Source organism: Pseudomonas sp. RA_105y_Pfl2_P56 (genome assembly GCF_963970845.1).
Taxonomy (GTDB): Bacteria; Pseudomonadota; Gammaproteobacteria; order Pseudomonadales; family Pseudomonadaceae; genus Aquipseudomonas; species Aquipseudomonas baetica_A.
In genome coordinates, this window is record NZ_CAXAPL010000040.1 from 1 (window position 1) to 52,057 (window position 52,057).

At 61.2% G+C, this 52,057-nt stretch carries 42 protein-coding genes and 2 pseudogenes; 30 read left to right on the top strand and 14 right to left on the bottom strand.

Annotation, left to right across the window (positions count from 1 at the left end):
* Positions 1-111 precede the first annotated feature (111 nt).
* The 3 genes from AACY11_RS22640 to AACY11_RS22650 form a co-directional block, all read right to left on the bottom strand.
* Positions 112-852: a hypothetical protein gene (locus AACY11_RS22640; protein ID WP_339495752.1), complete on the bottom strand. Its 741-nt coding sequence runs from the start codon at positions 850-852 to the stop codon at positions 112-114.
* Between the two features lie 286 nt (positions 853-1,138).
* The gene (locus AACY11_RS22645) at positions 1,139-1,450 is read right to left on the bottom strand and encodes a DUF6916 family protein (protein ID WP_339431641.1); all 312 of its coding nucleotides are present in this window, start codon (positions 1,448-1,450) and stop codon (positions 1,139-1,141) included.
* A 56-nt stretch (positions 1,451-1,506) separates the two neighbouring features.
* A complete protein-coding gene (locus AACY11_RS22650; protein ID WP_339431640.1) occupies positions 1,507-2,094 on the bottom strand; it encodes a phage tail protein in 588 nt (195 codons plus the stop codon).
* Positions 2,095-2,333: 239 nt separating this feature from the next.
* Here AACY11_RS22650 and AACY11_RS22655 point away from each other — a divergent pair, with 239 nt between their 5' ends.
* The 7 genes from AACY11_RS22655 to AACY11_RS22685 all read left to right on the top strand — a co-directional run bounded on the left by AACY11_RS22655 (position 2,334) and on the right by AACY11_RS22685 (position 15,221).
* Positions 2,334-3,914 carry a glycosyltransferase family 39 protein gene (locus AACY11_RS22655; RefSeq protein ID WP_339495753.1) on the top strand — a complete coding sequence of 527 codons (1,581 nt, stop codon included), beginning with the start codon at positions 2,334-2,336 and terminating at the stop codon, positions 3,912-3,914.
* A 150-nt stretch (positions 3,915-4,064) separates the two neighbouring features.
* Positions 4,065-4,910 (top strand): sulfotransferase family protein, encoded by an 846-nt coding sequence (locus AACY11_RS22660; RefSeq protein ID WP_339431638.1) that lies wholly within the window; start codon positions 4,065-4,067, stop codon positions 4,908-4,910.
* Between the two features lie 55 nt (positions 4,911-4,965).
* Positions 4,966-11,322, top strand: coding sequence for an Ig-like domain-containing protein (locus AACY11_RS22665; RefSeq protein ID WP_339495754.1), 6,357 nt, complete (start codon positions 4,966-4,968; stop codon positions 11,320-11,322).
* Between the two features lie 48 nt (positions 11,323-11,370).
* A complete protein-coding gene (locus tag AACY11_RS22670; protein WP_339431636.1) occupies positions 11,371-12,888 on the top strand; it encodes a TolC family protein in 1,518 nt (505 codons plus the stop codon).
* Positions 12,872-13,477 (top strand): adenylyl-sulfate kinase, encoded by a 606-nt coding sequence (gene cysC, locus AACY11_RS22675; protein WP_339431635.1) that lies wholly within the window; start codon positions 12,872-12,874, stop codon positions 13,475-13,477. Before AACY11_RS22670 ends, cysC begins: the two co-directional genes overlap by 17 nt.
* Positions 13,474-14,259 carry an aspartyl/asparaginyl beta-hydroxylase domain-containing protein gene (locus AACY11_RS22680; RefSeq protein WP_339495755.1) on the top strand — a complete coding sequence of 262 codons (786 nt, stop codon included), beginning with the start codon at positions 13,474-13,476 and terminating at the stop codon, positions 14,257-14,259. The genes cysC and AACY11_RS22680 overlap by 4 nt, the downstream gene beginning before the upstream one ends.
* The gene (locus AACY11_RS22685; protein ID WP_339495766.1) at positions 14,247-15,221 is read left to right on the top strand and encodes a sulfotransferase family protein; all 975 of its coding nucleotides are present in this window, start codon (positions 14,247-14,249) and stop codon (positions 15,219-15,221) included. Before AACY11_RS22680 ends, AACY11_RS22685 begins: the two co-directional genes overlap by 13 nt.
* Here the strand turns inward: AACY11_RS22685 and AACY11_RS22690 are convergent.
* Together AACY11_RS22690 and AACY11_RS22695 are read right to left on the bottom strand one after the other, a co-directional pair.
* Positions 15,187-15,945, bottom strand: coding sequence for a slipin family protein (locus AACY11_RS22690; protein ID WP_339431633.1), 759 nt, complete (start codon positions 15,943-15,945; stop codon positions 15,187-15,189). The two genes, AACY11_RS22685 and AACY11_RS22690, sit on opposite strands and share 35 nt — an antisense overlap.
* Positions 15,946-15,947: 2 nt before the next feature.
* Positions 15,948-16,478 carry an NfeD family protein gene (locus AACY11_RS22695; RefSeq protein ID WP_339431632.1) on the bottom strand — a complete coding sequence of 177 codons (531 nt, stop codon included), beginning with the start codon at positions 16,476-16,478 and terminating at the stop codon, positions 15,948-15,950.
* A gap of 318 nt (positions 16,479-16,796) precedes the next feature.
* On the opposite strand from AACY11_RS22695, the gene AACY11_RS22700 reads away from it, so the two are divergent.
* From AACY11_RS22700 to AACY11_RS22770, 16 genes and pseudogenes are all read left to right on the top strand, one after another.
* Positions 16,797-17,036 carry a DUF2789 domain-containing protein gene (locus AACY11_RS22700; protein ID WP_339495756.1) on the top strand — a complete coding sequence of 80 codons (240 nt, stop codon included), beginning with the start codon at positions 16,797-16,799 and terminating at the stop codon, positions 17,034-17,036.
* 35 nt (positions 17,037-17,071) lie between these two features.
* A pseudogene (locus AACY11_RS28500) lies at positions 17,072-17,143 on the top strand (antitoxin); the annotation flags it as partial.
* A pseudogene (locus tag AACY11_RS22705) lies at positions 17,134-17,332 on the top strand (type II toxin-antitoxin system RelE family toxin); the annotation flags it as partial. The pseudogenes AACY11_RS28500 and AACY11_RS22705, both read left to right, overlap by 10 nt.
* Positions 17,333-17,493: 161 nt before the next feature.
* Positions 17,494-17,922 carry a MarR family winged helix-turn-helix transcriptional regulator gene (locus tag AACY11_RS22710; RefSeq protein WP_339431666.1) on the top strand — a complete coding sequence of 143 codons (429 nt, stop codon included), beginning with the start codon at positions 17,494-17,496 and terminating at the stop codon, positions 17,920-17,922.
* Complete coding sequence (locus AACY11_RS22715) at positions 17,919-19,982, top strand: FUSC family protein (RefSeq protein WP_339431630.1); 2,064 nt, start codon at positions 17,919-17,921, stop codon at positions 19,980-19,982. Before AACY11_RS22710 ends, AACY11_RS22715 begins: the two co-directional genes overlap by 4 nt.
* Positions 19,979-20,188 carry a DUF1656 domain-containing protein gene (locus tag AACY11_RS22720; RefSeq protein ID WP_027611129.1) on the top strand — a complete coding sequence of 70 codons (210 nt, stop codon included), beginning with the start codon at positions 19,979-19,981 and terminating at the stop codon, positions 20,186-20,188. Before AACY11_RS22715 ends, AACY11_RS22720 begins: the two co-directional genes overlap by 4 nt.
* Positions 20,185-21,072, top strand: coding sequence for an HlyD family secretion protein (locus AACY11_RS22725; protein ID WP_339431629.1), 888 nt, complete (start codon positions 20,185-20,187; stop codon positions 21,070-21,072). Before AACY11_RS22720 ends, AACY11_RS22725 begins: the two co-directional genes overlap by 4 nt.
* Complete coding sequence (locus tag AACY11_RS22730; RefSeq protein ID WP_339495757.1) at positions 21,069-22,511, top strand: efflux transporter outer membrane subunit; 1,443 nt, start codon at positions 21,069-21,071, stop codon at positions 22,509-22,511. The genes AACY11_RS22725 and AACY11_RS22730 overlap by 4 nt, the downstream gene beginning before the upstream one ends.
* 93 nt (positions 22,512-22,604) lie before the next feature.
* Positions 22,605-23,240 carry an NADH:ubiquinone oxidoreductase subunit N gene (locus tag AACY11_RS22735; protein WP_221730958.1) on the top strand — a complete coding sequence of 212 codons (636 nt, stop codon included), beginning with the start codon at positions 22,605-22,607 and terminating at the stop codon, positions 23,238-23,240.
* Positions 23,241-23,542: 302 nt separating this feature from the next.
* Positions 23,543-25,048, top strand: coding sequence for a YdgA family protein (locus AACY11_RS22740; RefSeq protein ID WP_339495758.1), 1,506 nt, complete (start codon positions 23,543-23,545; stop codon positions 25,046-25,048).
* 257 nt (positions 25,049-25,305) lie between these two features.
* The gene (gene pgaA / locus AACY11_RS22745) at positions 25,306-27,786 is read left to right on the top strand and encodes a poly-beta-1,6 N-acetyl-D-glucosamine export porin PgaA (protein WP_339495759.1); all 2,481 of its coding nucleotides are present in this window, start codon (positions 25,306-25,308) and stop codon (positions 27,784-27,786) included.
* Between the two features lie 12 nt (positions 27,787-27,798).
* Entirely contained in the window at positions 27,799-29,796 is a 1,998-nt protein-coding gene (pgaB, locus tag AACY11_RS22750) for a poly-beta-1,6-N-acetyl-D-glucosamine N-deacetylase PgaB (RefSeq protein WP_339463935.1), read from the top strand.
* Between the two features lies 1 nt (position 29,797).
* Positions 29,798-31,153 (top strand): poly-beta-1,6-N-acetyl-D-glucosamine synthase, encoded by a 1,356-nt coding sequence (pgaC, locus tag AACY11_RS22755; protein WP_339431624.1) that lies wholly within the window; start codon positions 29,798-29,800, stop codon positions 31,151-31,153.
* Positions 31,150-31,677 carry a poly-beta-1,6-N-acetyl-D-glucosamine biosynthesis protein PgaD gene (gene pgaD, locus AACY11_RS22760; protein WP_339431623.1) on the top strand — a complete coding sequence of 176 codons (528 nt, stop codon included), beginning with the start codon at positions 31,150-31,152 and terminating at the stop codon, positions 31,675-31,677. Before pgaC ends, pgaD begins: the two co-directional genes overlap by 4 nt.
* Before the next feature lie 161 nt (positions 31,678-31,838).
* Positions 31,839-32,399 carry a YbhB/YbcL family Raf kinase inhibitor-like protein gene (locus tag AACY11_RS22765; protein WP_339431622.1) on the top strand — a complete coding sequence of 187 codons (561 nt, stop codon included), beginning with the start codon at positions 31,839-31,841 and terminating at the stop codon, positions 32,397-32,399.
* Between the two features lie 319 nt (positions 32,400-32,718).
* Positions 32,719-34,140 (top strand): aminotransferase-like domain-containing protein, encoded by a 1,422-nt coding sequence (locus AACY11_RS22770; RefSeq protein WP_339431621.1) that lies wholly within the window; start codon positions 32,719-32,721, stop codon positions 34,138-34,140.
* Here the strand turns inward: AACY11_RS22770 and panB are convergent.
* From panB to AACY11_RS22815, 9 genes are all read right to left on the bottom strand, one after another.
* Positions 34,125-34,943, bottom strand: a complete 819-nt coding sequence (gene panB, locus AACY11_RS22775) for a 3-methyl-2-oxobutanoate hydroxymethyltransferase (RefSeq protein ID WP_339495760.1) — start codon at positions 34,941-34,943, stop codon at positions 34,125-34,127. The two genes, AACY11_RS22770 and panB, sit on opposite strands and share 16 nt — an antisense overlap.
* A 43-nt stretch (positions 34,944-34,986) precedes the next feature.
* On the bottom strand, positions 34,987-36,240 hold the full coding sequence (locus AACY11_RS22780; RefSeq protein ID WP_339495761.1) for an ATP-grasp domain-containing protein: 1,254 nt from the start codon (positions 36,238-36,240) through the stop codon (positions 34,987-34,989).
* A complete protein-coding gene (locus AACY11_RS22785) occupies positions 36,221-37,480 on the bottom strand; it encodes a methylaspartate mutase (RefSeq protein ID WP_339495762.1) in 1,260 nt (419 codons plus the stop codon). Before AACY11_RS22785 ends, AACY11_RS22780 begins: the two co-directional genes overlap by 20 nt.
* A 3-nt stretch (positions 37,481-37,483) precedes the next feature.
* The gene (locus AACY11_RS22790; protein ID WP_221730969.1) at positions 37,484-38,980 is read right to left on the bottom strand and encodes a hypothetical protein; all 1,497 of its coding nucleotides are present in this window, start codon (positions 38,978-38,980) and stop codon (positions 37,484-37,486) included.
* Positions 38,977-40,215, bottom strand: a complete 1,239-nt coding sequence (locus AACY11_RS22795) for an ATP-grasp domain-containing protein (protein WP_339431617.1) — start codon at positions 40,213-40,215, stop codon at positions 38,977-38,979. The genes AACY11_RS22790 and AACY11_RS22795 overlap by 4 nt, the downstream gene beginning before the upstream one ends.
* Before the next feature lie 44 nt (positions 40,216-40,259).
* Positions 40,260-40,715: a cobalamin B12-binding domain-containing protein gene (locus AACY11_RS22800; RefSeq protein WP_221730971.1), complete on the bottom strand. Its 456-nt coding sequence runs from the start codon at positions 40,713-40,715 to the stop codon at positions 40,260-40,262.
* The gene (locus AACY11_RS22805; RefSeq protein ID WP_339495763.1) at positions 40,712-41,953 is read right to left on the bottom strand and encodes an MFS transporter; all 1,242 of its coding nucleotides are present in this window, start codon (positions 41,951-41,953) and stop codon (positions 40,712-40,714) included. The genes AACY11_RS22800 and AACY11_RS22805 overlap by 4 nt, the downstream gene beginning before the upstream one ends.
* Positions 41,946-43,016 carry an LLM class flavin-dependent oxidoreductase gene (locus AACY11_RS22810; RefSeq protein WP_047299258.1) on the bottom strand — a complete coding sequence of 357 codons (1,071 nt, stop codon included), beginning with the start codon at positions 43,014-43,016 and terminating at the stop codon, positions 41,946-41,948. Before AACY11_RS22810 ends, AACY11_RS22805 begins: the two co-directional genes overlap by 8 nt.
* A gap of 65 nt (positions 43,017-43,081) precedes the next feature.
* Positions 43,082-44,011, bottom strand: coding sequence for an asparagine synthetase A (locus AACY11_RS22815; protein WP_339431616.1), 930 nt, complete (start codon positions 44,009-44,011; stop codon positions 43,082-43,084).
* A gap of 238 nt (positions 44,012-44,249) precedes the next feature.
* Between AACY11_RS22815 and AACY11_RS22820 the strand changes: the two genes are divergently transcribed.
* The 7 genes from AACY11_RS22820 (at position 44,250) to AACY11_RS22850 (ending at position 51,729) form a co-directional block, all read left to right on the top strand.
* Positions 44,250-45,563 carry an MFS transporter gene (locus AACY11_RS22820; protein ID WP_339431615.1) on the top strand — a complete coding sequence of 438 codons (1,314 nt, stop codon included), beginning with the start codon at positions 44,250-44,252 and terminating at the stop codon, positions 45,561-45,563.
* A 51-nt stretch (positions 45,564-45,614) separates the two neighbouring features.
* Positions 45,615-47,009, top strand: a complete 1,395-nt coding sequence (locus AACY11_RS22825) for an amidase (RefSeq protein WP_221730975.1) — start codon at positions 45,615-45,617, stop codon at positions 47,007-47,009.
* A 76-nt stretch (positions 47,010-47,085) separates the two neighbouring features.
* Positions 47,086-48,444, top strand: a complete 1,359-nt coding sequence (locus AACY11_RS22830) for an OprD family outer membrane porin (protein ID WP_445261983.1) — start codon at positions 47,086-47,088, stop codon at positions 48,442-48,444.
* Between the two features lie 129 nt (positions 48,445-48,573).
* Positions 48,574-50,253 carry a vWA domain-containing protein gene (locus tag AACY11_RS22835; protein WP_339495764.1) on the top strand — a complete coding sequence of 560 codons (1,680 nt, stop codon included), beginning with the start codon at positions 48,574-48,576 and terminating at the stop codon, positions 50,251-50,253.
* A 29-nt stretch (positions 50,254-50,282) separates the two neighbouring features.
* A complete protein-coding gene (locus AACY11_RS22840; RefSeq protein WP_445261984.1) occupies positions 50,283-50,864 on the top strand; it encodes an RNA polymerase sigma factor in 582 nt (193 codons plus the stop codon).
* Complete coding sequence (locus AACY11_RS22845) at positions 50,861-51,436, top strand: hypothetical protein (protein ID WP_339431612.1); 576 nt, start codon at positions 50,861-50,863, stop codon at positions 51,434-51,436. The genes AACY11_RS22840 and AACY11_RS22845 overlap by 4 nt, the downstream gene beginning before the upstream one ends.
* A gap of 20 nt (positions 51,437-51,456) precedes the next feature.
* Positions 51,457-51,729 (top strand): hypothetical protein, encoded by a 273-nt coding sequence (locus AACY11_RS22850; RefSeq protein WP_339431611.1) that lies wholly within the window; start codon positions 51,457-51,459, stop codon positions 51,727-51,729.
* Positions 51,730-52,057: the final 328 nt, after the last annotated feature.

Here is a 52,057-nt window from a genome sequence, read left to right on the forward strand (position 1 = left end):
AAGCGGCGCTAGGGGCTCCCAGGCCCTAGTGATGATCCGCAGGACTTGTTGCGAGCAATTACTCAGCTAACAACCGTCGGCGCTGCGCGCCGACAGTGCATCAGCGCGTTTTTACACACTCTGGGCCGATTTCTGCCGGTCATGCCCACGAATCGTGCTGGTCAAATCCGATGCAAATGACCGGTTCGGTCGAATGCAAATGGGTGGGCAAGTCTGTGCAATTACCCGCTCATGGTGTTCAACCATGAACGACGCCTCTTCATCCGTTAGATCTTTCAGCGCCTCATTCACTTTTTCCGCCGCCGCCGCCATCATCTGCGCTTCTTCGCGTCGGCACATGTAGTTGCGCGAGTCGCTGAAGATGACCATTTGTCCCGGTTTGACCTGTTCGCCGAGATGGCGGTTTAGGGAGCGGAATTCGCGGCGCAGGGCATCGCTGGGCGTGGTTTCGTAGAGCGCACGCTCCAGCGCTTCGCTGCTCATGGGTTTTTGGACGATGTGAAAACCCGACTCTGCCGGTTGCGGCAGGATGTAGGCGTGCTCTTCCACCAGATGCTGCGCCGGTGGTGGCTCGGGTTTGGGTTTGAAGGCGTTCCAGGAGGCGCCGCCGCTATCGGCAACAACGCGTGGTTTCACCACGACCCAGTCGCCGTTGCGAATGGCTTCGACGAGTTTTCGCTGGTTGGCACCCTGCAGGTAGTTGGATTGATTGAGGCCCATTGCATTGAGCAGGTCATCGAAGCCCGGCAGTTCATCCGGGCGGTTGAGAGCCTGTCGAAAGGTATCCATGGCTTGGTGGCTGTCGAGTACCTGTTGGGCGTGGGTATCGTGTTGGTTAATGAGTCTGGTCACGTCCGTGTCCCGTTCTGCAAAACGCGGGACTTTGGCGAGCGACCTCAAGCTTGTATGCCGGGTGATTCTCTTTTATGTGTAGGGTTATTCCGATTTTTTGTGGCGGTTGGTGCTCGGCAAATGGATGGTCAACCGGACCCTTGGCGGCCTCGACTCACGGGCCTGAAACCACAACCCCCCTGTGGGAGCAAGCTTGCTCGCGATTGCGCGGTGTCAGTCACCCTCTCTATTGACTGATAGGGCTCTTCGCGAGCAAACCCGCTCCCACCGGGGGATTGTTGTTGAGTCAGTTGAAGGTGATGTGGAAATAGCCCAACTGCGGATCCCGCCCCATCGGCGGCACCCGGGACACGAAGATGTCCTGCACTCGCCCGATTTCCGGCAGTTCCAGCGCACACAATCCGTCGACAAATTCAGTCGGCTCCAGACTTCTCAGTTCGACACTGAATGGCATTCGCTCGCTGTAGCGCATTTTTGCGGCGGGCTGCTCTTCGAGGTGTTCGATATGGATCTGCAGTGCACTGCCATCGGGCAGGTGCAGGGTGCCAATCCGGCCCAGCAGCGCCTGGAAATGTTGGCTTTGAACCGTTTGCAACATGGTTTCGCTCCAGCCAGTCAGGAAACCGGGGGAGGGTAGCCACCCCCGGCAGTCGGTCAGTTGCGGGACGGGAAAATGCCTTGCAGCGCGATGCTGAAGTTGAGCACCAGATACGGGTTCATGATCGCCATCGACTGGCCGTTGCCCGTGGGGGTGATGGTCCCGCTGATCGCGGTCTGCGCACCTTTGAGGGCGACGGGCGAAGCGCCTTGTGCGTCCGAGAAGATATTCGCCAGACCGGGCCCGGTGCCCGAAGCACCGATATAGGCGTTGGTGGCCGTCGGGGCGCCCAACGGGTTGCTCGCCGGGTTGGCCAGTTGCACGGTGGTGGTGGCCGTGAGGCCAGCCAGTGAGTGAGTGTGGTTCGGCAGATTATTGAGGGTCGGTATGACGGCTTCAGTGCCGGAAATTTCACCCATTACGCGAGTCGACAGGCCGGGACCGGTGCCCTGGCAGACCGGCATTCGGCTCTGCAGATTGGGCAGTCCGAACGTCTGGACACCGTTGCCGCCATAGTTGGTGCCCAGCAACGCAAACAGCGCGCTGTATTGCGAAACACTCATCATCTGACCGTTGCACAAGGCCCAGCCGCTGGGCGCATAGTTGAAGGCAAACGTCAAAACAGTGCCCATGTAAACGTCCATAAAGTCCTCTCCCTTCTGATTGATGGTCGGCGGGCCGCGCGAGGATTCAGGCTGCGGTGATGCCTCCCCCTCCTTTGCCAGATTACGCCACGGCTCAGCGTAGACCCGGATCGGCGAGGTTGCCGAATGTCGTGAAACAGTACGCCGGCATCGACGGCTGTCGCGTGGCTGACCTAAAGTGACCGGCAGGTTTCGGGGGATCTGCATTAGCAGTGTTTTGCCACGGGCCAGAGGAAACAATGACGCTAAACAGAGTCACGCCGGTTGGCGACACGCAAGACCCCCAGGCAACACCCGGCTCCTGGTTCGGCAACTGGCGAGTGATCCTTTGGGCGAAAAAACAATGGCTGCTGCCCATCATGGCGCTGGCCGCGATTGTGCGTTTTTACGATTTGACGGCCGCCGCGATCTGGGGCGACGAAGGTTCCAGCCTGCTGCTGGCGCGTTATTCGCTGGGCGGGATCTGGAACCATGCGGCGTTCGATGTGCATCCGCCGCTGTACTTCATGCTGCTGCATGGCTGGATCGAACTGTTCGGTGACGGGATTTTCGCGATCCGTTGCCTCAGCGCGCTATTGGGTATTGCTGTGGTGGGCGCAGGGGTGTGGCTGGTGGATCGGTTGGCCACCCGCCGCGCCGCGATCATCGCCGGAGTGCTGCTGGCGTTGCTGCCCACGGCGGTGCGCTATAGCCAGGAAGTGCGCATGTATTCGCTGCTCGGGCTGTTGCTCATTGCGGCGAGCCTGGCGTTGGTCTACTGGATCAGACATGCGCAACGCAGGCGTTATCGGGTGTTTTACGTGCTGTTGATGAGCGCGGCGCTCTACACCCATTACTTCGCGGTGTTGGCGGCGTTGAGTCACTGGATTTATCTGGGCGTGATTCGTACCCAACGCGGTTATCGATTCCGGCATATTCAACAACTGCCATGGTGGCTGGCGAACCTGGCCATTGCCGGACTTTATCTGCCGTGGTTACCCAAACTGCTGAATCTGATGCAGCACATGGAACAGCTCAAGGCCGCTGGCGATGTGGGCTGGGAAGACCCCGTGAGCCTGACCTCGTTGCCGGCGATGATCTGGTCCTGGCTGATTCAGGATGATGGCGCAAACCTGCCGCTGCTGGTCTTCATCGCGATGCCAATGGCCTTGCTGGTGCTGGCCGGGGTGGCATTGGCCCGCGACCGCAGCGTGTCGCGCGGCAGTGTGCTGCTGGCGCTCTACACCGGCCTGCCGCTGTTGCTGGTGTTTGCGGTGTCGTTCATCACCCCGGTGTTCATCGAACGCTACCTGACGGCGTTTGCGTTGGGCCTGCCGATGCTTGCGGCGTTGGCCATCGACCGTTTGTACAGCCGTGTACGGAGCCTGGCGCTGGCGGTGCTGGTGTCGCTGGTCGGGGTCGAACTGATTGGCGTGAACAACAACGCCACGGTCGACAGCAATGATCAACTCGACCATATGGTGAGTTACGTCAATCAGCACTTCCAGCCCGGTGACGGCATCGTCATCAGCGACATGCTCTGGTACCTGAGCTACGTCTATTACGATCAAACCGGCGCTCAAGTGCGTCTCTACACGCCACCCCGCGCGGACGGCCATTCGACGCGGCCGAACGAATACGGTTTTGGCACGCTGGTCACCCCTGGCGTCTACCTCGACAGCTTGGCCGAACTGACGGGCTATCGCCGGGTCTGGCTGGTGGGAACGCTCGATGAACCTGGAGAATTCCTGCCATTGCCGGCGACTTGGCAAGTCGGCGCCGAGGTGCGCGCCGGTGGGGCGCAAGCGCGATTATTCGTCGTGAAGCCGGCAGTGGAATAAGTCCTGCGCGGACTTAATCGATTCACCTTTTTATTCGCGATAAAAATTTAACCGGTTAGTCCTTTTTGCTCTTGAATGATGTCAAAACACTACTAGTCGTAGGGTTGTTCTTGAACTACGCTTCGTCGAACAAAAGGACTTCCGATTACGGTGAATGGATTGCAGCAGTTCCACTTTGTCGCCGGTTTGCCGCGCTCAGGCTCGACCCTGCTTTCTGCGATCCTGTTGCAGAATCCGCGGTTTCACGCCGGTATGACCAGCCCGGTGGGCTCGCTGTTTGCCAGTGTGCTGGAGCAATGCAGCGCCGGCAGTGAGTTCGGCGCGGTGATCGACACCGAGACGCGCCGCCGTTTGCTGCGGGGTCTTTTCGATTCCTACTACGCCGACAAGACCGACAAACCGGTGGTGTTCGACACCAACCGTCAATGGAGCTCGCGGCTGCCCGCGCTCAACGACCTGTTCCCCAACGCCAAAATCATCGCTTGCGTGCGCAACGTCGCGTGGGTGATGGACAGCCTTGAACGCCTCTACCGCGCCAATCCTTACGAAAACACCAAGCTGTTCGGCGACGCCGTCGAGCGCAACACGGTCTACAGCCGCTGCGAAACCCTGGCTCAGCGTAACCGGCTGGTGGGTTTTGCCTGGGCGGCGCTCAAGGAAGCCTATTACGGCGAGCACGCCGACTCGCTGCTGATCATCGATTACGACTTGCTGACCCAGGCCCCGGAGCGGGTACTGCGGCTGGTCTACGATTTTATCGGCGAGCCATGGTTCGAACACGATTTTGACCATCTGGCGTACGACGCGCCGCAATTCGATCAAGCCCTGGGCGTTGCCGGCCTGCACAAGGTCAAACCCAAGGTCGCTCTGGAGTCTCGGCGCACGATTCTGCCGCCGGACCTGTTCAAGCAATACGCTGATTTGTCTTTTTGGCTCGATGGCTCAGCCAGCGCTGCCAATGTCATTCGTATGAAGTCCGACGCCGCGATCAGTTGATCGCGGCGTTTTTCATTGATGCGTCAATAACTGTGTTCGAATCCGGGTGAGCAGCATGTGGTGGAGCAAGCAGAAGTCGCGAGTAACCGAATGTCAGCAGACGCTTGCCGCGCCGATGATCATGTCGCTGGAGCCGCGCATGCTGTTCGACGGTGCCGTTGCGGCAACGGTGGCCGATACCGCTGCCCAGGCTGACAGCCACGCCACGGCGGATGCAGCGAAAACGCCGACGGCCGATCAGCCGGTGGCCAGTAAGGACACCCACGGTCAGGCCGATGCGACACCAGCCGCCAGCCCCGTCGCCGTGCCGGGTCAGAGCGTGGTGTTCGTCGATTCCCGGGTCAAGGACGCCGACAGCCTGCTCCAGGGCATTGCTCCCGGCACTCAGGTGGTGAAACTCGACGCGACCAAGGACGGCTTGCAACAGATCGCCGATTATCTCGATCAGCATCAAGGCGTCAGCTCGGTGCAGATCATTGCCCACGGCAACGCCGGCGATCTGTGGCTGGGCAACAGTTATCTGTCTGCCGACAACGTCGCGCAACGCAGTGCGATCCTCGGCGAAATCGGCAAGGACATGAACGTTGGCGGCGACATCCTGATCTACGGCTGCTACACCGCCGAGGGGGATCGCGGCTTGAGTTTCGTCGACTCGCTGGCGCAGCTGACCGGCCGGGATGTGGCCGCTTCGAACAACCGCACCGGTGTCGGCGGCGACTGGGATCTGGAAATTGCCACCGGCACCATCGAAAGCGCCAACGTCCTGTCGACCAAGGCCATGAGCGAATATCAGTGGGGCCTGGCCACCTGGACCGCGACTAACAACCTCGACTCGGGTGTCGGCTCGTTGCGTACCGCACTGGCGTCTGCGCAAAACGGCGACATTGTCACGTTCAACGCCGGCATGACCGTGCAGCTCAACTCCGAGTTGTTGATCAACAAGAACATCACCGTCGATGGCGATCTGAATAACGACGGCGTGGCTGACGTGACCCTCGATGGGCAATACAAGACCCGTGTGGTGGAAGTCACTTCCGGCAGCACCGTGACACTGGACGGGCTGGTGATTACCAAGGGACTGGTGGCCGGCAACGGCGGTAACGGTGGCGCGGCAGCGGCGGGCGCCATGGGTGGCGGGATTTTCAACGCCGGCATTCTTACGCTCAATAACGTGACGGTGACTGCCAACGCCGCTTCCGGTGGCGGCGGTGGTGGTGGCGTGTCCGGTGGATACTCCGGCGGCGGCGGCGGTGGCGGCGGTGGGATCGGTGGCGGTAACGGTGGCCATGGCGGTTCGACAGGCCCAGGCAACTTGAGCTATGCCGGTGGGGCCGGCACTGCCAATACCGGTGGTTATGGCGGCGGCTACACCCAGAACGACATGGGCGGGCGCGGCGGTACCAACATTGGCGGCGTCGGCGGCAATGGCGCCTCCGGCTACAGTCACGGCGGCAACGGCGGCTCCGCGACCAATGGCACGCTGTCCATTGGTGGCGGCGGTGGTGGTTCGGGCTGGAACGCGGTCGGCGGCGTTGGTGGCAGCGCGGCCGGCGGTATTTACAACGCCTCGACCGGCACCTTGAAAGTCATCGGCACGTCAGTCATCAGCAACAACCTCGCGGCGGGTGGTGGCGGCGGTGGGGGTGGCAGCGGCGGCAACCTTGCCAACGGCGGTGATGGTGGCCGCGGCGTCGGGGCCATCTGGAACAACGGCGGTACGGTATTGATCACCGCTGCCAACGTCGCCGCCATGACCGGCAACGCGGCGGCCAGTGGTGCTGGCGGTCCTTCAAACAGCGGCTCGGCAGGCGCTTCGCCCAGTTCCACGGCTGCGGTTTACAGTACCGGCGGCACGTACAACCCCAACTACGTCGAGCCACCGACCGCGACCATCGTACTGGCGGACAGCGCCCTGAAAATTGGCGAAACCTCGCTGGTGACCATCACCTTCAACACGGCAGTCACCGGTTTCACCAATGCCGACCTGACCATCGCCAACGGCACGTTGACGGCCGTGAGCAGCAGCGATGGCGGAATCACCTGGACCGCGACTTTCACGCCGACCAACGGGATTACCGACACCACCAACGTCATCACTCTGGACAACACCGGTGTGGCGACCGTCTCTGACGGTACCGTGGGTATCGGAACCACCAATTCCAGCAACTATGTGATCGATACCCAGCGCCCGACAGCCACTGTCGTTGTCGCTGACACGGCCCTGAAAATCGGTGAAACGTCGCTGGTGACCATCACCTTCACTGAAGCGGTCAGCGGTTTCACCAACGCCGACCTGACCATCGCCAACGGTACGTTGTCCGCCGTGAGCAGCAGCGACGGAGGTATTACCTGGACGGCGACGTTTACGCCGAGCGCCGGTGTCACCGACACCACTAACGTGGTCACGCTGGATAACACCGGGATCGCTGATCTGGCCGGTAACGCCGGCAGCGGTACGACCGATTCCAACAACTACGCCATCGACACTGTGCGCCCGACGGCCACCCTTGTCGTCGCGGACACCGCGCTCAAGGCTGGGGAAACCTCGCAGGTCACCATCACGTTCAGCGAGGCCGTGACCGGTTTCACCACCGCCGATCTGTCCGTGGCCAACGGCAGCGTGAGCGGTTTGAGCAGCAGCGACGGCGGGATCACCTGGACGGCGACCTTCACGCCAACCAATAACGTCAGCGATACCACCAACCTGATCACCCTGGACAACACCGGTATCTCCGATCTGTCCGGCAATGCCGGCAGCGGCACCACCGATTCGAACAACTACGCCATCGACACGCAGCGTCCGACCGCGACCATCGTCGTCGCCGACAACGCCTTGAGAATCGGCGAAACCTCGTTGGTGACCATCACCTTCTCTGAAGCCGTGACGGGTTTCAGTAATGCCGACCTGACCATCGCCAATGGCACGCTGAGCGCCGTGAGCAGCAGCGATGGGGGGATCACCTGGACGGCAACCTTCACGCCGACCGCCAACATTACCGATGCCACCAACCTGATCACCCTGGACAACAGCGGGGTCAGTGACTCGAACGGCAATGCCGGCAGCGGCACCACCGACTCCAACAACTACGCCATCGACAACCAGCGCCCGACGGCCACCGTCGTGTTTGCCGACACTGCCTTGAAAATCGGCGAAACCTCGTTGGTGACCGTCACCTTCTCCGAAGCGGTGAACGGGTTCAGCAACGCCGATCTGACCATCGCCAATGGCACGCTGACGGCCGTGAGCAGCAGCGATGGCGGTGTCACCTGGACGGCAACGTTCACCCCGACCAGCAATATCACCGACGCCACCAACCTGGTGACCCTGGACAACACCGGCATCGCTGACCTGGCCGGTAACGCCGGCAGCGGCACCACCGATTCGAACAACTACGCCATCGACACGCAACGCCCGACCGCGACCATCGTGCTGGCCGATACCAGCCTCAGTGCCGGTGAAACCTCGCTGGTGACCATCACCTTTTCCGAGGCCGTGACAGGCTTCACCAACGCCGATCTGAACATTCCCAATGGCACGTTGACCGCCGTGAGCAGCAGCGATGGCGGCATCACCTGGACGGCGACGTACACGCCCACACTCGGGGTCAACGATACGAGCAACGTTATAGGCCTGAACAACACCGGCATCGCTGACCTGGCCGGTAACGCCGGCACCGGCGTCACCAACTCCGGCAATTTCGTGATCGACACGATGGTGCCGACGGCCACGATCGTGGTCGCCGACAACAGCCTGAGCATCGGCGAGACCACCACGGTGACGATCACCTTCTCCGAGGCCGTGATGGGCTTCAGTAATGCCGACCTGACCATCGCCAACGGCACGCTGAGCGCCGTGAGCAGCAGCGACGGCGGCATTACCTGGACGGCGACCTTTACCCCGAGCGCCAATATCACCGACGCGACCAACCTGATTACCCTGGACAATACCGGGGTGCAGAGCGGGTCTGGCAACGTGGGGGTCGGCACCACTGATTCGAATAATTACGCCATCGACACCCAGCGTCCGACCGCGACCATTGTGGTGGCGGACACGGCGTTGGGCGTTGGCCAGACCACCACGGTGACCATCACCTTCAGCGAGGCGGTGACCGGTTTCACCCTGGCTGACCTGACCGCCGAAAACGGCACACTTTCCGGGCTGAGCACCTCGGACAACATCACTTATACCGCGACGTTTACCCCAGCGGCCGGCATCACCGACACCAGCAACCTGATCACCCTGGACAACACCGGTGTCGTTGACGGGGCAGGCAATGCCGGGAGCGGCACCACCGATTCGAACAACTACGCCGTCGACAGTCAGCGTCCGACCGCCACGATCGTCATGAGCGACAACGATCTGCGCCCCGGTGAAACAGCGACCGTGACCATCACCTTCAGCGAAGCGGTGACCGGTTTCGACAATTCCGACCTGAGCGTCGCCAATGGCACGCTGAGCAACGTGTCGTCGAGCGACGGCGGTATCACCTGGACGGCTACGTTTACCCCGACCATTGGCGTCAGCGACTTCACCAACCTGATCACCCTGAACAATACCGGCATCAGCGATCTGGCCGGTAATGCCGGCACCGGCTCCACCAACTCGGGCAATTACGCGGTGCTGACCGAAGTGCCGACCGCAACCATTGTTGTCGCAGACACCGCGCTCAAGGCCGGGGAAACCTCGACGGTGACCATTACCTTCAGCGAGGCCGTCGCAGACTTCAGTAACGCTGATCTGACCATCGTCAATGGCGCCCTGAGCAACGTCGTGAGCATTGACGGCGGCATTACCTGGACGGCGACGTTCACACCCACCGGCAATATCACTGACACGACCAACGTCATCACCCTCGACAACAGCGGTGTGGTCAATATATCGGGCAACAGCGGCGTGGGCACCACGGACTCGAATAATTTCGCGATCGACACCGCACTGCCCACCGCCACGATCGTGGTGGCCGACAATCGCCTGGGCATCGGCGAAACCACCACCGTGACGATCACCTTCAGTGAAGCGGTGAGCGGCTTTGACCTGTCGGACATCAGCGTCGCCAACGGCACGCTGTCGAACCTGAGCAGCAGCGATGGCGGCATCACCTGGATCGCCACGCTGACGCCGACTGCCAACGTCAACGATGCGACCAACCTGATCGTGATCGACACTGCCGGCGTGCAGGACCTGGCCGGCAACCTCGGTGCGAGCATCGCCATCTCCAATAATTACGTGCTCGACGCGACCCGGCCAACGGTGAGCATCGTGGTCGCCAACCCGACTCTGGGTATAGGCCAGACCACCACCGTGACGTTCACCTTCAGCGAGGCGGTGAGCAACTTCGACCTGTCCGACCTGAGCGTGACCAACGGCGAATTGAGCAACCTGAGCAGCAATGACGGCGGCAAAACCTGGACCGCCATGTTCACGCCAACCGCCAATGTGACCGACCCGAGCAATTTCATCGCGCTCGACACGAGCAACGTCACGGATCTGGCGGGCAACGTCGGCAGCACCGTGGCGGTGTCGAACAACTATGCCCTGGACAGCGAACGGCCGACCGCCACGGTGGTGGTCGCCAATCCGAACCTGGATGTTGGCCAGACCTCGCAGGTGACGATCACCTTCAATGAGGCGGTCAGCGGTTTTGATCTCTCTGATATCAGTGTCGCCAATGGCACCTTGTCCAACCTGAGCAGCAACGACGGCGGCAAGACCTGGACTGCGACCCTGACGCCAAGCGCCAATGTCAGCAGCGCCAGCAATGCGATTACCGTCAACCGGGGCGGCGTCAGTGACCTGGCGGGCAATAGCGGCAGCGGTGTGAGCCAGTCCGGCAACTACGTGGTGAACACGGCTACGACGCCGACCTTCGTGGTCTCGCCGAATCCACAGTTCCGCAGCAGTGATCCGGTGACGTTCCCCGATGTGCCTTACACCGCGCTGCAACCGATCGTGTTCAGCGCCCCGACGGGCGACCTTGGCTCACCGCTGACTTTTACGCCGTTGTTCGAACAACGGGTGATCGGCAACGGCATCCGCCCCCTGGGCGACATATTCATGAACCACGGTGCCCTGAGCCCGAGTTTCCTTGCCCAGGTGTTCAGCAGCAGTGACAACGTTGGTGACGGCGCCGGCCATGGTTTCCTTGGCTTTGGCGGCGGTGATGGCGGGGTGTTCGGCACCAGCACGCTCTCCAGTCTGTTCAATCAGAACAGCGAGGCCGCGCGTGATTCGCTGAATGCCTTCGGCAGCCATTCGATCAAGGCTGGCGATGTTTCCCAAGGGCTGCGTGGCGTGTTTGGCGCCCCGTCTCTGGTTGAGCAACTGCAGCAACTCAAAGACAGCGAGCAGCACCGGGTCGACAACCTGGCGTCCGCTCTGCAACAGGCCGGCATCAGCGAAATATCGGCCTGACAACACACCACTACTTAACACTGAGCGGGACCTAGGGGCGATCCACGGATGAAAAGAAGTCAGAAGTTGTTCGGCGCCAGCCTGCTGGCGCTGGCGATCAGCGGGTGTGCAGTCACCAGCGAACCGATTGAGCGCAGCGTCAGTGAGCAGCGGGCCAGAACCGACCTGCAAAACATGTACAAGGATCAGGAACCGCTGCGCGGCCCCCTGACGCTGCATCAGGCCATGGCCCGCGCAGTGAAGTACAACCTTGAAGGCCGCTTGAAGATCATGGAGGAAGCGCTGGCCAAGCGGCAGCTCGACCTCGCCAGTTTCGACATGTTGCCGCGCATGGCGCTGGATGCCGGGTATGTGGGGCGTAACAACGTCAGTGCTTCCAGTAGCCAGAGCGTGCGCACCGGCACCCAGTCGCTGGAACCGTCGACCTCGCAGGATCGTGACCGCGAAGTGGCGGATCTGACCATGGTCTGGAACGTCCTCGACTTCGGTGTCAGCTATATCAGCGCCAAACAACAGGGTGACCAGCGCCTGATCGTGCAGGAACGTCGGCGCAAAGTGATCAACACCATCGTCCAGGATGTGCGCTCGGCGTACTGGCGAGCGATGGCCGCCGAACGTCTGCTCAAGCAGATCGACAGCCTGATGGCGCGGGTCGACACGGCCCGGAAAAACAGCCAGAGCATGAGCGAGCAGCGCATTGGCGACCCGGTTCAGGCCTTGGGTTATCAGCGCTCACTCATCGAAGCCACGCGGCAATTGGAGGAGCAGCGCCGTGCGCTGTCGCTGGCGAAAACCGAACTGGCCACCCTGATCAATCTGCCGCTGGGCACAAATCTCACGTTGGCCACTGATGATGGTTATCAGGTTCCCGAACTCAAGGTCGATCTGGCGAAACTCGAACAGGAGGCTTTGACCAGCCGTCCGGAGCTGCGCGAGCAGGATTACCAGACGCGCATCAGCGCCGCCGAGACCCGCAAAGCCATGCTGCGCTTGCTGCCGGGTCTGGAGTTTTCGGCCGGCGGGCATTACGACAGCAACTCGTTCCTCGTCGAGCAAGGCTGGGCCGACTACGGCGTGAAAATCACCTGGAACCTGTTCAACGTGATCTCTGCTCCGGCGGCGATCAACGTCGCCAAGGCCGGCGAAGAAGTCGCCACTGCACGGCGTCAGGCAATGTCGATTGCAGTGCTGGCGCAGCTCTATGTGGCCAATGCCAACTATCAAGAGGCGTTGCGCCAGTTCAAGACCAGCCAGCAGTTGTCCGACATTGACGGGCAAATCGTTGGCCAGTTGCGCAATCGTCATCAGGCCGCCGGCATTGGTGAGCTGGAGTTGATTCAGGGTGAGCTGAACAACCTGCAAGCCGACCTGCGTCGTGATCTTTCTTACGCCGACCTGCGCAATGCCTACGGCCAGATCTTCGCCAGTGCCGGGCTCGATCCGTTACCGGATCAAGTGCAGTCCACGGACGTGCAGGCGATCGCCAACGCACTGGCCAATCGTGAGTCGGCGTGGGCGGCGGGGGATATCTCGTTGCCAGTGGTGGCGAATGCCTCCGCGCAATGACGTGCTGGCGCCAAGCGCCAGCATCAGCCGTATGCAGCGCGAGGTCCGCAATGGACATCGCGGTGCGGCCATTCTGCTGACCGGTTTGCCGGCGGCGGGCAAATCGACGCTGGCTCAAGCGCTGCACGCCACGATGTTCGGGTGTGGCTGGCAAACGGTGGTGCTTGATGGCGATAGCTTGCGTATCGGGCTCAATCGGGATTTGGGATTCAGTGACGCGGATCGCCAGGAAAACATTCGCCGCGCCAGCGAGCTCGCCGCTTTGCTGGTGGAAAATGGTCAGATCGTGATTCTGGCAATGATTGCGCCATTGGCCGAACTGCGAGAAGTCTTTGCCCAGCGTTTGGGCGAGGACTATCGCGAGGTCTGGTGCAGCGCCTCATTGGCAGTGTGCGAGCAGCGTGATCCGAAAGGGCATTACGCTCGGGCGCGACGGGGTGAGTTGGCCGGGTTTACCGGGGTCTCGGCACCGTATGAGCCACCGTTGCAGGCCTCGTTGGTGCTCGATACGGGTACGCAGACCGTTGAGGCCTGCCTTGATCGTCTGTTGACCTGGCTCGGCGATTGCTCGGTGCTGCCCAAGACATGAGCCGTCCGGCGTATGCGCGACTGCCGGTGCCGGTGGATTTGCCACTGTTGTTACAAGCGCTGGCGGCGATTGCCGAAGACGCCTGGCGCAGTCACTTCAACACGCAATATTTCTCGGGAGACTGGAGCGGCGTGGCGCTGATTTCGGCGGCCGATGCGCTGACCGAATTGTCGCCCGGACGCGGTCAACCGTTACTGCGCGCGCCTTGGCTGCTGGATGAGCGCTGGCGCCACGGTCTGCGGGATTTGCAACTGGACATCGTCAGTGCGCGATTGTTGCGGTTGGGCCCCGGTGGGCGAATTCATGAGCACCGCGACTACGATCTCGCCGAGCCAGACGCCGATGTGCGCCTGCACATTCCGTTGCTCAGTCCACCCGATGTGGATTTCTGGCTCGACGGTCAACGTGTGCCGATGATGGCGGGGCAATGCTGGTTTCTCGATCTGGCACGACCGCATCGGGTGGTTAACCGCGATACCTCGACGCGGGTTCATCTGGTGCTCGACTGCCGGCCTGGCGCCTGGCTTGCGCGGATGATTGATGAAGGGCTGCCGAGTACGCCTCCAGCGCAATGGGCCGACACGGCGCTGCAGCGTTTTCAGCGACTGGTCGCTGAGGATGCCTCGCTGTCCTCAACCTTGCGGGCACTCAACGACCCTGAACAGTTCATCACGCGAACCCTCGAACTGGCCGCCGAACAGGGCTTGCCGTTCTCTCGCGAAGAACTGCGCGCGGCGATGCGCCAGGGACGGCGGCAATGGAACGAACAATGGAGCGGCTGAACCTGGACGGCTGGTTACCGGTGCGTGTCTGGCCGGTCGCAGGGCGTTGGCAGGTGGATTGGTGCTGGTTCGGCGATACGCCACTGCATCAGCCCTTTTTTCGCGACGCGGTCGAGGAGGCATTGCGCCTGCCGTTCAATCAGGCATTTCGTCGACAGACGCCGCTGTCGGCGCTGACCGATTGGCAGGCGCAAAGTCCGGGGGTGGCGCCGAGCGCATTCATTTTGCACGCCTCGCGCTGCGGCTCGACGCTGATCAGCCAGATGCTCGCCCGGCTCGATGACCACATCGTCGTCTCGGAACCACCGCCGCTGGACGCCTTGTTGCGCAGCGATCTGCCGGCGTCTGAACGTCGAGCCGCTATCAGCGGATTGCTCTCGGCTTACGGGCAGCGTCGTCGAGGCGTGGAGCAGCGGTTGGTGATCAAGCTTGATGCGTGGAACATCGGTGAGTGGCCGCTCCTGCAAGACTGTTTTCCTGATACGCCATGGTTGTTTCTGTATCGCGACCCGTTGGAAATCGCCGTTTCCCACCTGCGCCGCCCGGGCATGCACATGGTGCCGGGCATGCTCGGCGACTGCGTGCTGGAGGACGGTTTGCCGTTTGAGGGGCGTGAGGATTTCATTGCCCGGCGCTTGGGTCGATTGCTGGAGGCGGGTAGGACGCAATGCGAAGTGTCAGGTGGGCTGCCCGTCAATTACAGCGAGTTGCCCGGGGCGATGGCAGGGCGATTGGCAAGTTTTTTTCAGTTGAGCGCTGAGCAGCTTCAGCAGGCGTTCGCGGCGACGGCGCAACATGCCAAGCAGCCCTCACGGACGTTCGTCGCCGACAGCGACGAAAAGCGCGGCGCGGCTTCGGCGTTGTTGCACAGGCATGTGCAACATTTCGCGCACGCGCCCTATGAAGCGCTGGAACGCTTGCGTCATCTCAGGACTTGGCCGACAAATCCGCCATCCCCTTGAGTAACTCTATCGGCAGCGGAAAGACGATGGTCGAACTCTTGTCGCCGGCAATCGAACTCAAGGTCTGCATATAACGCAACTGCATGGCCCCTGGCTGACGGCCAAGCATTTCGGCGGCCTGCATGAGTTTTTCCGAGGCCTGCAACTCGCCTTCGGCGTGAATCACCTTGGCCCGTCGTTCCCGTTCGGCTTCGGCCTGTTTGGCGATGGCGCGCACCATCGACTCATTGAGGTCGACGTGCTTGATCTCAACGTTGGCGACCTTGATGCCCCACACGTCAGTCTGGGCGTCGAGCACTTGCTGGATGTCGATGTTCAACTGCTCGCGCTCGGCCAGCAATTCATCCAGCTCATGCTTGCCCAGTACCGCACGCAGGGTGGTCTGAGCCAACTGGCTGGTGGCGGAGAGGAAGTTCTCGACCTGAATGATCGCCTTTTGTGGGTCGAGCACGCGAAAGTACAGCACTGCATTGACCTTCACCGAAACGTTGTCGCGGGTAATCACATCCTGCGGCGGTACATCGAGAACGATGGTGCGCAAGTCGACCCGAACCATTTGCTGAACCACCGGAATCAGCAGGATCAGCCCCGGACCTTTGACTTGCCAGAAGCGCCCGAGCTGGAACACCACGCCGCGTTCGTATTCGCGCAGGATGCGAAACGTCGACGCGGCGAGGGCGATCACCAATAACAGCAGCGCGAAAAAACCGATTTGCAGACCCATGATCACTCTCCGTGTCGAGCCGCGTCAGCCGCGGCGACTTTCAGCAGTAAGCCCTTGCGTCCCACTACGCGTACCGATTGTCCGCTGTGCAGCGGTGTCGCGCTGTGCACCTGCCATTGCTCACCTTGCAGGTGTATCCAGCCGTGATGGGCATCTTCAGTCTGCACCGTGGTTATTGCCGTCACACTGCCGACCAGGCCCGCATCGCCACTGACGGCGTGGCGCGGTCGGGTTTTCAGGGCGCGGATGATCAGCGCAAGCAACAGCAAAGCGCTGACCAGACCCAGACCGATCATCATCGGCACCGGCAAGTCCGCGTTGCCCAGCATCAGCGCGCCGATCACGAACATGATGATCCCGCCCAGACCAATCACGCCGTAATTGGGCAGTGCGGCTTCGGCGATCAGAAAAACGATACCGAGGGTGACCAGCCAGAGACCGATCGGGTTGACCGACGACAGTGGAACATCGGCGGCGATCGCCGAGCCGCTCAACAGCAGTAACCAGAGAAACGCACAACATCGACTGTTCACGTGACCCTCCGGGCGCGTCATGGGTGTGCTTCTTTGAGTCTAGTTGAGCCTTGAACTGGTTGAATGTTGATCAGTGTGCGGATGTGTCCAGTGAGCGGATTTTCCTGCGCCTGCAACTCGCCGAACTAGACTCAAACACACCGCTACAACCGTTCCAATGCAGCGCCGAGGTGCATCAGGCCGGGAGTTGAGTCATCAGGTTTTGTGGCGTTCGCGTTGGCGCTTTCGCGCGCAAGCCCGCTCCCACAGGTGACCGCGACCCCTTGGATGCCGCTCGCGAATAATCGCCCAGACACCATGTTCCCAAGGAGTTCCCCCATGGAAAGCCCCACCCATAGCCTGCCATCCCTGTTCAAACAACTCGGCCTGGACAACGACCCCGTCAGCATCGACCAATTCATCACGAGCCATTCTCCGCTCAAACCCGAATTGCACCTGGCAGACGCGTTTTTCTGGACCAAGAGTCAGGCTGATTTTTTGCGCGACGAAATTCTGGACGATGCCGATTGGGCGGAGGTGGTTGATCAATTGAATGTGTTGTTGCGTACGGGGCGGTAGGCCTGACCGAAGGGTGATCGTTTCCTGCCGGATGGATGCCAGCCGATGTTTACGAAGCAATGATGGAACGGCTTGATGATTTGGAACTGGCAGAAATCATTCGCTCCGAGATCAATTGAAAAAAGAAGCTCGCCGAAAGATTGGCGCTGCCGAGAGTCCCGGCTGATGCACTCCACGGGATGCCCGACTGTTACAAAATCAAACTCAAAACGTCGGGTTACCGTTTGGTTTATCAAGTAATCGATGAGCGAGTTGTCGTCGCTTCAGGTCATCGTGAGCGCAGCAGAGTTTACTAGAAGGCCCAAAAACGCTAGCAGGTCCCCACCTCGTCGTTTCTCTTCGGCTGACAATCACTTTGTTTCAAAACTTGACTGAATTTCCCTCGCAATGCGATATTGATAGTTAGCAAACTAACAGTGTGCCTTGTCCCGTGCCCGATACCCTCGACGCTCTCCAGATGAACATCAGCAGTGCCATGGTGGTGGCCGCCAGGCATTGGCGCAAGATCTGCCAGACCACGCTGGTCAACTATGGAATCTCCGAAGCCTGCGCCGTCCCTTTATTGATGATCGGGCGTTTGGGTGAGGGTGTGCGTCAAGTGCAGGTGGCGCAGGCGGCCGGGATGGAGAGCCCGTCGCTGGTGCGTCTGCTCGATCAGTTGTGCCAATCGGGGTACGTGCGCCGCACCGAGGATGTGCAGGATCGCCGCGCCAAATGCCTGAGCCTGACCGACACCGGTCGTGAGCTGGTGCACGCGGTGGAAGTCGAACTGGTGCGCCTGCGTCACGAAGTGCTCGACGGGATTGATCAGAGCGATCTGGAAGCTACGCTTCGGGTACTCAGGGCTTTTGAGGCGGCGAATCCGCCGCTGGTGGTCAATTCTTGAACGGTTTTTTCTCAGGCATTCCGCCGACCCGCGACTGGTTCTACGGGGTTCGTACTTTTGCCGCGTCGATGATCGCGTTGTACATCGCCTTGCTCATGCAAATGCCGCGTCCGTATTGGGCGATGGCCACGGTGTACATCGTCTCCAGCCCGTTCCTCGGGCCGACCAGCTCCAAGGCGTTGTACCGTGCAATCGGTACCTTTCTCGGCGCAGCGGCGGCGGTTTTTTTCGTGCCGATGTTCGTGCAGAGCCCTTATGTGCTGGTAGTCGTCATCGCGCTGTGGACGGGTATTTTGCTGTTTCTATCCCTGCATTTGCGCACCGCCAACAGTTACGCGCTGATGCTTGCCGGCTACACCTTGCCGCTGATTGCCTTGCCGGTGGTGGATAACCCGCTGGCGGTGTGGGATGTCGCACAAGCACGTACCGAAGAGATTTTCCTCGGCATTGCCGTCGCCGCTGTGGTCGGCGCGATGTTCTGGCCACGCCGCTTGGCGCCGGTGTTCAACGATGCCGTCGGTAAATGGTTCATCGATGCGACCAGCTACAGCCTGAAGTTTCTCAGCCGCGACGTGCAGCCTGAAGCAGTCACGGCCCTGCGCATGGCCATGGTGGCCAATTTCAACAGCCTGGAATTGATGATCGGCCAGTTACCCCATGAAGGTTCGCTGCCGCAAACCGTGCGAAACACCAAGGAACTGCGCGGGCGCATGATCCATCTGTTGCCGGTCATCGACGCCCTCGAAGATTCGCTCTACGCCCTCGAGCGGCGCACCCCGGAACTGGCAGAACAGTTCGCGCCGCTGTTGGCGGCGACCCGTGACTGGCTCGCTCACCAGGACGCCGATCTGCAACGCTGGCAAGCCCTGAAAGACCAGCTCCAGGCCCTGCAACCGAGCACGCAGGCGCTGGAGGATCGCAGACAATTGCTCTTCTCCAACGCGATCTATCGCCTCGGTGAATTCATCGATCTGTGGCAAGACTGCCGCAGTCTGCAGGCGGCGATTGTGTGTGAGCGTCAGGACAGCTGGCGCGCGGTGTATCGCCACTGGCGCCTCGGTCGCCTGACGCCGTTTCTTGATCGCGGGCTGATGCTCTATTCGGTGGCCTCGACCATTCTGGCGATCATCGTCGCTTCGCTGCTGTGGATTCTGCTGGGCTGGCCGGACGGCGGCAGCGCAGTGATTCTGGCGGCGGTGGCGTGCAGCTTCTTCGCCTCGATGGACGACCCGGCGCCGCAGATCTACCGGTTCTTTTTCTGGACGGGCATGTCGGTGCTGTTCGCCAGTCTGTATCTGTTTCTGATTCTGCCCAACCTGCATGACTTCCCGATGCTGGTCCTGGCGTTTGCCATCCCGTTCATCTGCATCGGTACCCTGACGGTGCAGCCGCGTTTCTACCTCGGCATGCTCCTGACGCTGGTCAACACCTCATCGTTCATCAGCATTCAGGGCGCTTACGATGCGGACTTTTTCGCCTTCGTGAATTCCAACCTGGCGGGGCCGATGGGCCTGTTGTTCGCGTTCATCTGGACGCTGGTGGCGCGCCCGTTCGGCGCCGAGCTGGCGGCCAAGCGCCTGACCCGTTTCAGTTGGAAAGACATCGTCGACATGACCGAGCCGGCCAACCTTGCCGAACACCGCAAGTTGGGCGTGCAGTTGCTCGATCGCCTGATGCAGCACCTGCCGCGTCTTGCCCTCACCGGCCAGGACACCGGCATCGCCATGCGTGAAGTGCGCGTGGGTCTGAACCTGCTCGATTTGCTCGCCTACACCCCACGGGTCACCGGCGTGCCGAAGGCGCTGTTGCAGCAAGTGGTGGTCGAGGTCGGCGAGTACTTCCGCGCCTGCCTCAAGGCTGGCGAACGCCTGCCGGCGCCGAGTCCGTTGCTGATGACCATGGACCGCACGCGCCGTGCACTCAATGGCCACGGCGACGAAGAAACCCGTTTCCACCTGTTGCACGCCTTGAGCGGGCTGCGTCTGGCGCTGTTGCCCGGCGTCGAATTCGTTTCCAGCGCCGAGCCCGAAGAACCGTTGCCCGATGGAGCGCCCCTATGATTGGTGATCTGGACATCAGCGGCATCTTTCTGCCGACCTTGCTGGTGTTGATGGGCATCACGTATGTGCTGTTTTTGCTGGTGCATGGCGTGCTGACACGTCTGCACTTTTACCGTCTGGTCTGGCACCGGGCATTGTTCAACGTGGCCCTCTACGCCGTGCTGCTGTACGGCGTGGACTCACTCAGTCGATACCTGATGACATGAAAAAACCGTTTTTGACCATCGGTCGCGTGGTACTGACCCTGCTGATCGTGACTTTTGCCGTTGTCCTCGTCTGGCGCATGGTGATGTATTACATGTTCGCGCCGTGGACCCGTGACGGCCACATCCGTGCCGACATCGTGCAGATTGCCCCCGACGTCTCCGGGCTGATCCAGCAGGTCGAGGTGAAAGACAACCAGTTGATCAAACGGGGTCAGGTGCTGTTCAGCATCGACCAGGATCGATTCAAACTGGCCCTGCGCCAAGCCAAAGCGGCCGCCGCCGATCGCGAGGAAACGCTCGCGCAAGCACAACGCGAAGCCAAGCGTAATCGTGGCCTGGGCAACCTGGTGCCGGCTGAGCAACTGGAAGCAAGCCAGTCTCGCGTGGCCCGTGCGCAGTCGGCACTGGCCGAAGCGCGGGTGACGGTGGACAGCGCCCAGCTCAACCTCGACCGCTCGGTAATCCGCAGCCCGGTGGACGGTTACGTCAACGACCGGGCGCCGCGTGCTCAGGAATTCGTTACCGCCGGGCGTCCGGTGCTGTCGGTGGTCGACAGCAACTCGTTTCATATCGACGGCTATTTCGAAGAGACCAAACTCGACGGCATCCATGTCGGCCAGTCGGTGGATATCCGCGTGGTCGGCGACCGCGCCAGGCTGCGCGGGCATGTCGAAAGCATCGTCGCCGGCATCGAAGACCGTGACCGCACCAGCGGCAGTAACCTGCTGCCCAACGTCAACCCGGCGTTCAGTTGGGTGCGCCTGGCGCAGCGGATTCCCGTACGTATTGCCTTTGATGAGGTGCCGGCGGACTTCCGCATGATCGCCGGGCGTACCGCCACTGTTTCGATCATCGACGATCAAAAACAGGAGTCCGCGCCATGAACAGGGCCCTGATGATCGCAGGCTTGGGCGTGATGCTCTCGGCCTGTCAGATGGTCGGGCCGGACTATCAGGTGCCCGAGGACGCGGCGGTCCAGCGCAAGGATTTTCAGGGTGAATTGGCGGTGGCCGGCAAACCCGTGGTGTCGGCGCCGGTGCCAGCGCACTGGTGGCGGTTGTACAAGGATCCGCGCCTGGATCAACTGGTGCAGCAAGCCATGGCCTCCAACACGGATCTGCGCGTGGCGGCAGCGAACCTTGCGCGGTCTCGCGCTCAAGTCGACGAGGCCGAGGCCGCGGGTGGCTGGAGCGCCGGGGTGAAGATGGGCGCACAGCGTTTGCAGGAATCCGGTCAGGCATTTTTGCTGCCAGAGAAAGTGCCAGTGGCCAACGTCGCCGACATAGGCCTCAGCGCTTCGTATCAGTTTGACCTGTGGGGCACCCTGCAACGCGGGATCGAAGGCGCGAAGGCCAATGCCGATGCGACTCAAGCCGCTGCTGACACCGCACGGATCACATTGGTGGCCGACGTGGTTCGCGCCTATACCCAGGTTTGCGCGGCCAATGAAGAGCGAGAAATCGCCCAGCATTCCCTCGACTTGCAATCGCAAAGCACCACGCTGACCCAGCGCTTGCGCGATGCCGGGCGTGGTGATGAAACCCAGGTCACCCGTTCGCAAACCCAATTCAAATCCTTGCGCGCTGAAATGCCGCGTTATGAAGCAGCGCGTCAGGCCGGGCTGTTTCGCCTGTCGATGCTGCTGGCCAGACCGGTCGATCAGTTGCCGGCCGGCACCGCGACCTGCGCCGAGTTGCCGAAAATCGCCCAACGGGTGCCGGTCGGCGATGGCGCCGCGCTGCTCAAGCGCCGCCCGGATATTCGTCAGGCGGAACGGCGTCTGGCGGCCTCGACGGCCGGGATCGGCGTCGCCACGGGCGAGTTGTACCCGGACATCAGCATCGGCGCGACCATCGGCACTGTCGGCATCATCGACGACTTGGGTGATCCCTCGACCAACCGCTGGGGCTTTGGCCCGTCGTTGAGCTGGAAGGTGCCGACCAACGGCGCCCGCGCGCGCATCCGCGAAGCCGAAGCGGCGGCGCAAGGCGCACTGGCGCATTTCGATGGCGTGGTGCTCAACGCCATCCGCGAAACCCAGACGGGCCTTGCGCAGTACAGCGCTGTGCTGCAACGCCGTGACTCGCTGGCCGATGCCGCGCAGTCGGCGAAACAGGCCGCCGACCAGACACACCGCTTCTTCCAGGCCGGCCGCGAGTCGTTTCTCGCCGACTTGCAAGCGACCCGCACCTACACCGATGTCACCGCGCAACTGGCCGCTGCCAACACGCAAGTCGCCATGAGCCAGATCGATTTGTTCCTCGCCCTCGGCGGCGGTTGGGAAAGCGGACGAACGCAAGCTTCAAGCCCGAGCAAACCCTGAGGCCATAGCTATGCTTTGAAGTGTTGAAAGGGCGCCCCGAGCAAAGCGCCCCTTCAGCGCACATCGCTAGCGCTGGTCTAGGGGAAACCAATAATGAAAAACCCTTACGCTCTCGGCTTCTGGTGCGCCCTCGCAGCGTTGGTGCTGCTCTCGGCCACCTATTTCTACGGCATCATGCTGGCCCACCAGATCGACAAGGCCATGGTTTTCCTCGACAGCGCCGTGGCGCTGATTGCGGTCATGGCAATCGTCGTGGTGGCGTGGGCGTCGGTCCAGGTTCAGCGGGTCAAAAAAAGACAGCTTGAACAGGGCAAGACGCTGGTGCTGATCTGGGACACCAAAGTCGCCCTGCGCCGGGTCGAAACCGTGTTCGACCGGTATTTCTGGGGCAGCTACTGGCAGCCCGGCCGCACCTTCGCCGAAGTCATGGGCGAACTCACCGGCACGCCGCTGGAAAAAAGCCTCGAAGCGCTGAAGAAGCAGTGTCTGGAACTCGACAAGCAGATCGACAGCGAGGGCTGGCACTGGCTGAACAATGCCCGTGAACTGTCCGACGTCGCCACCGCCATGGCCCGCGAGCGCTATCAACTCGACTACTGCGACCCGCGCGCCGATGGGCCGGGCGGGGCGGTGATCGATCGGGACTTTGAAGTGCTTGTGTACACCTGGACCGCACGCCTCAAAAGCTTTGATCATCAACTCGATGAGATCGAGGTTCAGTATTCCTGATCTTTCGTTGAATGATCTGGCCTCTTCGCGAGCAAGCCCGCGCCCACAGGAGATGTGTGCTCAGCACCACGCTCCTGTGGGCGCGGGCGTGCTCGCGAAGGCGGACCGAGCAGCACTGAAACTCTCCCGGCTTGCCAGCTATCCACACTCCCCATAGACACTCTTTAACCTTTAAACATTGGGCCATCATGCGCCCCAGTGCTAATCTCCACCCCTCATTTCAGCGGAGTCGAGCCGCAACCCGGTCACGGGTTCAGGGAAGACGACCCCACTTTCAGCCACGGAAATCGATCAGGTCATTCATGAATAAATCAGCAGGCGTGCTACTCGGAATTGTTGTTGCCATCGGCGCGATCAGTGCAGGCGGGGCCTGGTACACCGGGACCAAGATCGAAGGCGTGTTGAACAACGCCGTCACCAATACCAACAAAGAGCTGCAAACCGCCATGGCCGGCTCCAACGGCACGATGTCGCTGGAACTGGTGTCGCTGGAGCGTCACACCTTCACCAGCACCGCGCACTATCGCCTCAAAGCCGAAGGCGAAATGTTCGGCGATGCGCCGGTTGAATTGCTGTTTGTCGATCACCTCGAGCACGGCCCGCTGCCTTTCTCGCGTCTGGTGTCGCTGAAATGGTTGCCGGTCATGGCCACCAGCAATTACGAACTCGAAAAGAGTCCAGCCACTGAAAAATGGTTCGCCGCCACCAAGGGCGCCGCACCGCTCAAAGGCGTGACCAACATCGGCTACGACGAATCCACCACCAGCACCGTCGACCTGTTGCCACTGGAAATCGCTCTGGATGAGCAGTCGAGCCTGAAATTTTCTGGCCTGACCATGGACATCTCCGCCAGCGCCCAAGCGCAGAAGGTCAAGGCTGACGGTTACATGGACAGCCTCAAACTGGTCTCTGTGGCTGAAGATCAGGCGCCGGTGCAGATCGAACTCAACGGTTTGACCCTGGCCAGCAACCTCACCAAGAGCAGCTACGGCTACTACACCGGCAGCAACACCCTGGAACTGTCCAACAGCAAAACCACCTTCGGCGCCAAGCAATCGGTGCTCGGCGTGAAGAACTTCGAAATGAAGAACCTCACCGAGGAGAACGGCAGCAATGCGTCCGGCCGTGCGGACTACCAGATCGGCGAAGTCACCCTCAACGACAAGAAAATCGGTTCGGCCAGCATGGCCATGAGCCTGAAGAACCTCGACATCCCGTCGACGATGTCGCTGATGCAGGTCTACCAGACCAAATTGCAGCCGTACGAAAAAGCAGCGGCCGAAGCGGCCGCTGCTGGCCTGCCGGCACCGGAGCTGAATCTGACCGAAGCCGAATCGGCCCAGGTCAAAGCCGACTTGCAGAAATTGCTGGCCGCTGGCCCGCAAGTGGCACTGGAAAACCTGTCGCTCAAGACCGCCAACGGTGAGAGCCGCGCCAATCTGGTGATCGACCTGACCAAGCCGCAGTCGATGGATCTGCCGCCGGATCAACTGGCCAGACAGTTGATCGCGCTGCTCGACCTCAATGTCACGGTGTCCAAGCCGATGCTGGTCGATCTGCTCAGCGTACAGGCGCAGCTTGATGGTCAGACCGACGCCAAAGCCATCGTCGATGGGGCCAGCGGCACCGCCGACATGTTCTCCGCCATGGCCGTTGGTTCGCAATTGGCGACCGTCGATGGCACCAACGTCGTGACCAAGCTGCATTACGCCGCCAATCAGGTGGAATTCAACGGCCAGAAGATGACCGTTGAGCAGTTCGTTGGCTTCCTGATGAGCAAGTTCGCAGGCGTCACGCAAGTGCAGTAATACTGCGCTCTAAATAGCAACGCCCGGCCTCTGCATTGCGCAGACGCCGGGCGTTTTGCTGTCTGGCGTTTGGCTTTTCGGCATCCCGGCTAAGCCGTTACCGTGAATCTGAACAATTATTGTGTTCTGAATCCTGGTCCATGCTTGCGTGCAAAACTGCCCGACTGAGCTTGGCTGAGTGTTTTTCACCCAGTCTCCGTTACGAATTGGGCAAAAAGGGCATGACGACCCGGCTGGCCATGTAAGGATGCTGACGAATGCCGCGTATTGATGGTCCTGTATTACATCGTGGTCTACGCCCCTGGATTCGAATCGCGCTCTGTAGCCAGTTGCTGTGGCCGGCGCTGGCGCTTGCCGACACTGAATACGATCAACGGGTGCTCGATGCCCGTGCGGGGCATTACACGCCTGCGCTGACCGTGCTGCGTCAGGTGCCGCCGGGTCTGGCAACCACTGGGCAGATCAGCGATCACCTGCAAATTGCCGGTTGGGCCGGGCTCGACGCCGAAGTGGTCAAGGTTTATGAAACCCAGGGCCGCGACCGGGTACTGCCGATTCAGGCGCTGACCGCCACCGCCCGTGCTTATCGCAACCTCAAACGTTGGGATCAGGCCACTCAGGTCTATAACAAGGCACTGGCGCTGGAGCCGGACAATGCCGACCTGCAACTGGGCCTGGCCTTGACCCAGGCTGACGCCGGCAAGCCCGATGAGTCGGTCTCGCGCGCCAAAGCGCTGGTGGCCGCCAAACCCGACGACCCGTCACGCCGCCTCGCCCTGGGCTATGCCCTGACCCGCGCCAACAAACCTTACGACGCCCTGTTTGAATACGATCAGGCGGTCATTCGCGCCGGCAACAAACCTGAAGTCGCCCGCGAATATGTGGTTGCGCTGCAAAAGGCACGTCTGCCGGAGCCGGCGCTGCGGCTGGCCCATCAGCGTCCGGGTCTGATCGATCCGGTGACCCTGCGTCGCCTCGAAGGCGATCTGGCCGCCGAGCGCGTGCGTCTGGCGGAGTTGGCCACCCGCAGCGAAAAAGAACGCTATGTGATCGCTGACCGGGCGTTGGCCGATTACGACAAACTGCTCGCCACCTGGACACCGGACGCGACGGCTCACGACGACGTGATCCGCTGGCGCATCGACCGCATGGGCGCGCTCAAGGCGCGGGCGCGTACCGCAGACGTCATTGCTGAATACGAAAAGCTGCAAGCCGAAGGCGTGAAGGTGCCGACCTATGCCCAACGCTGGGTGGCGTCGTCCTATCTGGATCAACGCGAACCGGAAATCGCCACTGACCTCTACCGCCAAGTGCTTTCGGCACCGGACGCCGATGTCGGTGATCGCCTGGAAGACACGACCGCGCTGTATTACTCGCTGCTCGAAAGTGATCGCGCCGATGAGGCCCGAAACGTGGCCGAGGATGCAGCCAAGTCTCAGCGCCCGCGTATCGAGCTCAAAGGTCTGCCCATCGGCAACCCCAATGACGAATGGATGGATGCCCAGCAACTCGCGGCGCAGGCCGGCACTTACGCATCCGATTTGCCCCATGGCGAAGAGCGTTTGCAGGTGCTGGTCGGGCAGGCGCCGGGCAACATCGGTTTGCGTCTGGCCCAGGCTGATTTGTACCTGGCCCGTAACTGGCCGCGCCGCGCCGAGAACCTGCTCAAGGAAACCGAGGCCATGGCGCCGCGCAATATGGGCCTGGAAATCGCTCAAGCCCAAACCGCGATGGAGTTGCAGCAATGGCGGCAAATGGATGCGCTGACCGACGACGTGATTGAGCGCTTCCCGGATAACCGGCAAGCACAGCGCCTGGCCCGCCAGCGCGACGTGCATGACATGGCCCAGTTGCGTGTCGAAAGCTATGGTGGCAAGGCTTTCGGCGGCAACAGCGGCGATACCGGGGCGGTTGCCGGCAGCAAGGATTTCGGTATCGAAAGCACCTTGTACAGCCCGCCGATCGATGAAGACTGGCGCGTGTTTGCCGGGGTCGGCTATGCCACCGGCGACTTCGCCGAAGGCACCGGTCATCACCGTTTCCAGCGTGTGGGTCTGGAGCGGCGCAGCCGCGACATGAGCCTGGAGGCTGAAGTCTCCAATCACGCTTATGGTTTCGGCGACAAACTCGGCGCACGACTGGCGATTGCCCGCGATATCAACGACCACTGGCAGTATGGCGCCAGCCTCGAATACCTGTCGGCGCAAACCCCGCTGCGGGCCTTGAACAGCGACATCACCGCCAATGGCGGCAGCGGCTTCATTCGCTGGCGTGCCAATGAAAGTCGCGAGTGGCGCCTGTCCGTCAGCCCTTCGCACTTCAGCGATGGCAACAACCGGGTCGAAGCCTTGCTGACCGGGCGTGAAGGTCTCTACAGCGCACCGAACGTGCAGGTCGACGCCGGTCTTGAGGTCGGCACCAGCCATAACTCCAACTCCGCAGACGTGCCGTACTTCAACCCGAAGGCGGACTTCAGCGTCATGCCGCTGCTGAACGTCAATCATGTGCTCTACCACCGCTACGAAACCTCGTGGAGTCAGCAGTTCCAGGTCGGGGCAGGCACTTACAGCCAGCGCGACCAGGGCACTGGAGGCATGGCGTTGCTCGGTTATGGCCAGCGCTATGCCTGGAACGACGTATTCGAGGTGGGAGGCATGTTGAGTGTGATCAACCGGCCTTACGACGGTGACCGGGAATCCGATTTGCGTCTGCTCGTCGACCTCACTTTCCGCTTCTAGAAGAGTTTGAAGATGCCTTTGACTTCGCGTTTCATCCTTCTGCTGGGGGTGCTGCTGGTCAGCGCCTGTGCCCAGCAAGCCCCGGCGTTCGCCCCGCCGTCCGAGCGCCCGGTGGCGGCCAGCGAAAAGCCGTGGCCGAAAAATCACGTACTCGGTATCGCCTATCACGACGTCGAGGATGTCGACCCCGATCAGGCCGTGGTGGCGGTGCGTACCGAGCGCCTGATCGAGCAACTCGCGTGGCTGCGGGAAAACAATTACCAGCCGGTTACGGTCGATCAGATCATGGCCGCACGCAAGGGTGGGCCGCAGTTGCCAGCCAAGGCCATCCTGCTCAGCTTCGACGACGGTTATGCCAGTTTCTACACCCGTGTGTTGCCAGTGCTGCGCGCCTACAACTGGCATGCGCTGCTGGCGCCAGTCGGCACCTGGCTCGATACACCGCTCGATCAACCGGTGGATTTCGCCGGCACGCCGCGTGCTCGCTCCGACTTTCTGACCTGGGATCAGGTGCGCGAAATCTCGCGCTCCGGGCTGGTGGAAATCGCCGCCCACACCGATGCCAGCCACAAAGGCATCCTGGCCAACCCGCAAGGCAATTTGCAGCCTGCGGCGGCTACCCGGGGCTATAACCCTCAGACCAAACGCTACGAAACCGAGGCCGAATTTCAGGCGCGAATTCGCACCGACGTAGCGGCCATCACGGAAAAAATCCGCAAGGTCACCGGCCATAAGCCGCGTGTCTGGGTCTGGCCTTACGGTGCGGCAGACGGCACGTCGCTGACGGTGGTCGATGAACAGGGCTATCAGATGGCCCTGACCCTGAACGATGGCCTAGACAGCCTCGACAACGTGATGAGCAGCCCGCGCTTTTTGGTCGCCTCTGACCCGGATGGCGAACATTTCGCCAGCAGCGTCGTCGAGGTGCAGTCCGATGCGGTGATGCGGGTGGTGCATGTGGATCTGGACAACGTCTACGACCCGGACCCGGCGCAGCAGGAAATCAACCTCGGCAAGCTGATCCAGCGCATGGCCGACATGGGCGCCAATACCGTGTTCCTGCAGGCGTTCGGCGACCCGAAGGGCGATGGTCTGGTGCACTCGCTGTACTTCCCCAACCGCCATCTGCCCATGCGTGCGGACATTTTCGACCGCGTTGCCTGGCAACTGCGCACCCGCGCGAATGTGAAGGTCTTCGCGTGGATGCCGGTGCTGAGTTTTGGTCTGGACTCAAAACTGCCGCGCGTGACCCGTTGGGACCCAAAAACCGGCACCACTTCGGTGGACCCGGATCAGTATCAACGCTTGTCACCGTTCGACCCTGAAGTACGACGGATCATCGGTGAAATCTACGAGGACGTGGCGCGCTTGACGTCGGTCGACGGCATTCTCTATCACGATGACGCGGTGCTCTCGGACTTCGAAGACGCCAGCCCGGCGGCGCTCAAAGTCTACGCGGCCAACGGCTTGCCGGGCTCGATTGCAGCGCTGCGTGATGATCCGGCGGCCATGCAGCGCTGGACGCGTTTCAAGAGCCGCTACCTGATCGATTTCACCAACGAGCTGACGGCCAAGGTTCGCGCCATTCGCGGCCCGCAGGTGAAGACCGCGCGCAACATCTTTGCCGAACCGATGCTCAATCCCGAGAGCGAAGCGTGGTACGCGCAGAACCTCGACGACTTCCTCGCCACCTACGACTGGACGGCCCCGATGGCCATGCCACTCATGGAAAAACAGACTCAGGCGCAATCCGGGCCGTGGCTCGAAGCGTTGGTCGACACGGTCAAGGCCCGTCCCGGCGCACTGGATCGCACGGTGTTCGAATTGCAGGCACGGGACTGGACGAAAAAGGACCAGGCCGACATCGACAGCCAGCAATTGGCTGACTGGATGAGCCGTCTCAAACGTCAGGGCGCGACCAGTTTCGGTTACTACCCGGACAACTTCCTCGACAACCTGCCGGAGCTGAAAACCGTCCGGCCCGCGTTCTCCAACAAATGGAACCCATGACATGCTGGATAGACTGTTAGCCCTGCTTGTTCTGGCACTTGTTCTCGGCGTGCCGCTGGGACTGATTTTCCTCGTCACCGGGCAGTTCCTGATGGACTTCGTGTTCTTCTACCCGTTGTTCATGTCGGGGCTGTGGATTGCCGGTGGCCTGTATTTCTGGCTGCACTGGGAACGCCACTGGCCCTGGAAGGACGACACGCTGCCGCCACCACTGGCCGGCGAGCCGCTGATCTCGATCCTGATCCCTTGCTACAACGAAGGCGACAACGCCGCCGACACCATCCATGCGGCGCTGGCCCAGCATTACCCGAACATCGAAGTCATCGCGATCAATGACGGCTCCAAGGACAACACCGCCCAAGTGCTCGACCGGCTGGCCAAGGAAGACCCGCGATTGCGGGTTCTGCACCTGGCAGAAAACCAGGGCAAGGCAGTCGCCCTGCGCATGGGCGCTATCGCCGCGCGCAGCGAATATCTGGTGTGCATCGACGGTGACGCGCTGCTGGCGCCGAACACGGCGGCCTATCTGGTGGCGCCCATGCTGGATAACAACCGCCTCGGCGCGGTCACCGGCAACCCACGGATTCGTACACGCTCGACGCTGGTCGGGCGGGTGCAGGTGGGTGAGTTCTCCTCGATCATCGGTTTGATCAAACGCACGCAGCGGGTATTCGGGCGGATCTTCACCGTGTCGGGTGTGATCGTCGCGTTCCGCCGCACCGCGCTGCACCGGGTCGGTTACTGGAGCCCGGACATGATCACCGAAGACATCGACATCAGCTGGAAGCTGCAACTGGACCACTGGAGCATCTTCTACGAGCCGCGCGCACTGTGCTGGATCCTGATGCCGGAAACCCTCGCTGGTTTGTGGAAGCAGCGTCTGCGTTGGGCCCAGGGCGGCGCCGAGGTGCTGTTCAAGAACATCCGCGGGATCTGGCAATACCGCCATCGTTATCTGTGGCCGCTGTTGTTCGAATACTGCTTGTCGACCGGTTGGGCGTTCACCTTCCTGCTGTCGGTGATCTTCTGGGGTGTCGGCAAGTTCGTGGTCATGCCCGAAGCCATCGCCGTGGATCACCTGATGCCGCCGGCGTTTACCGGGTTGTTGCTGGCCTTCGTCTGCCTCGTGCAGTTCGCCGTCAGCATCATCATTGATCGGCGCTACGAACCGGGGCTGGGCAAAACCATGTTCTGGGTGGTGTGGTACCCGATTGCGTTCTGGCTAGTCAGCTTGCTGACCACGCTTGTGAGTTTCCCCAAGGTGCTGTTTGGTCAACATCAGAAGCGTGCGCGCTGGGTCAGTCCTGATCGGGGTATCAAACCGATCGGGGACGATGAAGAGGAGGTTATCAAATGAAAATCATCCGGACTCGCCAGCGGCCGTTTCTGGTCGTGGTCGATGCATTCTTTACCGTTATTGCCTGGATTGGTCTGTTGTATCTGATGGTGCGAGGGTTGTGGCCGCTGATCGAAAGCCACGAAGGTGCGCCGCGGATCGATAGCTCGGCGTTTGATGCGCTGGCCACCTTGCAGATTTATCTGTGGGTGGCGGTGGTCAACGCGGTGATCCTGATCGCTTGGGCGCGTTACCAACAGCGCAAAAGCCGCGGTTTCGCTCAACGCCGTTTGCCAGCGCCGGTGGCCGATGACGAGGGGTTGAGCAAGAGCTTCAAGCTGTGCGACGAGCGTTTGCAGAAGCTGCGTACGCCCGGGGTGATGACCATTCACAACGATCAAGAGGGTGACGTGAGCAACGTGGTGCTGAACTTGCGGCCGGTGGAACTGGCGGAGCTGCCGCCACCCCTGGCGCCGCTGGAGCACCCGCGCGTGATCTTTCTGCATGCCGAGGACGACGACAATCGTCAGCCGCTGAGCCCATGAGCCGCTGAACGGGCGGCACCGCGCAGGGTTTGCTCGCGGGTATTGCTCTCGTGAGTGTGCGGCGCGGTGCTAGGTTCGGGCATTTGCTGCTGCCATGGCACGGCAGGTACAGCTATAGTTTGCAGGCCGACGACGGCCTCACTGTACAAGGTGCTCCCGGAATGACCCGATTGACCTCTCTCAACCCTTGGCTGGCGGCCATTGCCGTTGCCCTTTGCGTGCAGTTTCCGGCGCAGGCCCAGGAGCGTTTTACGCTCAGCATCCCCGGTGTTTCCGATAATCGACTGTTCACCTCGGCAGCGGCCAGCGATGCGCCGGGCTGTAACGGCAAGAACCAGTCGCCGGCCCTGAGCTGGAGCGCAGGTCCCGCTGGCACCCTGAGCTACGCGATTGTCATGCACGACCCGGACGGCCAGAAAGGTTTGGGCGTCGATCACTGGATTCATTACGGCATCAAAGCCAGCACCCGGCAGATTCCGGCCGGTGTGGGCGCCAAATCGAACCATCAAGGCGTCGGCGGTACCAACAGCAAGGGCAACACCCACTACATGGGCCCATGCCCGCCGGTCGGTGACAGCGCGCACCATTACATCATTCAGCTCTACGCCCTGGATCTGGCCCCGGACGCACTGCCGGCCGGTTTGACCCGCGCCGAACTGATGGAAAAAATCAAAGGCCATGTGCTGCGTAACAGCAGCGTGGTGCGGCGTTATCATCGCTGAATGCGGTCGCGCTTGGTATCGACTGATAAAAGCGAGCACTATCGGCGCTGTTCTTGACGATCGACGCCGGGCAGGAGGCTTACCCTATGGATGATGTGCGTGATTCATCCAGCGGAAAACTTGCGCAACACCCCGCTGGTTCCAGATAGCGACTTCACCCCTTCGCAACGTCCATTGCTGATGATGTTTTCAAACCTGCGGGCATCCGTTCGATGCCCGAGCGTTGGCATGGATGGCCGAGTGCAAGCGTTTTCCCCGTGGTCCCGACCGCGCGTGGTAAGCGCAGTACCTAACGCACCAGGATTTAAAGCGATTGAGCATGAACCCAAATAAAGATTCGACATTTGCCTATCAGGCCGTATACCGCTATCTCGTCGAACTGATCGAAGCTGCGAGCCCTGAGGGAGAACAGAAGCTGCCGTCGCTGCGACAATTGGCGCAGCGCTTGAATGTGTCAGTGTCCACGACCAAATACGCCTATTCCTTGCTGGAAGACCAAGGGCGTATCTACGCCAGGCCCAAGCTTGGCTACTACACCCGCGCCATGCCATCCGCGCTGATCAACGAAGGCTCGCCGAACCTGCTCGACAACGTGTTCTCCAACGCCCGGCAACCGGGAATGCTGGCGCTGAGCAGTGATGCCCCGGCCATGCTGCTGTCGCTGGAAAACCCGTTATTGATGACCGAACGCGAACTGACGCGCCAATACCCGCGCTCGCATGCGCCGCTGTATCAACCGTTTGGCGAAACCGAATTGCGCAGTGTTCTGGCCGATCGTTACACCCGTTCGACGCGCTGCTACTGGCGTGCCGAGCATGTTTACATCGGTTCCGATCTGCGCAGCGTGCTTGATTTGTCCCTTGAGGCGTTGAAGCTGACCGGCACTGTGGCGCTGGTGGAATCGCCGTGCTCGTGGGCGATTCTGCGGCAACTGCACGCGGCGAACATCCGCGTCATCGAAGTGCCGCTGGGTGACGATGGCCGCTTTGACTTGCTCAAAGTCCAGGCGTTGTTGCAGCGAGAACCCATCACTCTGGCGGTATTGTCCTCCACCGTGAACATTCCCCACGGCAGCCTGATGCCCGCCGAAGACAAGCAAGTGATCTGCCGCTGGCTGGCGGAACGGCGGGTCTGGCTGTTCGAAAATGACTGCTATGGCGAATTCAGCTTCGTCCCTGAAGCCGCGCGCTACCGTGACTTTGCCGACCCGGAACGGCTGCTGGTGTTTTCCACGTTCGACAAGATCATCGGTTCGGAGGCGCCGTATGGCTTTGTGCTCAGCCGCTTTCAAGGGCCCGAGCTGCATCGGCTGTTTCTGGAGCGAGCCTTTCGTTTGTCGCCGATTCGGCAAAAAGCGATTGCCAAGCTCTACACCACACGGCGCATCGACCAACACACGCAGATGTTGCGCAGCATGCTGATCGACCGCATGCAGCGCATGAAAGCCATGCTGCACGAACACACGGAGGGTCAGTTACGCATTGTCGCGCCGCAGGGCGGCGCGGCGTTCTGGATCGAGGCCACGCGCCCGGTGAACATGCGCGGGGTATTTGAGCGCTTGTTGGCCAAACGCATCGTGATTGCACCCGGCGAAATCTTCAGCCAGCAGGGGGCGTGGCAGCATCATTTGCGCCTGAGCTACACCATCGACTGGAGCAAGGACATCACCCACGCGCTGAAAGTGCTGACTCAGGCCATTCAGGATGAAGGTTCGATGGCCGGCGCTCAGTTGATGCCATAGCAATGCCGGGGTTCGGGGAATGTGCCGGCGCGCACTTCGTCGGCGAACGCCTCACACGCCTGGCGAATCTGCGCGCCAACATCGGTGTATTGCTTGACGAAGCGCGGTACGTGATCACCGCCCAGCCCTAGCATGTCCTCGGTCACCAGCACCTGACCATCGCACGCCGGTGAAGCACCGATGCCGATGGTCGGCACGGGGGAAAAGTCGCTGATCCGGCGCGCCACGCCTTCGGCCACGCCTTCGAGCAACAGACTGAACGCACCGGCCACACTATGTGCGCGTGCATCGGCTTCGAGGTTCATGGCGCCAGCCTCATTCATGCCCTGGGCCTTGAAGCCACCCATGGTGTTGACGTATTGCGGCATCAGGCCGAGATGCGCCATCACCGGGATGCCGCGTTTGACCAGAAACTCCACGGTTTCGGCGAACACCGCGCCGCCTTCGAGCTTGACCGCATCGCAACCGGTGCGCGCCATCACCTGCGCGCAGTTGCGGTAGGCCTGCTGTGGCGATTCCTGATAGCTGCCAAACGGCATATCGGCGATTACGCAGGCCAGCCGGGTACTGCTGACCACGGCGCGGGTGAAAACGATGGTTTCCTCCAGGCTCATGTCCAGCGTTGAGTGGCGGCCAAGTCCGACCATGTTGGTCGAGTCACCCACCAGGATGAAGTCGACAACAGGGTCCATCAATCTGGCCATCCAGCTCGTATAGGCAGTCAGGGAGACAATTTTCTGTTGCCCCTTCATCGCGACCAATTGAGGAACGGTAAGTCGTTTGGTTCGGGTATGCAGGCTCATGGCTCTCTTCCTTGTTAAGCCCCGTGGTCGGGGGCGTCAGTGGTTACAACCAATCCCTTTCCCATCCACGCCATGCGTCGTAATCAGCGTCGATGCGTTCGCTCTGTGGGTGCAGTAGAAACACCGCAGCCGGTGAGCTGTTCAGGTCTACGGTGGGGGCAATCCTTGCCCCTTCGGCGAAGCGGAACCTGGCGTTGTGAAAACTTGGCAAGGCTTCCAGGCGTTGGCGCACATGCGCTTGCGCGAACAGCCCGTGGCGGTGGGCGATCAGGTTCATGCCCCGCGCGTGTTGCAACAGCTGATAGCGTTTGGGCCACTGCGCCAGACGCGCCGGGTCCAGATAGCTTTGGCAGGTCAGGGCTACCTGATCGTTGCCGGTGGCCGCTTGCAGGGCGGGCGGGCAGGCCAGTCCGGACAGGCGTGCACCGGTTTCCAGCAGGCGCGGGCCATTGCCGGTCAGGATCAACTCGGTGTGCGCCGGGCCATGCACGATCCCCAGCGCATCGAGCACGCCTTGCACATACTCAATCAGTTGCGGCAGCTCGTGGGCGTCCGCCGGCAGCAGGTCCTCGCGGTCGTAGATCTTGCGGCCGTCGGCGGCGAAGGTCTTCGAGCATTTCCACACGTCGGTGATCCAGTGCTCGCCCGCGTGGCTGACGCTGTTGATCACGTACTCGGCGCCCGTCAGGTATTCCTGCAGCAGCACCTGTTCATTGTTGAGCATCATCAGATTGGTGGCGCCGAGGATCGACTCGATGGCGGCTTCCAGTTGCAGCGCATCGTGGCAGATGAACACGTTATCCGAACCGGCACTGTCCAGCGGTTTCGCCACCACGGTTTCGCCGCCGCGGGCCTTGAACCAGACCAGCGCTCGCTCCAGCGAGCGGGTGCGCAGCTGTGCCGCCACTGGCAACCCGGCCTCGGCCACGCGTTCAGCCATCAATGACTTGTCGCGACGCGCGGCGGAGGTCGCCGGATTATTGCCGGGCAGGCCCAGACGTGCGGCCAGCAAGTCCGCCAGTTCTACGCCGAATTCGCTGCCCGTCAGCACGGCGCCCGGGCGATAGGCGGCGAGCTTGAGCAACAATGGTTCAAGGCCTTCCTCGGCGACGCTGTAGTCCTTGGCGAACAATTCTGTCGGGCAGCTCGCGGCAAATGCGGCCGGCATGTGTGCGCGTGAACGCACATGGAGCAGAGGCCGCTGTCCGGCCAGTGAGCGGGCCAGCAGGGCGCCGGTCGAGTAAGCATCGACCAGAATCAACGGCGCCGCGCTGGAATCAATGCAAGGGTTGGTCATAACGGTTCACCGTGTAATGCAACATCTGAAACAGCTCGGACGAGCTGATACCGGGGCCGTCGACCGACCAGCCACTGCTGCGAGGCAACGGCAAACGGCCGGTGTTGCCCCAGCGCAACGCGCCCTGGTCGTCGATACGGGTTGTGGCGCGGCCCGGGTTGTCCGGGTGCAGGCAGTAGGGAATGTCGAGCAAGCCGCGCGCGAAGGCCTGCACCAGCGCCACGCCGATGTCGGCGTGCAGATTGAGCACGGTCTCCACCAGTCGCCGCGCTTCGAACAGCGTTTGCTGGTAATAGGCGGCGCTGCCCGCGTCTACCGTCGGGAGTTCGCCAGCAGCGACTTCGGCGGCCATGCACAAGGCATCAAGGTTGTCCTCGACCGAGGGAATTTGCCGCGATTCTGCGACGGTCTTGACGATCAACCGCTCGCAACCGGCAGCCTTGGTCAGCCGCGCACTGTCGCAAATCAAACGCCGTGCGCCGTGGCGGGAGGTCGGGAACACGCCCATGTACGAATACACCACCACATGCCAGTGATCGCCGTCGAGATACTGGGCGGCCAATTCGCGCAATGCCTGCAACGCGCCGAAATCCTGTTCCATCGAAGTGCCTTGGGCGTAGCTCAACGAGACGCCGCGCACCCCGTTCTGACGGAAAAACAGGGCCTCCAGCAAGGTCATGGCGATCAGCAGCGAGGGCGGGCACAACTGCCCCAACAGGCAGCCGCCGAAACTCTCGATATGCGCATGTTCAGTTGCGCCGGCCAGCACCTGACAGCTTTGCGCCCAAGCACTGACCGCCTCGGCCAACGGCAGGCGGCTGTAGGGCATGCAGTACGACACCGGGCCGCCCTCTGTTGCGTCCAGACCCAATGCCGCCAGACGCTGGAACACATTCTGCGGTTTGGCCGTGCCGTGGCGGATCTGGATCGGAAACTCTGCGCTGTACAGTCCTGCGAGCATGCCGCGTACCGCTTCGATCGGATGGCTGATGATCGGGAACCCGTTCATCGGCGCCGAACTGTTCAGACATTGCAACGCACTCTGGTAATCGCCGACCCGGGTGTAGCTGTCGAGCGTGATGGTGCCGATGGCCGCGCAGGGCAGGGCGGCGACGCTCGCCAGCCCCGCACGCATCTGGCTGAGTGCGCCAAAACCCATGCGCGGTTGCACCACCAGCTCATTTCGGACGCGGGCGCGCTCGATGAACTGTTGAAAATGGCCGCCGTTGAACGCCGTCATGCTTTAGCGTCCCGAGACCAGTTCAACCACGGTTTCACCGGTCGCCGGGTCGTAGCGACTGATGCGTCCCTTGTGCGGATCACCAGCGCGCACCCGTGCGATCAGCGTGACGTCGCTGTCGAAATCGATGCGTTGATGGGCGTACAGACTGCGCAACGCCGGCAGCGGCAGGCCACTGACCTCGCTCAGCCACTGACAGAGGGCCGGCTCGTCGTGCTCGCCTGCGAGCACTCGGTGCAGGTTGTCGAGATCGGCCAGACGCTGCGGATGGCATAGCCCGACGAAGCTGGAGAACTCGCGGCCACGATCAACGAACGGCGCAAACTGCATACACACCAATTGCATTTCATTGAGACCGAACGCCTGCTCGGCGAAGCGCTCGGCGAGCGTGCGGCGCGCCTGCATGCCCGGCGCATCGACATAGGCCGACATGGCCAGATCGATCAGGCGCTGGGGCATTTCTTTCTTGCGCATGAGCGCCTGCGCCAGCTCCAGGTATTCGGCAATCCCCTGGTTGTAGCTGCGACCCTGCACGTACTCGGCCTTCAGCCCGCGAAAGTGCGCCATCAACATCGGGTTGGCGCAATCGGATTCGGTGAAGCTGAATGCCAGCTCTTCGAAGCGAAAATCGAGGAATTCGGTAATCAGCTCCCAATGATCCTCGACCTTGTAGCTGACCAGATCATAAATGCTGATGAACGCTGGATCGGCGTTGTCGTCACCGCAGGCAACGCGTCGTTCCTCGCGATGCTGATCGAAGCCTTCGCCGAACAGTTCGATGAAATAGCGCTGGGCCACGCCATCCAGTGCTTGCAGCAACCCGCGAAAGCCCTGCCGGCGGCATTCTTCGACATCCAGCCCGAGACGCTGCGCCAGACGCATGATCCAGGTGAAATAGTGCTTCTGCTCTTTGCGCGAATCACCGGTGACCACTGCATCGACGCCGCCCTGCCACCACGCGGCGCGACCATAGAAATCCGCCACGGCGAGGTTGCAGCTGTTGCAGAAGGTCGGGCGACCGTCGCCAGCGGTGCGGTGGCCGTTCATCAGCACGTCGAAACGGTTCATCGCCTGTACATCGTCGGGGAACGGCAGATGCCGTTCGAACGGGCGAATCTGGCGGTGATCGACCACCAGCATTTCTACTCGCGGATCATCGAACAGGTGCAGCGCGCGGTAGACCCGATCAATGTTGGCCATCACCGCATCCGGCACGCCGGCATGGCGCATGTTGGCGATGCGCAACTGAAAGGTACGGCCATGCAGGATTGACAGCTGTAACTGGGTGGCGCGCAGCATGGCCACGGTGTAAGAACTGTCTTTACCGCCGCCGTAAGCGACCATCAATTTGTAGCCGGTCAGCCCGTCGAGACCGCCCGCAGCGTCAATCAGACGCTCGCCGAGGACAGCCACTGCGCGACGTTCGTCGGCGCGCAAATAGTGGTTGATCTGACCCAGCAGCGGTTCGTCGTTCAAGGCTTGGGAAGTGGGGGCGTTCATAGTGGTTCCGCCTGGAATTGGAATGCCTGAGTGGTGTGGCGGATATCGTTTTCAGTGGCCACTTCGCTACCGCCGACAAAAATGAAGCGTCCGCTGTGCAGGGCGTCGTAGCTGCCGCCGGACTCGAGAATCTGCCCCGGCTCGGGCAGCAACTCGCGCCACAGACTGGGCACGGTTTCGCGCAACGAATCGGCTTGCACTACCCGGCACGGCAGGGCAGCGGGTTTCGGGATCACCAGCCAGCCGCCGCTCGGGTCGTGGCTGACGGCGGGCACCGGCACTTGATCGCCGGCGAGGCGGCGCAGCCAATGCTCGTAGAGATTGACTCCGAACACTTTGTTGATCAGGTGCGGGACTTCGCTGCCGCCGACCCGCGCACCGATTTCGAGGAACACCAGCGAGTCGTCCGGTTCGACGAAAATTTCCAGGTGGAACGCCGTGCAGCGCAGATCGAGGGCACGCATGATCTGTTGGCTGAAAGCCTCGATGCGCGTACGCAGGGCCGATGCCTGGACGATCACCGAGCCCAGTGGCTGCGCCTTGGCGAAATCCAGGCAACTGTTGATGTAACGCGACACCACCTGAAACGGCACGCTGCCGTCGACATCGACGAAGCCGTCGATGTGGTAGGTCTGGCCGTGCATGAAGCCTTCGATCTCATAGCGCGACAGGTCGATGCTATTGAGCAGCGTGCGCAGTTCAATCTCGTTTTCGACCTTCTCCACGCCCATGCTCGCGGCGCCGTCCACTGGTTTTACGATCAGCGGGAAACCGATTTCCCGGGCAAAATCCACGGCCTGTTGCACCGACTCGCAACGCGCAAACGGCGGCACCGGCAGGCCATGGTTTTGCAGGATTTCCTTCATGCGTGCCTTGTCGCGGTAAACCGCCACTTCATCCGGGCCGTGTCCGGGAATGTTCAGGGTCTGGCGCACGCGCGCGGCGATTTCCAGGGTGAACTCGGACAGGGCAATCAACTGATCGACGGGGCCGACGCGTTCGATGACTTCCTGCACCGCGCCGAGCAGTTGCTCGTATTGGTTGACGTCAGCGACCTGCACCTGATGAGCGATATGCTGCGCCGGAGCGAGTACGCCGTCGGCGCCGAGTGCATCGACCACGTAGCTGATCCGGTGTTGTTGATGGTCGAAGAAATCTTCGTAGCGAGTCAGTTCGTTGTCCCAGCGGCGCCCATCACGAAAGCGCGGCCAGCGGTTGACGATTACGATGTGCATCGTGGTAATCCTATGAATGAGTGAAGTCAGTCGTGGCCGGAGGGTCAGCCCCAGGACGTCACACTGTCGGCGAGTACGGAGTCAGCGTCGGGCTGCGCGTGCAGCGAGCCCAGATAGCGGCTGAAGGTGTCGATAGCGTCGGGGCCGACGAACACCTGGTTGTAACCGGCATCGATCAAGGCTTGCCGGACTGCCAGGGTTTCATTTTCGGAAGTGGTCAGCTTGCCGCCGATCACGCAGGCCAGTTGCGGGTGCAGTTGGCGCACCTTGCGGATCAGCTCCAGACCCTGGGAGTAACCGTGGCCATTCACGCTGCTGACCACCAGCAACTGCGTGCGGCGCTGTTGCAATGCACTGAGCACTGTGTCCATCGGCGTGCAACTGCCGAGGTTCTTCACGTTCAAGCCGTGCTCGCCCAGCCACAGTTGCAGGTACACCAGATTCCACATGTGCGAGTCAGACTCGACGGTGGCGAGCAGGCAGTGAGGCCTAGTTTTCATTGGGATGCCTCCATGGCGAGCGATGGACCTTCGAGGGCGAGGCGAAAGCGCCGGGTGGTTAAAATGAACAGCAGCGTGCCGGGCACGGTCAGCACGAGTGCCAGCACCAGAATCAGCACCTGCACGCCGTAGACGTGGCCGACGCTGGCGGTGAGCAAACCACCCAGGGGATAAGAGAGCAGGTTGACCAGATAAAACGGCCCCATGACTTTGCCCAGATGAGCGCTCTCGATCGCCTTGATCCGCTGCGTACGGTTGAACACGTTGAACAGTGCGCATCCGGCCATTGCCAGCAGGAAACTCAGGGCATACAGCAACACACCGCTGGCCACGCCCATGCAGATCAGGCCCAGGCACAGCAAGGCAAAACCCAGTGCACCGAGTCTATAAATCGACATGCGCGCCAACAGTCGCGGCACCAGAATGAAGTTCAACAGACCCAGCGCGCCGGCCCCTGCATTCATCAGACCAAACACGCCGTCGGCGGCGCTGAACACGCCGCTGATGACGAACGCGTTGGCGCTGAGCACGGCAGCGAATGCCAGATTGATGCTGAAATTCAGCCCGGCCAGCGACAGCACTGGCGGGTTGCCAAGCAACAGGCGCCAGCCGAGCGCGAGATCCTTGAACACGCTGGTCGGGCGACTGACGGAGCGCGCCGTCGGCAAACCTGTCCAGAACAGCGCCGCAGCACACAGTGCGACTGCCGCCAGCCCCAGCAGCCAGCGCTTGTCGGCATACATCGCCAACCCGGCGGCGAGTGCCGGGCCCAGCGCCATGGCCAGCAGCTCCATGTTCTGCACCAGCGACTGACAGTGAGCGAGGCGTTCAGGGCCGGCGATCAGCGGCACGCTTTTTTCAACCGCCATGCGCACCGGCGCCATTAGCACCGACAATACGATGCCGTTGCCGATCAACGCCCAGATCATCCATTGCGGCTGATACCAGCAGATCCCCAGTGTCACGGCGAGGCTCAGTCCCCGCGCAGTATTGGCGCCGCGAAACAGCAGGCGCCCACCAAACCGGTCAGCCAGCAACCCGGCGAACGGATAGGCAATCAGTGCCGGCAGCCACTCCAGCGCAAACGCCACGCCGGAATAGCGCACGTTGCCAGTGAGCTGGAAAATCATCAACGGCACGGCAAACAGCACGGTCTGCTCCGCCAGCAAGGCACACAGCAACCCGGCACCGAACCAACGAATCGCTCTATTGCGTGCAGCGTCGTTGATGTCATGCATGCTCGCGGTCCCAAACGGTTTCCAGCTCGCGCAGATAAGGCAGCACGTATTTGCAGAAACGGCGCATTTCGTCGCGGGTTGGCCAGCCAGAGAAAATGAACTCGCTGACGCCGACTTTTTTGTACTCGAACAAGTATTCGGCGACTTCCTGATAGCTGCCGACCACGCACAATGCCGGACCGCCACGATAGGCCACGGCACCCGACCAGAGCATCGGCGACAGCCAGTCGTGTTCAGCTTTGTCGGCAAGGCGGAACGAGGTTTTCACCGCTTCCGAATCGCAGCGTCCGACGAACTCACGCACCCATTCGCGATGCTGTTCGTCCGGGTTTTCCATCATGCTCTCGACCGCCGCCAGCGCTTCGGCGCGGGTTTCGCGGGCGAGTACGTGCATGCGAATTCCCACCGAGCAACCGGACTGCAAAACCGTGCGGGCGGCCTCGGCAATTCCTTGCGGTGTATCGCCGTAACGCAGCCAGCAATCGCTGTGCTGGATGGCGATCTGCTGGGCAACGTCCGAGGCGCCGCTGAGATAAATACGCGGACGCTCGGCATCCTTGAACGGCAACCCGAGCTGGGCTTTTTCGATGCGGTAGTGCTTGCCGTGGTAGGTCAGCGGTGATTCGCCGCTCCAGAACCGATTGAGGATGTCGAGGAATTCGCCGGTGCGCTCATAGCGTCCGTCGTGCGCCACGAAGTCGCCGTAATAGGCTTGTTCGTCCGGGGAAATGCCGGCGACCAGATTCAGCGAGATACGCTTGTCCGACATCCACGACACGGTGTTGACGATCTGCGTGAACAGGGTCGGCGGCACCAGCCCCGGACGGTAAGCCAGAATGAATTTGACGCGATCGGTCTCACGCACCAGCGCGCCAATCATCGGCAGCGGATCGGGCATGTGGTAGCTGATGCCCATCAACAGCGAGTCGATGCCCAGCTCATCGGCTTCCTTGGCGAAATCGACGATCCCGGCGAAGTCGAGGGCGCCGGTGTCGTATTTTTCCGAGGCCTTTTGCTGACCGCTATCGAGCGGTGAGCACCAGTGAATACGCAGTGCAGACATTATGTTTCTCCATGGCCAAGCCTGCCGCCGCGGCAGCGGAGCAGGCTGTGAGAGTCAGGTCCGGATCAGAACAGGAAGCGGGTACCGACCGTGCGGTCGAACAGCGCTACATCGCGGATGCGTCGCTTGCCACAGATGAACTTGAGCAGACGCTCGATGCCCAGACCGCCACCGGCGCTCGGGTGCAGCAAGCCGCGCCGGGCGACTTCCAGGTAGTTGGCGAACGGCTGCAGGTCCATCGACAGCTCGTTCATGCGGTAGACGATCTGCTCGTATTCGAACTCACGCTCCGCGCCGGACAGGGCTTCGCCATAGCCATCGGGATAGATCAGGTCATAGTTGTTGTACGTGCCGCGCTTGCCCGGTGTTTCGCGATCGTAGAACTCGCGACGGTAGTTGGTGACGAAAAACGGCGTGTGCGCTTTGGCCGACATGATCTTCTCGAAGTCGTCGCCATGTTCGGCGCGCAACGCGTCGCAGCTGTAGATCGGGAACGCTGTGGCGAAATGCGGCAGTTGGCGGCCGAGTTGGGACAGTTCGGCGGCGCAGTGCTGAGTGACCTCGGCGAACACATGCTTTATCAGGCCTTCAATAAGGGCCATGACCTGATGCATGTCACCGTCGCGGATCTCGAAATCGAACTGCGAGAACTCCAGCAAATGGTTTTCCGAATCCTTGATCTCGGCCTTTTCCAGGCGGATGTTCGGCGCCACGATAAAGATCTTGTCGTGGCCTTTGGCGGTCAATGCCAACTGCTTGTGGAAGATCATGCTGGCGGTCAGTTTCAGGCGCCGTTCTTCATATTGAAGTTCAGCGGGATACACCGCGTGATTCAGCGGATCTGTGATGGGCGACATCAGAATCGGCATCAACTGTTTGAAGTCACGCTCAAGCAAATACTGTTGTAGCGCCTGTAGGACACGTCCTCGGACGATGGCAATGGATTCTATGTCAGGATTAGCGAAATCGGCGAAGTTACTTGTAATTTCTTCCATGATTGGCCAGATATTCAGGGAGTTAGGGAGGCCTGATTATTGTTTAATCGGAAGAAAACTCAATGTACAGATTTCGGCTAAAAAGCAACACAGAGCCTCGGTTTGGTTGTTTACATGACCTTTTGCGTGGACGATGTCGCGCTGTTGAAATTGATCAGTTGGCGCACCTGGGGGGCAGTTCGTTCGGGCCCTTGTTGGCAGGCGTCGTTTTCTCTATCTGTCTATTCAGAGTTTGCCCATGACTGCCCTGACCGGTTCGCGATCCCATCGGTTTTCCAGGTCTGACTACAAGACCCTGGGCCTCGCAGCCCTGGGTGGTGCACTGGAAATCTACGACTTCATTATCTTCGTGTTTTTCGCACTGACCCTCAGTCAGCTGTTCTTTCCGCCAGAAATGCCGCAGTGGCTGAGATTGCTGCAAAGCTTCGGCATTTTTGTCACTGGCTATCTGGCACGACCGCTCGGCGGAATTCTGATGGCGCACTTCGCCGATCAGTTGGGGCGCAAGCGCGTGTTCAGCCTGAGCATCTTGATGATGGCGTTGCCCTGCCTGCTCATTGGCATCATGCCGACCTACGCTCAGATTGGTTACTTCGCACCGTTGCTGCTGTTGCTGCTGCGTGTGTTGCAAGGCGCCGCAGTCGGTGGGGAAGTGCCGAGTGCCTGGGTGTTCGTCGCCGAGCACGCGCCGGCCGGTCATCGCGGTTATGCGCTGGGTTTCCTGCAAGCCGGACTGACCTTTGGCTATTTGCTCGGAGCGCTGACCGCGACCCTGCTGGCGCAAATATTCACCCCTGCCGAAATTCTCGATTACGCGTGGCGCTTTCCGTTTCTGCTCGGCGGACTGTTCGGCGTGATCGGTGTCTGGCTGCGTCGCTGGTTGAGCGAGACGCCGGTGTTCATGGCTTTGCAGGCGCGCCGTGAGGCTGACGCCGAACTGCCGTTGCGCACCGTGATGCGCGAGCATCGGCACATGTTGTTGCCGGCGATGATTCTGACCTGCGTGCTGACGTCGGCAGTGGTGGTGCTGGTGGTGATCACCCCGACGGTCATGCAAAAAAGCTTCGGCATGAGCCCCAGCCATACATTCGCCCTGAGCAGCCTCGGTATTGTCTTCCTGAATATCGGTTGTGTGCTGGCCGGGTTGATCGTCGACCGGCTCGGCGCCTGGCGCACGGTCATGTTGTACAGCGTGCTGCTGCCGGTCGGCGTGGCCCTGCTTTATGGCTGCCTGATCAGTGGCGGTGCGTGGCTGGGGCTGGCGTATGCGCTGGCGGGATTGGGGTGTGGTGTGGTCGGCGCAGTGCCGTCGGTGATGGTTAGCCTGTTTCCCGCACACATCCGCGTCTCGGGCATTTCGTTTACCTACAACATTGCCTATGCACTGTGGGCGAGCACCACACCGCTGTTGTTGATCGGGCTGATGCCGTGGAGCCCGTGGGTGTGCGTGGCGTACAGCCTGGTGATGGGCGCGGTGGGCGTTGCCTGCGCCGCATATTTCGGTGGGCGCGATACGGCTCAAACCAGTCAGACGCTGGTTGCCGAGCGCTAAGGCAGACATTTTGCAGCCTGCGCACTATGGTTTTGCACGGACGGCTATTGGATGACTGATTTACATGACTTGTCGGCGGCACAACTGCTGGCCTTGTTTGCCAGCGGTAAGTTGTCGCCGCTGGACTACTACGATCACCTGCTGGCGCACATCGAGCGCTGGGAACCGAGCATCAATGCGCTGTACGCGTTCGATCCGCAGCGCGTACTCGATCAGGCGCGCGCGTCGACTGAACGCTGGAGTCGTGGAACCCCACGCGGCATGCTCGACGGCATCCCGGTGACACTCAAGGAATTGATCGCCACTGAGGGCGATTGCATCCCCCAAGGTTCGCGCGCCACGACGTTGATCGCGGCGACTGCCGACGCGCCGCCGGCCGCGCGTTTGCGTGAAGCCGGGGCGATCATTCTGGGCAAAACCACGGTGCCGGATTTCGGCATGCTGTCGTCGGGGTTGTCGAGTTTCCATGGCATCACGCGCAACCCGTGGGACACCACGCAAAACCCCGGCGGCTCGAGTTCCGGCGCGGCGGCTGCGGCGGCGGCGGGTTATGGTCCGCTGCATGTCGGCACCGACATCGGCGGCTCGGTACGCTTGCCGGCCGGCTGGTGTGGGTTGGTGGGGTTCAAGCCAACGCTTGGACGGATCCCGATTGATCCGTATTACACCGGCCGTTGCGCGGGGCCGATGACCCGCACCGTGGATGATTGCGCGCTGATGATGCGTTATCTGGCGTTACCGGATGCGCGCGACGCCACCAGCCTGCCGGCGCAAGCGCTGGACTGGAACCTGCAAACACCGTCGATGCAGGGTCTACGCATCGGGCTGATGCTCGACCCCGGCTGCGGCTTCCAGCCTGAACATGAAGTCTGTGAAGCGGTGCGAGATGCCGCGCGAATGTTCGAGGCGCATGGCGCGCAGGTGCACTTGATCGGGTCGCTGATGGATCGACAATTGCTCGACGGCCTCGATGATTTCTGGCGCGCCCGCCAGCTGTCGCAACTGCAAAGCTTGAGCACGGCGCAACGCGACAACGTCTTGCCCTACATTCAGGACTGGGCGGCACCGGCGGCCGAGATGAGCGCGGTGCATGCGGTTGAAGGTTTCAATCAGACCTTTGAAATCCGTCGTCGCTGCGCGCAGTTGTTCGGCGACGTCGACTTGCTGTTGTCGCCGACCAATCAGGTCAGCAGCTTTCCCGCTGAATGGCCCTCGCCCGGCAATGACCCGCGCCAGCCTTTTGAACACATCGTGTTCACGCTGCCATGGAATATGGGCGAGCAACCGGCCTTGTCGATCAACTGCGGGTTCACATCAGCGGGTATGCCGATCGGCCTGCAAATGGTTGCACCGCGGTTTGCCGATCAATGGTTGTTGCAGTGCGCCAAGGCTTACGAAGGCTGGCGCGGCCCGATCAAACACTGGCCGTCTGCGCCACCCCACTGATCCCTGGCCGTGCCCGTAGGCCGCTCAAGCGCCAGACGCTTAGGCTGCGTGCACTCTTTTTTAAAGGCCTTTTTCCATGCAATCACATGTACGTCGGGCGTTGCTGCCAATGCTGCTCATCGCCCAGCCCGCTTGTGCCGGTGACCCCGTCACAGCGCAGGATCAGGCGATAGGTCTGATCGATGGCAGCCACCTCAACCTGAATTTGCGCCACTACTATTCCAACCAGCACACCCAGCGCAGTACCCACCTGGTGATCAAAAAGGCCGGCGTCGCACAGCCCACACGCCAGCGCGACACCTGGGTGCAGACCGCGATGCTCAATTACATCTCGGGCTACACCGAAGGTTGGGTGGGCTTCGGTGTCGATGCCTCGCTGTTCAGCGCAGTGACCCTTGAGCGTGGGCACGGTGCGGTGGCCAATGGCGGTGACCGGGTGCTGGTCGACAGCGATGGCGACGCGGTCCCGAGCTGGAGTCGTCTGGGTGTCGGCGACGTGAAACTGCGAGTGTCGAGCACCGAACTCAAGGCCGGGCGGATGCTCACGGAAAACCCGATCCTGCGCTACAAGGACAACCGTGCCTTGCCGTCAACCTTTCAGGGCATTGGCCTGAACAGCAACGAACTCGACTGGCTGGCGCTGCAAGCGGGCAGCTTCGAGCGCGCCATCCCGCGTACCGGCACTGGCAGCGAACGCCTGACCACCACCTTCGGCAATCGCGCCTACAGCGGTTCACGTATCAGCTATCTCGGCGCGACAGCCAAAGCGCCCTACGGTCTGACATTGAGCGCTTACGGCTCGCGGTTCGAGGACATGTGGCAGCAATACTATCTGGGCGCGACTCACGTAACGGGGGATCGCGCCAACCTCGCGCTGAAAACCAGCCTCAACTACTACCGCACGCGCGATCAGGGTGAACAAAACCTGGGCTTCATCGACAACCACGCCTACAGCCTGGCAATCACCGCCGCCCATGGCGCGCACGCTCTGACTACGGCGTGGCAGCAGGTGTTCGGCAACGAATATTTCGACTACGTGTGGGAGTCCACAGGCAACTACATGGCCAACTCGCTGTACTCGGACTACAACGGTCCGAACGAAAAATCCTGGCAACTACGCTATGACTTCGACCTCGCCAGCTACGGCGTGCCGGGCCTGACCGCCAGCCTGTGGCACGCCAAGGGCTGGGGCATCGATGGCACCCACTACAGCGGCGACCGCGACGGACGCAACACAGGCTACAACGTGCGCGGGCTGGACGGTGCCAAGCACAACGAAGATGGCTTGATGCTCGCCTACGTGGTGCAGTCCGGCACCCTGAAAAATACGGCGCTGCGCAGTATCGTCTATAACCACCGCGCGAGTGGCGGGCAGATCGACGGCAGTTACGACGAGTTCCGTCTGGTGGCGAATGTACCGCTCAGCCTGTTTTGAATGCGCCGAGAACGCTGCGAAGTCTGCGGCGTTATCCACAGCAGAAATATTTCAACGGCGTTAACCCAAACGCAACGGACGGCCCGTCTCAGTGGATGAATGATCAATTTCATCCCGAGGTCAGCCCCCATGTCCCGTTCCCTGCCTTTTCTGCGACCTGCTGCGGTCAGCGTGCTGTTGTCCATCGCCGGTTGCGGTGTTTCCTCCAACCCGCAATCCGTTGCTGTCCCCGCGCCAGCCCAGACATCGGTTCAACAGGAGGCGATGCTGGCCGACAGTGCGCAGGCCAAGCGCAGTGTTCGCCCTGCACCGATTGCCAGTTTCGCAGCGATGCCTGCGCGGGAAAGTTATCCACAAGGCTATCGCGACGAGCCGCGTGAGCAATATCAAACGCTGGCCGACAACCCCATCCACAGCGTGGCCCAAACCCCGGTCTCGACCTTCAGCGCCGACGTCGACACGGGCGCCTATGCCAATGTCCGTCGCTTGCTCAATCAGGGACGCCTGCCGCCGGAAGGCGCGGTGCGGCTGGAGGAAATGGTCAATTACTTCCCTTATGACTACGCCTTGCCCAGTGACGGCTCACCGTTTGGCGTGACCACCGAACTGGCGGCGTCGCCATGGAACCCGCACACTCGCTTGCTGCGCATCGGCATCAAGGCTTCCGACCGCGCCGTGGCAGAACTGGCCCCGGCCAATCTGGTGTTTCTGGTGGACGTGTCCGGCTCGATGGATCGCCGCGAAGGTCTGCCGATGGTCAAAAGCACACTGAAACTGCTGGTCGATCAATTGCGCGAGCAGGACAGGGTGTCGCTGGTCGTGTATGCCGGCGACGCCCGCGTGGTGCTTGAACCCACTTCCGGGCGGGAAAAAGCCAGGATTCGTAACGCCATCGAGCAATTGACCGCCGGCGGCTCGACCGCTGGCGCGTCGGGCATCGAACTGGCCTATCAAATGGCCCAACAGGCGTTCATCCCCAAAGGCATCAACCGCATCCTGCTGGCCACCGACGGTGATTTCAACGTCGGCGTCAGCGACTTCGACAGCCTTAAACAAATGGCTGTGGATAAACGTAAAACCGGAATTTCCCTGACCACCCTGGGTTTCGGTGTGGATAACTACAATGAACACCTGATGGAACAACTGGCGGACGCTGGCGATGGCAACTACGCCTACATCGACAACCTGCGCGAAGCACGCAAAGTATTGGTCGATCAACTCGCCTCGACCCTTGCCGTGGTGGCGAAAAACGTCAAGTTGCAGGTGGAGTTCAACCCGGCGCAGGTCAGTGAATATCGCCTGCTCGGCTACGAAAACCGTGCACTCAAGCGTGAGGATTTCAGCAATGACAAAGTCGATGCAGGCGAAATCGGCGCAGGACACACGGTGACCGCGCTGTATGAAATTGTTCCGGCAGGCGAGAAGGGCTGGCTGGAGCCACTGCGCTATGGTCAATCGCGTGCGGTTGTTGCGCAGAAGAACGGAGAATTGGCGATGCTGCGTGTGCGATATCAACAGCCCGAAGGTGGGAAAAGTCTGCTGATCGAGCGGCCGATTGCCAATCAGGTTGCACCGGCCAGCGAAGACCTGCGCTTTGCGGCGGCGGTTGCTGCGTTTTCCCAGCAACTCAAGGACGGTCGCTACACCGGCGATTTCAGCCTCAAGGACACCGAAGCGCTGGCCCGTGGCGCGCGAGGCGATGACCGTTTCGGCCTGCGCAACGAGTTCGTGCAATTGGTCGAACTGGCGCAGAGCCTGCGCAGTTCAACCGCATCGAATGCGCAGCCCACTGAGCGACGGATTGAATAGTGAGTCGCCTCAAAGGCTTCATCGGTCAGCTGTTTGCTTCGCCAGACAGCTCAACCGCCAGCAGCGATGAAGCGTTGCTGGCGCGTTACCGCGAGGGCAACGGCGCGGCGTTCGAGATCTTGTACGCCCGCCATCGCCAAGCGTTGTATCGGTTCCTGCTCGGCTTGAGCGGCAAACCCGAACTGGCCGACGAAGTGTTTCAGGAAACCTGGTTGAGCCTGATCCGCAGCGCCAGTCAGCCACAAGGACGGGCGACCTTTCGTACATGGCTGTTCCAGATCGCCCGCAATCGCCTGATCGATCACTGGCGCAAGCACGGCGCCCAGCAACCGCTGCACGACAGTTACGATGAGCAAACCCACGCTGTCAGTGACGAGGCGACCGATCCCGAGCAACTGTTGAGCCTCAGCCGCGACAGCCAACGCCTCGAAACCGCTCTGCAAAACCTGCCCGCCGACCAGCGCGAAGTGTTCCTGCTGCGCGCCCACGGCGACCTCGACCTGGCACAAATCGCCAGCCTCACCGAAACACCGCTGGAAACCGTCAAGAGCCGCTTGCGCTACGCCCAGCAAAAACTGCGTCGGCTGCTGGCCGAGGAGGTACTGACATGACTGACGCCCGCCAGACACCCGAAGATCCTGTGATCAAACATGTTCGCGAACAGCACAATGCCGAGCCGCCCGCGCACCTCGACGCGTTCATCCTCAAGGCTGCCCACCGCGAAGTCTCGGCACCGAAGCCAGGCCTGTGGCAACGCTGGCTCGACGCCTGCCGCAAACCACGCTGGCAAGTCGCATTCGCCAGCCTCGTCGGCGTGGCCCTGATGCTGTCATTGGTGCAGCGCGCCCCCGAACCGCAACCCCAATTCGACTTCGCCCCGGCGGCCAAACCCGCTGCCTCAATGGCCCGTAAACAAGCGCCCGAAGCGCAATCACTGGCCGCCCCCGCACCGATGGCGGAAATGGCCGCGCCTATGCAAAGCCAATCCAACCGCGCCGACGAAGCCAAACTCAGCAAACGCGCCGCCGCCCCCGCCAACGGCCTCGACGAACAACTGCGCGAAGTCCTGCGCCTGCGCGAATCCGGCCAATCAAAAGTCGCCGACACCCTGTTCAACCAACTGCACAAACGCTACCCGAACGCCGACCTCGACGCCCGGCTCCAGCAAATCCAGCAGAACTGATCGCCTGTTCGCCCAGCCATTTGGCATTGCCCCGCAAAAACGCGCAATATCGGGCCATAGCTGAATCGCTGGAGAACACCGTGGCACCAAAAATCGACCGCATCGCCCAACTCCTCAACTGCCCGCAAAAGGGCGAAGAGATGCGCCGCGCGATTACCGAAGCGCGTAAGGAGTTTCTGCTGAGCCAGCAGGAAGAGGATGTGCTTGAGGAAGAGGACGTCTTTGAAGAGGAGGTTGGGGAGGAAGACGAAGAGGATGAGGATTACGATGAGTTTGATTGGACGACGGAGTGATGGTTGAAGTTTGGATGCTCGGTGAAACCCAGCAACTCATGGCTTTTGGTCGTTGCGTTTGAAGGCAGTTGTCAACTCTAAGTTGACAACTGCCCGCCCGGCCGAGGCTTCATTGATCAAAAAGCTGGAATTATTCACCCGAAAAGCCGACGCCCACAAAAAAGCCCTGGACCACAACAGTCCGGGGCTTTTTCATTTCTATTGTCTCGTCCTGAATAAGGTTTACACCTTCTGGCTTCTTATCAGGAGGGTGCAATGGATACGGGCGCAAAACGTAGTCAGCGCGATTACACGCTGACTTTTAAATTGTCAGTTGTCGACCAAGTAG

What these genes read in the sequence shown, in the direction of transcription:
- AACY11_RS22645 (WP_339431641.1), bottom strand. Translation starts at nt 1,450, where the DNA reads ATGTTGCAAACGGTTCAAAGCCAACATTTCCAGGCGCTGCTGGGCCGG.
- AACY11_RS22650 (WP_339431640.1), bottom strand. Translation starts at nt 2,094, where the DNA reads ATGGACGTTTACATGGGCACTGTTTTGACGTTTGCCTTCAACTATGCG.
- AACY11_RS22655 (WP_339495753.1), top strand. Translation starts at nt 2,334, where the DNA reads ATGACGCTAAACAGAGTCACGCCGGTTGGCGACACGCAAGACCCCCAG.
- AACY11_RS22665 (WP_339495754.1), top strand. Translation starts at nt 4,966, where the DNA reads ATGTGGTGGAGCAAGCAGAAGTCGCGAGTAACCGAATGTCAGCAGACG.
- AACY11_RS22670 (WP_339431636.1), top strand. Translation starts at nt 11,371, where the DNA reads ATGAAAAGAAGTCAGAAGTTGTTCGGCGCCAGCCTGCTGGCGCTGGCG.
- cysC (WP_339431635.1), top strand. Translation starts at nt 12,872, where the DNA reads ATGCCTCCGCGCAATGACGTGCTGGCGCCAAGCGCCAGCATCAGCCGT.
- AACY11_RS22680 (WP_339495755.1), top strand. Translation starts at nt 13,474, where the DNA reads ATGAGCCGTCCGGCGTATGCGCGACTGCCGGTGCCGGTGGATTTGCCA.
- AACY11_RS22685 (WP_339495766.1), top strand. Translation starts at nt 14,247, where the DNA reads ATGGAGCGGCTGAACCTGGACGGCTGGTTACCGGTGCGTGTCTGGCCG.
- AACY11_RS22690 (WP_339431633.1), bottom strand. Translation starts at nt 15,945, where the DNA reads ATGGGTCTGCAAATCGGTTTTTTCGCGCTGCTGTTATTGGTGATCGCC.
- AACY11_RS22700 (WP_339495756.1), top strand. Translation starts at nt 16,797, where the DNA reads ATGGAAAGCCCCACCCATAGCCTGCCATCCCTGTTCAAACAACTCGGC.
- AACY11_RS22710 (WP_339431666.1), top strand. Translation starts at nt 17,494, where the DNA reads ATGAACATCAGCAGTGCCATGGTGGTGGCCGCCAGGCATTGGCGCAAG.
- AACY11_RS22720 (WP_027611129.1), top strand. Translation starts at nt 19,979, where the DNA reads ATGATTGGTGATCTGGACATCAGCGGCATCTTTCTGCCGACCTTGCTG.
- AACY11_RS22725 (WP_339431629.1), top strand. Translation starts at nt 20,185, where the DNA reads ATGAAAAAACCGTTTTTGACCATCGGTCGCGTGGTACTGACCCTGCTG.
- AACY11_RS22730 (WP_339495757.1), top strand. Translation starts at nt 21,069, where the DNA reads ATGAACAGGGCCCTGATGATCGCAGGCTTGGGCGTGATGCTCTCGGCC.
- AACY11_RS22735 (WP_221730958.1), top strand. Translation starts at nt 22,605, where the DNA reads ATGAAAAACCCTTACGCTCTCGGCTTCTGGTGCGCCCTCGCAGCGTTG.
- AACY11_RS22740 (WP_339495758.1), top strand. Translation starts at nt 23,543, where the DNA reads ATGAATAAATCAGCAGGCGTGCTACTCGGAATTGTTGTTGCCATCGGC.
- pgaA (WP_339495759.1), top strand. Translation starts at nt 25,306, where the DNA reads ATGCCGCGTATTGATGGTCCTGTATTACATCGTGGTCTACGCCCCTGG.
- pgaB (WP_339463935.1), top strand. Translation starts at nt 27,799, where the DNA reads ATGCCTTTGACTTCGCGTTTCATCCTTCTGCTGGGGGTGCTGCTGGTC.
- pgaC (WP_339431624.1), top strand. Translation starts at nt 29,798, where the DNA reads ATGCTGGATAGACTGTTAGCCCTGCTTGTTCTGGCACTTGTTCTCGGC.
- pgaD (WP_339431623.1), top strand. Translation starts at nt 31,150, where the DNA reads ATGAAAATCATCCGGACTCGCCAGCGGCCGTTTCTGGTCGTGGTCGAT.
- AACY11_RS22765 (WP_339431622.1), top strand. Translation starts at nt 31,839, where the DNA reads ATGACCCGATTGACCTCTCTCAACCCTTGGCTGGCGGCCATTGCCGTT.
- AACY11_RS22770 (WP_339431621.1), top strand. Translation starts at nt 32,719, where the DNA reads ATGAACCCAAATAAAGATTCGACATTTGCCTATCAGGCCGTATACCGC.
- panB (WP_339495760.1), bottom strand. Translation starts at nt 34,943, where the DNA reads ATGAGCCTGCATACCCGAACCAAACGACTTACCGTTCCTCAATTGGTC.
- AACY11_RS22780 (WP_339495761.1), bottom strand. Translation starts at nt 36,240, where the DNA reads ATGACCAACCCTTGCATTGATTCCAGCGCGGCGCCGTTGATTCTGGTC.
- AACY11_RS22785 (WP_339495762.1), bottom strand. Translation starts at nt 37,480, where the DNA reads ATGACGGCGTTCAACGGCGGCCATTTTCAACAGTTCATCGAGCGCGCC.
- AACY11_RS22790 (WP_221730969.1), bottom strand. Translation starts at nt 38,980, where the DNA reads ATGAACGCCCCCACTTCCCAAGCCTTGAACGACGAACCGCTGCTGGGT.
- AACY11_RS22795 (WP_339431617.1), bottom strand. Translation starts at nt 40,215, where the DNA reads ATGCACATCGTAATCGTCAACCGCTGGCCGCGCTTTCGTGATGGGCGC.
- AACY11_RS22800 (WP_221730971.1), bottom strand. Translation starts at nt 40,715, where the DNA reads ATGAAAACTAGGCCTCACTGCCTGCTCGCCACCGTCGAGTCTGACTCG.
- AACY11_RS22805 (WP_339495763.1), bottom strand. Translation starts at nt 41,953, where the DNA reads ATGCATGACATCAACGACGCTGCACGCAATAGAGCGATTCGTTGGTTC.
- AACY11_RS22810 (WP_047299258.1), bottom strand. Translation starts at nt 43,016, where the DNA reads ATGTCTGCACTGCGTATTCACTGGTGCTCACCGCTCGATAGCGGTCAG.
- AACY11_RS22815 (WP_339431616.1), bottom strand. Translation starts at nt 44,011, where the DNA reads ATGGAAGAAATTACAAGTAACTTCGCCGATTTCGCTAATCCTGACATA.
- AACY11_RS22820 (WP_339431615.1), top strand. Translation starts at nt 44,250, where the DNA reads ATGACTGCCCTGACCGGTTCGCGATCCCATCGGTTTTCCAGGTCTGAC.
- AACY11_RS22825 (WP_221730975.1), top strand. Translation starts at nt 45,615, where the DNA reads ATGACTGATTTACATGACTTGTCGGCGGCACAACTGCTGGCCTTGTTT.
- AACY11_RS22830 (WP_445261983.1), top strand. Translation starts at nt 47,086, where the DNA reads ATGCAATCACATGTACGTCGGGCGTTGCTGCCAATGCTGCTCATCGCC.
- AACY11_RS22835 (WP_339495764.1), top strand. Translation starts at nt 48,574, where the DNA reads ATGTCCCGTTCCCTGCCTTTTCTGCGACCTGCTGCGGTCAGCGTGCTG.
- AACY11_RS22845 (WP_339431612.1), top strand. Translation starts at nt 50,861, where the DNA reads ATGACTGACGCCCGCCAGACACCCGAAGATCCTGTGATCAAACATGTT.